The sequence below is a fragment of the Devosia rhizoryzae genome (assembly GCF_016698665.1).
Classification (GTDB): Bacteria; Pseudomonadota; Alphaproteobacteria; order Rhizobiales; family Devosiaceae; genus Devosia; species Devosia rhizoryzae.
Window position 1 is genome coordinate 3,210,103 of record NZ_CP068046.1, and the last position, 55,327, is coordinate 3,265,429.

The window sequence follows — 55,327 nt, forward strand, 5'->3', positions numbered from 1 at the left end:
CGTACTTGATCGGCTCGCCGCCCAGGGGCACTTCGATGATGACGTTGAGGTCGTCGGGCGGGTTCTTGCCGGTCGGGATCGCGTCGATGTTCATTTGGTTTTCATCTGCCGTTCAGGGAGGTGAGGTTTATCTGGCGTTCTGCCCATCTCGCGGAGCAAAGGCAAGCCGCAAATCCGCCGCAGCGATGGTGAGTATCGCAAGCGCAACATCGAGGACCCCCTATGCCGCATAAAACCGCTGCGAGTTTGAGCCTGGTGCTCGCCATGTGTCTCACGACGCTGCCGGCTACGGCGCAATCGGGTTTTACCAGCGCTTATACCGACATCAATCTCGACCAGTGCATGGTGCTCGAAGCCGACGATTTCGGCGCGTCCTGGTCGTGCCCCGGCTACAAGGGGTATCCGCTCATGGTGCAGGAGGGAGACCTCAGGTTTTCCCTCCAATATGGCTTCAACGTCGACAAGAACGATGCGGGAAGCCAGACGCTTCCGCCGTTCAACCATCTTGGCTCCAAGCTCGAATGGCGCCTCTCCAATGCTTCCGGCCGCTGGCTGCCGATCGCCACAATCGTTCGCTACCACACCGCCGACAGCGACACCGGCGTCGATAGCGGCGAAGTCCTGGTGGTGACCCAGCTCAAGGAAGGCGACACCTGCCACATCGCCTATGTGGACGCCAAGGCCAACAAGGATGCCAACGAACTGGCGCGGCAAGCTGCTGACAAGGCCGGCGATTTTTCATGCATGGCGGACGAGGTCGAGACTATCGGCAGGTTCGAGGCCTACTGATCCTCGACGGTTTCCTCGGCCGCGCCCCGCACCTGGTTGCGCAGGATCGTGCGGTCGCGGCTCGAAACCCCGATCAGCTCGGCAATGCGCCAGACCATGTTGTCCTCGAGCTCGTGGTTCTTGTTGTCGGCAAAAACCACGGTCCACATCATGCGGATGACCTCGATCCGGTCTTCCATTTCGAGCCGGGTCAGGCCGCTGGTGAACTTATAAAAATCAACCGCCTCGGCATCCTGGCGTGCCGCCTCGCGGATCAGCTTGTCGACGCTTGTTTCATCCAGCGCATAATGATCCATCAGCGCGCTGCGGATCGCGCGCCGCTCGTTATCGCCCATGCTGCCATCGACCGCGGCCAGATGCACCAGGAGCGCGGCTACGGAAAGCTTGGGATCATCCACATCCACCGGCGCCTCGGTACGGCCAAACAGGCGGGTCAGGGCCTCGAACATGGGTTTTGATCCATTGGTTGGAAAAGAAATCGCACGGTGGAAAACCTAAGCATAAGTCGTGCCGACTCAATGAGTTCCGCCTAAGCGCCATCCCTCGCGCATAGCCCGATGCATCCCGCCCACAGCATCAGCGCACAAAAGGGACTCGACTCTTGATGGATTCAGAGTCACCATGTTCCTGTTTTGTTCACTTAGCTGGTGTGTTATGCCGCCCTCCCTTCAGCAACAGCGCCTCGCCGCGCTGCGGCATGTCATTGCTGATATCGAGCGAAAACCTGCTCTTTCGGATCCGGCAAAGCGGTTGGACTCCGCCTCAACGCAAGGCTTTCCGGTGCTGCCCGCAGGGTTGGTGCAGGAGGTGTTTTGCGACGCCCAGCGGGATACCGGCGCCAGCCTGGGCTTTGCCCTGGCCCAGGCCAAAGCCTTGATGAGCGCAAAGCGTCCTGCTGTTTTTTACCTGCAATTGGAAAAAGACTCCCAGTCTCTCGGTCTGCCCTATGGGCCAGGCCTTTCCTCCTTCGGCATCGACCCGCGCCACCTCGTTATTGTTCGAACGGCAGACATGGCCGAGTTCTTGTGGGCTGCCGAAGAAATTGTCTCCTGCCGCGCGGTGGCAGCCATTGTCGCCGATGTGCGGGGCGAGCCGAAACTCCTCAATTTCACAGCAAGCCGCCGTCTCACCATGCGCGCCAGCAGCAATAAAGTGTCGCTTTTCATGCTGCGTTATGGCGACAGGCGCGAAAGCAGCGCCAGCGCCCTGCGATGGCGGCTCACTCCATATCGCAGCGGGAAAAACCCATACGACGACAGGGGCATAGGGGCAGCAAGGTGGCGGCTGCAATTGGAAAAGGGCCGCATTGCCGGCAACCAGGTCGAATGGCTGGTGGAGTGGACGAAAAATGGCATCGCAGTCGTCGCGCAACCTGCAAACACAAATCCTTGGCGCTTCCCAACGCCGGTTCCTGGCGCTCAACCTGCCATACTGGCCGATCGACTATCTCAAGCGGGCTGATCCGGCACTTCGTGACAAGCCGCTGGCGCTTTACGAGCATATCAAGGGAGGCTTGCGTCTGGCAGCGCTTGATCCAATGCTGCTACGCGAAGGCTTGCGAATTGGCCAAAATCTTGCCGATGCTCGCGCCATCGAACCCCATATGGTGGTTCAGGAAATCGACAGGCTTCTGCTTAAAACCGCCTTTGAAGCTTTTGCCGATTGGCACTCCAATGCCAGTCCATTGGTGTCGGTGCTGACTGATCGTGAGGCTTTTGGCGACTTAGTGCTCGACATTACCGGCGTCGCTCACCTTTTTGGCGGCGAAAGGTCCATGCTGCGCTTGCTGCTTACCCGCTTGCGGGATCTGGGCTATTCGGTGAGCGGAGCCATCGCTCCTACTATAGGCGCGGCTTGGGGGATCAGCCATTTTGCCAAGAGCCAGATCGTCGAGGTCGATGCTCTTGAATCCTGTCTCGATGTTTTGCCGGTTGCTGCGCTTCGTCTAAACCAAAACCAGATATCCACCTTTAGCCAAATGGGCATCACTACCATTGCGGAGGTGCGGCGACGCTCGCGCAAGCAGCTGCAGGCGCGGTTTGGTGCTGGGCTTCTGATCCGGCTCGACCAAGCCTATGGCGAGATCGAAGAGCGCATGTCGCCCCGTCTGCCGCAGGTAGATCATCATGTCGACAGGCGTTTGGCCGAACCGATCAGCCTCATGGACGACGTGCTGCGCGTTACCCGCGACTTGGCCGACCAATTGTGTACCCATCTCGAAAGCGAAGGCTTGGGCGCGCAGAGCTTTCACCTGTTCTTGTACCGCGTCGACCACAAGGTAATGCCACTTTCGCTCAATGCTGCCCGCCTGACGCGCGACCCCCAGCACATCTTTGAGCTTTTCCGCCATCATGCGCAGCGCATAGAGGCTGAATACGATCCGGGCTTTGGCATCGACATGGTTCGACTGGCAGCCAGTAGCCTTGAAGCCTTGGGCGCTGTGCAGACGGGTGCCTTTTCGATCGAGAATGGTTCTGAGGATATCGACAGGCTTAACGATCGGCTTGCAAGCCGTCTGGGTGCAATGGCGGTGCTGCAAACCGAAATGGTGGCAAGCCGCTTGCCGGAGCGAGCGGCGCGACTGGTGCCGACACTTGCATCAGTCCCTCACCATTTCGTAGAGGCACCGCCCCTTCGGCGCCCCTTGCGGCTGCTTCCTGTTCCGGAACGAGTGGCTATTACCGCCGAAGTACCTGATGGCCTGCCGGCTGCAATGGTGTGGCGTCAACAAACCTATCGTTTGCGGAAAGGCGAAGGGCCTGAACGGCTGGGTGCGGAATGGTGGCGCAAGGCCGAGCGGCTAAAGCTTGTGGAGCAGACCGAACCAAAAAAACCAGAGCCTGGCGAAAAGCAGGAGCCGCCCCCTTACATTCCAAACCTTCCGCAGTTCGTGCCTGATGCGGACACGCGAGATTATTATGTGGTTGAAGATCAGGAGGGGCGGCGGTTTTGGGTATTTCGCCAAGGCTTTTATAGCGGTGACACGCCACCGCTCTGGTATCTTCATGGGTTTTTCTCATGAGCGGGGTATCTTTTTCCATAGCGGAACCGCGCTATGCCGAGCTGATCACGACCAGTAATTTCTCGTTTCTGCGCGGTGCATCCCATCCAGAGGAATTAGTCGCCCGCGCCATGGCGTCAGGCATGACGGCGCTCGGCCTGTGTGATCGCAACACATTTTCAGGGGTGGTCCGCGGCTTTGGCACGGCACGCGACAACAAGGCGATGAGCCCCCTGTTTCGCTATCTTGTCGGCGTGCGTCTCGCCTTTGCCGACGGCACGCCGGACATCATCGCCTATCCCACCGACCGTCTGGCTTATGGTCGTCTCTGCAAATTGCTCACCATCGGCAATCGGCGGGGCGAGAAGGGCAATCCAAAGCTGTTCTTGAGCGACGTGTTTGGCTCCAGCGCTCCACCGACCGATCTTGAGCAAGGTCCTTTGGAGGACTTTTCGCAAGGGCAGCTTTTCATTCTGATGCCTGACGAGAGCGATTGGGGGCTGACGGAAAAAACTCTCGATCATCTCAGCCGATATGCGCCTGGCAGAGTGTGGGTTGCCGGGGTGGCGCGCTTCGATGGCCATGATCGTGCCCGGCTTAACCGTGTCGATGCCATGGCAGAAAGGCATGGTGCCTGGATGCTTGCCAGCAACGACGCGCAGTATCATGAGCCTGACCGCAGCATGGTGCTCGATGTCGTCACCTGTATCCGGGAGCACGTTACGCTTGAGCAAGCCGGCTTTCGTCTCAGCACCAATGCGGAGCGCCATCTGAAGCTACCCGAAGAGATGGCGCGGCTGTTCGCCGAACATCCTGACGCCATCGCTCAAACCCAGGCCTTTATCGCCCGCATTGATTTTTCGCTAATCGACCTCAAATACAATTATCCCGAAGAAACCATCGGCAATGGAGAGACGGCGCAGCAAACGCTCGAGCGGTTGACCTGGGAGGGTGCGGCCAGGCGCTACCCCAATGGCGTGATCAATTCGGTCAAGGAAAGCCTTTGGCGCGAACTCTGCCTGATCGCCTATAAGCGTTACGCTGCCTATTTCCTGACCGTGCACGATATCGTGATGTTTGCGCGCTACGAGCGCAAGATCATGTGCCAGGGCAGGGGATCGGCTGCTAACTCTGCGGTGTGTTTTTGCCTCGGCATCACCGAGGTTGATCCCACCAAGCGTACCCTGGTGTTTGGCCGCTTCATTTCCACCGAACGTGACGAGCCGCCCGACATCGATGTCGATTTCGAGCACGAGCGGCGCGAGGAGGTGATGCAATATGTCTATCAAAAATATGGTGGCCGCCGCACCGGCTTGACCGCCAATGTTATCTCCTACCGCTCCAAGAGTGCCATTCGTGAAACCGCCAAGGTGTTCGGCGTATCCGACGACACAATCACCGCTTTCAATCAGTTGCACTGGGGCTGGGGCAGCAAGCTCAACCTCAAGGACTTAGCCAATCTCGGGCTCAACCCCGACGATCCGGTCATGGCGCAAATGTTTGAAGTGGTGAAAGTCCTGCGCGGCTTTCCCCGCCATCTCAGCCAACATGTCGGTGGCTTCGTTATTACGCGGGACTCGCTTGAAAGCCTTATTCCCATCGGACAGTCAGCGATGGATAGCCGCGCCATCATCGAGTGGAACAAGGATGACATCGACATTTTGGGCATACTCAAGGTCGATATCCTGGCCCTCGGCATGCTCTCCTGCCTGCGTCGCGCCTTTGAGCTTTTGCACGTACATTACGGCAAGGACTATGAGCTCACCGACCTGTTGGCCGAAGAAACAGCGGAAGGCCCGATGGATAAGGCGCGGGTCTATGCCATGACCCATCGTGCCGATACGATCGGGGTGTTCCAGATCGAAAGCCGAGCGCAGATGACCATGCTGCCGCGTCTCAAACCGTCGCGCTTCTATGATCTTGTGATCGAGGTCGCTATCGTCCGTCCGGGACCGATCCAGGGAGGAATGGTCCACCCTTATCTCAAACGCCGTGATGGTACAGAACATTGGGCGCCCAAGCCCGGCGATCCGCTGGATGAAGTGCTCAAGGAAACCCTGGGCATCCCACTGTTCCAGGAACAAGCCATGCAGATGGCCATCAAAGGCGCCGGCTTTACCCAGGGTGAGGCTGATCAATTGCGCCGCGCCATGGCCGCTTGGCGCCGTAACGGCAAGATGGACGTTTTCGGACAGCGCTTCATCGATGGGATGGTCGGAAATGGCTATGAGCGGGATTTTGCGGATCGCTGCTTTGCTCAGATCAAGGGGTTTGCCGAGTATGGTTTTCCCGAAAGCCACGCCGCCAGCTTTGCGCTCCTCGTTTACGCCTCCTGCTGGTTCAAGTGCCATTACCCCGATGTCTTCGCCTGCGCCTTGCTCAATTCCCAGCCCATGGGCTTTTATGGTCCGAGCCAGATCGTGCGCGACGTGCGCGAACACGGCATCGACGTTTTGGCGGCCGATATCAATCATTCCGATCTGGAATGCGTTCTCGAACCCGGCACCGGCTCAGTGAGAGAGCGGATCTGGCCGCGTCACCGGGACATGGCCGACGATATCCTCTCGCAAAAAGCCATTCGCCTGGGGCTCAACTTCGTCGAAGGGCTGGCGGAAAATGATATCAACCGGCTTGTCGCTCGCCGTCCCCGAGAAGGCTATCGGTCCGTGCGCGAGGTCTGGACGCGCAGCGGTATACCCATTGCCAGTCTTGAAAAGCTGGCGCGAGCCGATGCATTTGCCTCGCTTGGCCTCAACCGGCGCGAGGCCCTGTGGGCCGTGAAGGGGCTTATCGGCACGCATGGCGCCGAAACCCTGCCGCTTTTTGAAGCTGCCGGCCCGGCACAAGACCTGGTGGCGGAAGAGCCTGCAGGATTGCCGTTGATGGGGCCGGGGGAAGAGGTCATCCACGATTATTCGACGCTCACCCTCTCGCTCAAGGGCCATCCGGTGCAGTTCCTCCGCCCCATGCTGATGGAGCGCGGCACGACCCGTTCGGAAAACCTGCCCAGCATGCCTGTCGATGTGCGTATCGAGGTCGCCGGGCTCGTGCTCGTGCGCCAGCGTCCGGGCACTGCAAGCGGGGTTATTTTCGTCACTCTCGAAGACGAAACCGGTGTTGCCAATATCGTCGTCTGGCCCAAGCTGTTCGCCGACGATCGCCTGCGCAAGATCCTTCTCTCAAGCCGCATGCTGGCAGTGCGCGGCAAGGTGCAGTCCGGTCATGGCGTCATTCATGTCATTGCCGAGGAACTGGAGGACCTCACCCCGCAATTGCTCGATCTCTCCCATGGCAAGGATTACGGCGATCGCATCCTCGCCCGTGCCGATGAAGGAAAGTCCGGACCGCCGGGGAGCAATAGCCGGGATCGCAATGCCATTCGGGAGATCGAACAGGCTCGGCGCCGGGCCTATGCGGCGCTGCCGGGCGGGCGCAATTTCCACTAGCGGCAGCCGCCACCGACATAAGTGTTAACCCGCGATTCAGCCTCCCGGCCAAAACGGAGCCATTTCGTGGCCTGCCGCAAGGCCTTGTTAAGCCCTATTGCCCTCAATGGCGAAGGTAACAGGGATCAAGTCCGTGCTGACCTCGGCCCGCAAGACAATGCCGCCTCTCGACTATGTGTCGATCATCCGCTCGGTCTATGCCGACGGCAAGACGATGCTCGCCGGGTCCCTCGCCAGCGCCTTCGCCGCCATGCTCACCGCCTACCATGCCCAATCACTGCCCCTGGTCGGCATTTCCGTCCTGTTTATCGTCCTTGGCCTGGCGCGCTTTTTCAATATGCAGGCCTTCTGGAACGCCGCGGTCGGCAACGAAGATGCGGCTTCCGCCGAGCGGTGGGAAAATCGCGCCGTCGTGCTCGGGGCCTTGCTCGCCTTGCTGCATGGCTCGTGGTGCTTTGTCGCCATGCTGATCGTGCGCGAGCCTTATGCCGAACTGGTCAGCGTCTCTCTCACCATGGCGGTGATGGTGGGGATCTGCGCACGCAATTTTGGCCTCGATCGGCTGGTGACCATCCAGATGCTGATGGTGATCCTGCCCCTGTCGCTGGGCCTGCTGCTGCGTTTCGACGTTTATCACCCGCTGCTCGCCATCCTCCTCTTCGTCATGCTGTCCGGCTTCCGCAAGCTCGCGGCCGGCATCCGCGACATCCTGCTCAGTGCTGTCCACGGCCGGGTCGAGGCGTCGCGCCTAGCCGCCGAGCTCGACATCGCCATCACCACGCTTGAGCATGGCTTGCTGATGCTGGACGAGAACGGCAACGTCACCCTGTCCAACGCAAAGGCCAAGGCCTTGCTGTCGCGCATGGATATCGCCTTTGCCGAGGGGCAGACATTCAACAGCATTCTTGACTTTATCGGGACCAGCGGCGTCGCTCCGGCCAGGTCGATCGAGCGCCTGTCGGAGATTGTCAGCCGGCGCCAATCGGGCAAGGTAACGGTGCCACTCAGCAGTGGCCAATATTTCGAGGTGACCGTGAGCTCCCGCCGCTCGCGCAGCGTCCTCTTGCTCGAGGACATCACCGAGCGTGTTACCGCCGACGAGCGCATCTCATTCATGGCGCGGCACGATACCCTGACCGGCCTGCCCAACCGGTCTCATTTCAACGCCTTGGCCCAGGAGGAGCTCAGCCGGCGAGGGGCGAGGAAACTGGCCAGCGCGCTCATGGTCATCGACATCGACGAGTTCAAACACGTCAACGACAGTTTCGGCCATGTCATCGGCGACGAATTGCTGCGTCAGGTGTCTGATCGGCTGCGCCATTCCCTGCCCGCGGGCACAATCCTGGCTCGCCAGGGGGGCGACGAATTCGTGGCGCTCGCGCCCTATGATCTGGACAATCCGGATCGCCAGGAGGATGTCGAACATACGCTGGCGGCGTTTGAAACGCCGTTCAACCTCAAGGGCATCAATCTGCCGGTCCGCGTCAGCATCGGCCTCGTGGTCACGACCGAGAGCGATGACGAACTCGACGAGCTGATGACCAAGGCCGATCTGGCGCTTTACGGCGCCAAGGCCGATGGCAAGGCGCGGGCGCAGATTTTCCATGCGCAGATGGACATCGACTATCATTATCGCCAGCGCCTCAAGGCCGATCTGCGCCAGGCCGTTGCCGATGGCGCGCTGACCCTTGCCTTCCAGCCGCAGCTCGATATCGAAACGCGCAAGATCGTTTCTTGCGAGGCCCTGGCGCGCTGGACGCATCCTGAATTGGGACCGGTTTCGCCGGCTACCTTTATTCCCATGGCCGAAGAGATGGGACTGATCTCGGACATCACCGCCTTCGTGGTGGAGAGCGCAACGCGCGAATGTGCGCAATGGGCAGGTCCGGTGGGTGTCGCCGTCAATGTTTCGGCGCGCGATTTCCGCGGCCTCGATCTTCTCACCGTCGTCAGCAGGTCGCTCGACCGGGCAGGATTGCCCGCCAACCGGCTCGAGATCGAAGTTACCGAAACGGCGGTCATCGAAGAGCGCGACCTGGCCAACAGCGTGCTGCAAGGGCTCGCCGACCGGGGCATTGTCATCGCGCTTGACGATTTTGGCACCGGCTACTCGTCCCTGAGCTATCTCAATGCCTTGCCGTTCAACAAGCTCAAGATCGACCGCTCCTTTGTTGCCGATATCGGCAAGGACCCTCGAGCACTGCTGCTGCTTTCCAACGTGGCGCGCTTGGGCCGCGATCTCGACCTCACCGTGGTTGCCGAGGGTGTCGAAACCGAAGAGCAGCTCGAACTCATGCAGGGCATGACGAGGGTGCAGCAGGTCCAGGGCTACTTCTTCTCCCGGCCGCTACCCTCGCGCGACATTGCCGAACTGATCGCGCGCATGAATGGTGGCGTCGAGTCGGCACAGAAAGCCAAAAGACACCGCGTAGTTAACGGCCGCTAACAAGCTGAAATAGTTGCGGTTTTGCCGGCTGGTGGGTGGGCTGCTGCCTTATGCCGCGAATTTGGGTCGTGCGCACTGCCATATTTAGAGTTAAAAAACTGTGTCGACCCAGTGGGATAGTCTCGATGCAGGCGGAAGCGGCCCCTAGCGCAAACTCGCGTTTTGCAACAACTCTGATCGATCTTCTGGATACGGTGCGGTATCGGCGGGTCAACGCCGAGCAACAACTCGATCCGGTGTATAAACTCCGCTACGAGGCCTATCGGCGCGAAGAATTTATCCCCGTCAATTCGCAGCAAGCGACGCGCGACAGCTATGACGACGCCAGCAATTGCTACTGCTTTGGCGTTTATGTCGACAACAAGCTGGTCAGTTCGATCCGTTTTCATCATGTGAGCAGCGAGAACCGGACGTCACCTAGCCGCACGATCTGGCCCGAGGTCCTGGAGCCAATCCTTGATCGGGGTGACAGCTATATCGATCCGAGTCGCTTTACCGCTGATCACGACGCTTCCCTGGCCCTGCCGGCCTTGCCCTATCTCACGCTCCGCATTGTTGCCATGGCGAGCGAGTTTTTTGCCGTGCGCTACACCATCTCCTCGGTGCGCGCGGAGCACTCCGCCTTTTACCGCCGCGTCTTTGGCTCGCATCGTCTGGCCGACGAGCGCTTTTGGGGCGAATTGCAGTTCCCGGTCTGCCTCTACGCCGCCGACGTGCCGACCATCCGCAACCGCGTGGCCGAACGCTTTCCGTTCTTCATGTCAACGCCCGAAGAGCGCGAAGCGCTATTCGGCGACGATCCGGACCTGCGGGCCGTGGCGCCATCCGCCCGGCAAGCGCAGCGCCTCGAATTATTGGAACGGGCAGGCTAACGCCGGTAGCAAAAATAAAGATTGGTTGAGCACCGCTAATCTGCTCCTCTCCCCGCAGTTGGTGCTCGATCACCGAGCACCGTTCCCGGATCAACACCCATGCTTTATCTCGTCCTTCTCGGACTGCTGCTCGCCCTGGTTCAGAGCTTTATCCCGGCCGCCTTCAAGGCCCGCGCCAATGACCCCGCAAAGATCAGTGGGCCGCAGGACAACCTGGTCTGGACGCCCGAGGGCGACCGGGCGCAGCGCGCGCTGCGCAACCTCCACGAAACGTTGCCGATCTTTTTGACCCTGGGCGTCCTGGCGATCGTCTTCCGCCTCGACGGCGGCACCGTCTTTTGGGGAGCGCTGATCTACCTGATCGCGCGCGTGATCTACATCCCGCTTTTCATCAGCGGCGTCTCGAACTTCCGCTCGATCGCCTACCTGGTCTCGCTCCTTGGCCTCGCCATGATGGCCTACGCCGTGCTCACGGCCGCACCGCTGCCCTGAGGGCCGATAGGGAGGATGTAAGGGAAGTGGTGCCGCTTAGGTGACTCGAACACCTGACCCCATCATTACGAATGATGTGCTCTACCAACTGAGCTAAAGCGGCAACGCGGGTCTTTTACTGGGCGTTTTCGGCCGGCGCAAGGGGCAGAATCGCTTCGCTTTGTGCCGGCAGCGCGGCCTGCTCCGGCGCCGCCGGGGGCAGAGCCGCGGGGCGGGTGTTGCTGGCGACCGGCACTTTCCATTCGAAGGCATCGAGACGCCCGGTCACCGGCGAAAGCGGCTCCCATTCGTCGCTGATGATGCCGTCGGCGGTCCAGGCGGGATCGCGCGGCGCGCGCATGGCGCGGGCCAGCCATTCGCGGGCCTTGCCCTGGTCGCCGCTCTGGCCTTCCTCGATTTCCGCCATCAGGCTGCCGACGCCCTGCGTTGCGTCCGGGCCGGCAAAGGGTTCGAGCGCCGCGCGCGCGAGGGGCCAGTCATAGGCATCGATGGCGGCGCGGGCGAGGGCCATGCCGGCGGCGCGATGGGGCGGCGGCATGTCGATAATTTCGCGCAGGCGCTTGAGCCGCTCTACCGCCGAGGCGCCGGGGTGGGAATGGGCATAAAGCGCTGCAACATCGGGATGACCGGTGGCGCGCCAGATGCGGCGCAGGAGGCTTTGCGCGCGCCGCGCTTCACCGCGATTGATGTAGATGCGCGATGCGATCAGCGCTGCCGGGACGAAATCCGGCAGCAGCTTGAGCGCGGTCAGCGCGTGGTCCAGCGCTGCATTGGGTTGGCCGACTTCGCTTTCGCGGGCCCGTGCGGTTTCGATCACCGCCTGCTTGCGGCGCTTTTTGGCCTTGTCCTCGCGGCTCGGCGCCTGCTCGGTATTGACCATGGCTACCGCTTCCGCCCATTGGCCGCGCGCGGTGAGGTCGTCGAACACGGCCTGCGAGGCCCATGGGGTTTGCGGCGCCAGCGCCAGCGTCTTTTTGGCAAAGGTGATGGCGACGTCTTCGCGGTTTTGCGCCCGCGCCTGGTCGTAAAGCCCGGTGAGGGCGGCGACGGCGGTGCGTTCATTGTCGATCAGGGCGCGATAATGCTCGCGCGCCGCCGGCATGTCGCCGAGCGCCAGGTCGGCGCGGGCTTCGAGCAGCTTTGCGGCGCCGCTGCCGGGGAGGCGGGCCTGGGCTTCGCGCGCCATGAGGCGGGCACGGGCAGGGTCGCCGGATTGCAGCGCGATGACCGCGTCGGAAAGCGCCTGCACGCCCTGCTCGCGCCGGCGCTTGGCACTGCGCCGTGCCATGGCACGGGGGGCGCCGAGCACGCGGCGGACCACGGACCACACGATGATGATCAGCGCCGCCGATACCAGCAGCAGCACGACCGCCGTGCCCAGCCGCGGCTGCATGCGCCAGCCGGCAACTTCAAGGGTCAGGGTGCCGGGCAGCGAGATGACCCATGCGGCGATGGCCGCGATGACAAGGCTCGAAACGATCCAGGATGCGAGGCGAATCATGCGCCGCCCTCCGCGCCCAGCGCAGTGCTGCGCAACTCGGTCATCAGCGTTGCGGCGGCGGCAAGGGCGGCGATGTCGTCGCCCAATGTGCCAGCTGCGGCCTGCATGGTCTGGGGCAGGGCGGTGAACTCGGCCTCGGCGGCGACGAAATCGCGCCGGGCCACGGCCGCTTCGAGGCGGGCAATCATGGCATCGGGGCTGTCGCCGTCCACATCGCCTGCAGGGCGCATGGCGATGACGCCGCGGAACCAGTCGGCGGTGGCATCCTGCCAGCCGGCATCGGCGGAAACGGGGCGGCCGGCAAGCATGTCGGGCAGGGCGGCATCGAGCCGGCGCGCCACATCGTCAGGACGCGGCAGGCCGCTGGCGGCATTGTCGGAGAGGGCGCGCGGCACGGTGGCGTCCGGTTGCGCGGTTTCAAGCGCCGCTAATTCGGTCTCGAAGGGACGGCCGGTGGCAAAGGCGCTTTCCAGCCCCGAAAAGATCAGCGGCAGCCGGGCGGCGCCGGTTCCGGTGGCCGTTTGCGTGGCGGCACTGGCCTCGAGAGCGGCGATGTCACCCTGCGTTGCCGCGACATCGGCTTGCGCCTGTTCGACTGTTTCGCTGAGGGCCGCAAGCTCGGTGCGAAGCGCATCGAGGGCACCGGTATCGGTGGCCGCCGGCTGCGCCGCCCCGGCCAGTTGCTCCACCCGGGCGGCGAGATCCGCGATGGCCTCGGAATAATCTTCCGATGGGGCCGGTGCAGCAGCCGGAGCGGGGAGTTCGGCAAGCGAGGTTTCAAGCCCGGAAACGCGGCCGTTGAGCGTCGACAGCTCATCCTGCACCGTGTTGGTCACGGTCTGGAGTTCCGGAATCGCAGTCGCAAATTGTGCGACGCGCGGATCGGCCGGCGCCGGGGCCTGCGGCGTCGTCGGCCATAGCCCGGCATAGGCCAGGCCATAGGCTGCACCGAGGCCCACAATGCCGCCAAGCAGGCCCGCGATCCAGGGCGAGCCGCCGTTCTCCTCGCGGTCGCGCTTCACCACGGGCTTGGGCGTTGGCATTGACGCGGCCTTTCCCAAATCCGGTTTTGAGGCAGGCTTTGGCGCTTCGGTTTTTGGCGCAGGCTTGTCCTCTGCCTTGGCCGGGCGCGCCGTGCCTTCGAGCACCGGTGGCTTGACCGGACCGGTGGGGCCCACCGCCTTGGGATCGGGCTGGGAATCTTTGCCGGGCGTGTCAGCCATGAGATGTCCTCTTCATTGTTCCGATCATGATCGAGATTGCTCCCGGGAAAAAGCCAAAGCCAGCGCCATCATCGCTTCTTCGCTCGGATGATCGGCCAGATGAACGCGGCTGAAATGGGCCGACAGGAGCGGCGCCGCGACATTTTCCGAAAGGCACAGCATCGGCAGATGCCGCCGCTCTTCCGGGACAATGTGCGGGGCAGCAAGCTCGGCAAAGATTTCAGCGGTGCGCCTTGAGTAAATGAGTGCCGCATCGAACTGCGTGAGGTCCGATGCCGCTTCCGGCAGGCGGGTTTCCGCCACCATGTCGTAGACGGCAACGGTTGCAACCATCAGTCCGTGCGGGGCCAGCGCATGGGCAAGGTCGCCGCTCAAATGCCGGCCGCAGGGATAAAAGACCGGACCTTCAAGCCGCGCCAGGGCAATGGCCGTCACCAGCGAGTCGAGCGTGCCATCGGCGGCCATGACCTCGGTAAAGCCCAGCATCCGCGCCTCATGCGCCGTGCGGTCGCCGACCGCAAAGACGGGCTTGTGGCGGAAGGGTTCGAGCGCATCCTGGTCGTCGAGCGAACGCAAGGCATTGGTGCTGGTCAGCGCCATGGCGGCAAAGCCATCGGGACCCGGCAGGTGCGCATGAATGTTCTGCCGCGTCAGCAAGGGCGCGGCGACATAATCGATGCCGAGCGCCTGCAGCCGCTCGCCCGTGGCCTGCGCATCGGGCTCCGGCCGTGTCACCAGCATGCGCATCACTGGTGCCATTGCCTGAACCATTCGGGGCCCGCCTGCCGAACCAGCTCGCGGCCGACCTGTTCGCCCAGCGCACTGGGGTCGGTTCCGGCGGCTTCGGCATGGAACGAGGTCTGGCCATCAAGGCTGAGGATTTCGCCCTTGAGCCGGAGTTGGCCATTTTCGACGCGGCTCAAGGCACCCACCGGGGTGCGGCAGGAGCCGTCGAGAATGGCGAGCATGGTCCGTTCGGCCAAGATCGCGGCATGGGTTGGGGCATGGTCGAGGGGTGCCACCGCATCAGCGAACCGCTCGTCATCGGCGCGGATGGCAATGCCGATGGCGCCCTGCGCCGGAGCGGGCATGAAATGGCTGGTGTCGAGCAGTGCCGTGGCGCGATGCGCTTCGCCCAGCCGATTAAGACCGGCAACGGCCAGAAGCGTGGCATCGGCGACGCCATCGAGCAGCTTTTGCAGCCGCGTATGCACATTGCCGCGAAACGGCACGATCCGTAGGTCTGGCCGCAAGCGCCGGGCCTGGGCGGCGCGGCGAATGGAGGAAGTGCCGAAGCGCGCCCCCTCGGGGAGATTGTCGATGCCCTTGGCTGTGACCGACAAAAAGGCGTCGCGGACGTCCTCGCGCTCCAGGAATGCGGCCATGCGCATGCCCTCGGGCAGGGCGGTGGCGACATCCTTGCTGGAATGAACGCCGATATCGATGCGCCCGTCGAGCAGCGCTTCGTCGATTTCCTTGGTGAAGATGCCCTTGCCGCCGATGGTCGACACCGGCGCATTGCCGGCCTGGCTGCGATCGCCGCCGGTCGAGAAGACCTCGATCTCGATCTCGTCCTCGGCCACGCCATGGGCCTTGCTCAGAAGCGTGCGCACCAGTTTCGCCTGGGTCAGGGCAAGCGGGCTTCCGCGCGTTCCGATCCGGGCAAAGGGGGTGGGCGATTGCATTGGCAAGGGGTCCTATAGTAGGCGATAGGCCTTACGGGAGTAGACAGTTCGTCGTGACCGGGCAAGCATCAACCACCATTCTCGGGATCGAGACCAGCTGCGACGAAACCGCCGCCTCGGTCGTCGTGCGAGATGAATCCGGACGCGGGCGCATTCGTTCCAATGTGGTGCGTTCGCAGCTCGATGAACATGCGGCATTCGGCGGCGTGGTGCCCGAGCTTGCGGCGCGGGCGCATGTGGAGTGGCTGGACCACATCATCGCCCAGGCCATGGACGAGGCAGGGCTGGCGCTCGACGAGGTCGATGCCATCGCCGCAACCGCCGGACCAGGGCTGATCGGCGGCGTTCTGGTCGGTCTCACCACCGCTAAGGCGCTGGCGGCGTCGCTCGGCAAGCCGCTCCTCGCCGTTAACCATCTCGAAGGCCATGCGCTGACGGCGCGGCTGACCGATGGGGTCGCGTTCCCCTATCTGATGCTGCTGGTATCGGGCGGGCATAGCCAGTTTGTCCTCGTGCGTGGCGTCGGCGATTACGAGCGCTGGGGCGGCACAATCGACGATGCGCTGGGCGAGGCTTTCGACAAGGTCGCCAAGCTCCTCAGCCTTGGCCATCCTGGCGGCCCTGCCGTGGAGCGTATCGCCAGGTCCGGCGACCCGAAGCGCTTCAAGTTCCCGCGCCCGCTCTTGCGCGAAGAGCGGCTCGATTTTTCCTTTTCCGGTCTCAAGACCGCCGTGCGCCTCCAGGCGGAAGCCCTGGCGCCGCTGAGCGACCAAGACGTTGCCGATATAGCGGCAAGTTTTCAGGCCGCGGTCACCGATATCGTCGCCACCCGCTCGCGCCAGGCACTCGAGCGCTTCAAGGCCGAGTTCGGGGGCGCGCCGGCACAGCTCGTCGTCGCCGGTGGGGTTGCGGCCAATCAGGAAATATCCGCAGCTTTGCGCGCGGTCGTCGCCGAGATCGGCGCGCGCCTCGTCGTGCCGCCGATCGCGCTTTGCACCGATAATGGCGCCATGATCGCCTGGGCTGGCGCGGAACGGCTAGCGCTCGGGGCGCATGACAAGCTCGACGTCGCGGCGCGGCCGCGCTGGCCGCTCGATACGCCGGACATGAAGGTGAACAGCGATGCAGCTTGAAACGGTTTCGGTGATCGGCGGCGGCGCCTGGGGCACGGCATTGGCGCAAGCGTCTGCCATGGCGGGTCGCGCCGTGACGCTGGTCCTGCGCAATGAGGCGCAGGCCGAGGCGGTGAACTCGTCCCGCCGCAACGATGCGGCGCTGCCCGGGCAGGAGCTTCACCCCGAGCTTGAGGCCGCTGGCGCCTTTTCAGGCGCAGATATCGTCATTCTTGCCGTGCCGGCACAGGCGACGCGCACGCTTCTTTCCACCATAGACCCGGCCCTGTTGGCCGGTCGCCCCGTCGTGCTCTCTGCCAAGGGGCTCGAAACCGGCACGCTGGCGCGGCAGAGCGAAGTGCTTTTGGCCATGGCGCCAGACGCCATCCCCTATGTCCTTTCCGGCCCGAGCTTTGCCGCCGATGTCGCCGCGGGTCGGCCTACTGCCGTCACCCTTGCCGGTGACGATGCCGACAACACATCCGAGCTCGCCGTTGCCTTGGCTGGGCCGACCTTCCGCCCCTATGCCGCCGATGATCGCATCGGCGTCGAGATCGCCGGTGCGCTCAAGAATGTCTATGCCCTGGCCTGTGGCGCCGTCGATGGCGCCCAGCTCGGCGCTTCGGCGCGCGCGGCGCTGATCGCCCGCGGCTATGCCGAAATGGCACGCATGGTCACCGCCATGGGCGGCTCCGCCCATACGCTGACCGGCCTTGCCGGGCTGGGCGACCTGACGCTGACCTGCACCTCGACGCAGTCGCGCAATTACCAGTTCGGCATGGCGCTGGGCGCGGGGCGCCCTACCGCCGAAATCCTCCAGTCCGGCGCCAAGCTGGCCGAAGGCGTCGCCACCGCGCCCGTCGCCGCCGCGCTGGCCAGGAGTTTTGGCGTCGATGCACCGCTGATCGACGCCGTCGATGCGGTGGTCGCCGGCCAATCCGATATCGCTACGATTGTTGCGGGCCTCATGTCCCGCCCTCTTAAAAGGGAACACTGACTATGCTTTTCGCCATGATCGCCAAGGACGCGCCCGATGCCCTGCAGAAGCGCCTCGACACCCGCCTGGTGCATCTCGATCACCTCAATTCCTTGGGCAAGAAGCTCGTCTTTGCCGGTGCGCTGCTCAGCCCCGAAGAGCAGCCCGAAGGCTCGATCGTGGTGTTCGATGCCGAAACGCTCGCCGAGGCGCAGGCCATGGCCGATGCCGACCCCTTCGTTTCCGCCGGGGTGTTCGCCTCCCACGAGGTCAAGCGCTGGCGCGTCGCCATCAACACAACCGGCGTGGAGTTCTAGAACCGTGGCCTATTGGCTGATGAAGTCGGAGCCGGACGTTTTTTCCTTCGACGATCTCGTCGCCAAGACCGAGCGCGGCGAAGTGGAAGAATGGCACGGCGTCCGCAACTATGCGGCGCGCAACAACATGAAGGCCATGGCGGTCGGCGACGAGGCCTTTTTCTACCACTCCAATATCGGCAAGGAGATCGCCGGCATCATGCGCGTGGTCGCCGCCGCGCATCCGGACTCTACCGCCGAGCTCAACGCCAAGGGCGAAGTGGTCTGGGAATGCGTCGACACCCAAGCCGTCAAACCCCTGCCGCGCCCGGTGACCCTGGCCGAAATCAAGGCTACGCCGGAACTCAGCGAGCTTGAATTGGTCAAGCTCTCCCGGCTGTCGGTCAGCAAGGTGTCCGAGGCCGAATGGACGTTGCTGTGCAATATGGGCGGGCTGTAGCACCCCCACCCAACTTCCCCCGTAAGGCGGGGGAGGAGCTCCATCGTGCCAAGTGCAACAGCCGTACTCCTCCCCCTACTTAAGGGGGAGGCGGGGTGGGGGTACTCGGCTACGCTTATTCCCCTTATCCCCACCCCCAAAACCTTGGGCTAATCTCCCCCCATCCCCGCCACACACGCGGTGCCGACGAAGCATCGGGCAGGGAGACGGGTCTTTCGGGGTCGCCTGAGAGAGTGCGTGGATGCCGACGCCGGTCAGGTGAGCGTGCGGATTTGGGGAAATGGGAACTCGCGCACCCGCCTCAGAACCAAACAATTACCGCCACCGATGGGTGGACTGCCCGAGGCGTGCGCAAAAAATCCCGATCGTGCGAAGCGGCTTTCGCCTCTTCCTTATACAACCATTTCGGGACGAAAGCCGCTTCTCACCGTGTAACCGCGACGCCGCAAGGCCGGGCGGCGCTGGTGCTCGCCTCAGGTTTCGACGACGACGGGCGGCGTTTGCGGCGCAGTTTCAGTCGGCGCGTATTTTTGCAGGAGCGGCAGCTGGCTCATCGAGAACAGAACCGTCAGCGGCATCACGCCCCACACCTTGAAGGCCACCCAGAAGTCGGTATCGAAATTGCGCCACACGACTTCATTGGCGACGGCGAGCACGACAAAGAACAGGCCCCAGTTCAGCGTCATCTTCCACCAGCCCTCGGGCCGGAGCTTATAAACGTCGCCGAAGACGTGCTTGAGCAGCGAGTGGCGGAAGAGGAGCCCGCCCAGCAGCACCGCGGCAAAGAGCGAATTGGTGATGGTGGGCTTCATCTTGATGAAGGTATCGTCCTGGAGCCAGAGCGTCAGGCCGCCGAAAACGAGGACGACGACGCCAGTCACCAGCGGCATCACGGCGATCTTCTTGAGCAGGATCCAGCTCAGCGCCAGCGAAATGACCATCGCCGCCATGAACCAGGCCGTGGCGACAAAGATGTCGGCGCGGCCATTCATGATGAAGAACACGACCAAGGGACCAAGCTCGAGCGCCAGCTTGATGATCTGGGGACGCAGTTCGTCCCAGTTGACGTCCTGTACGGCGGTTTTGTCGGTCATGTTTTTGTCCATTGGCCCAATCTGATGGGGCGCGCGATCCGATGCAAGCTGCCTGTAAGGATAAAGCGTGGTGAGATTTGGGCTAAGGCCCCCACCCAGCCTCCCCCGTCAGTCGGGGGAGGAGCCGCATCGAGTTCAGCCCCGGATCGAGCTCCTCCCCCTCCTAAGGGGGAGGTTGGGTGGGGGTTGCGCGGATGCAATCAGTCGAAGCCAGCAATGGCCCGGGCAAAGTCGCGGGCCTCGAACGGCTCGAGATCCTCGACCCCCTCGCCGACACCGATGAAATGGACCGGCAGGCCGAATTTTTGCGCAATGGCAACGAGGATGCCGCCCCGCGCCGTGCCATCGAGCTTGGTCATCACCAGCCCCGTCACCCCGGCGCGCTGGCCAAAGATCTCGACCTGCTTGAGCGCATTCTGCCCGGTCGTGGCATCGAGGGTAAGAAGCGTTGCGTGCGGGGCGGTCGGCTCAACCTTCTTGATGACGCGGATGACCTTTTCGAGCTCGTTCATCAGCTCGTCGCGGTTCTGCAGGCGCCCGGCCGTGTCGATGATCAGAACATCGCGGTCCTCGGCCTTGGCTTGGGTCACGGCATCGAAAGCGAGGCCGGAGGCATCGGAGCCAGCCGGCCGGGTGATGACCGGAGCGCCGGTGCGCTGGCCCCAGACCTGCAGCTGCTCGATCGCCGCGGCGCGAAAGGTATCACCGGCCGCCAGCATCACAGACTTGCCGTCGCGGGCAAATTTTTGCGCCAGTTTGCCGATGGTCGTGGTCTTGCCCGAGCCGTTGACGCCGATCATCAGGATCACGAAAGGCTTGTGCAGCGTGTCGACGGCGAGCGGCCGCGCTACGGGTACCAGGACCTTTTCGACTTCGGACGCCAGAACGGTGCGCACGTCATCGCCCGATACGTCGCGGTCAAAACGGTCGCGGCGCAGCGTATCGGTAATGGCGGTGGCCGTATCGATGCCAAGATCGGCCTGGATCAAGACGTCTTCGAGTTCGTCCAGCGTGGCCGCATCGAGCTTGCGCTTGGTGAATACCGAAGTGATCGAGGTCGAAAGATTGTCCGATGAGCGCTTGAGGCCGGAAGCGAGCCGCTGGAACCAGCCTTGCGGCTCTGCGGCCGCCGTTGCCGGTGCCGGGATGATCGGCACGCTGTCGAGCCGGGCCGCAGCTAGATCCTCAATATCTTCGACATAGTCAGGTGTCGTCTCCGGCGGGCCGGGCGGCGGCAGCTCGTCCGGCTGGTGCGGGGGAGCCGGGACGATGTCCGGCTCCCGCGCAGGCGGCACCTTTTCGGGAACGGGCGGGATGGGAGCGAGCGGCGCATCCGGCAAGGCTTCGGGCGGCGGCGGCGCCGGACGCGGCTCGTCCGTCATCGCATCGTAGAGCCGCCTGAAAAAGCCCGGCTTTTTGTCGCTCATTCAAATGCCTTCCGTGACACGACCTCGTCCTTCGACAAGCTCAGGATGAGGTCTACTGCTTGGCTCGATAGAAAAGTAGCCCTCATGGTGAGCCTGTCGAACCACGAGGGCGTGGCGCAATCACGCCGCTACACGCAGCGCTTCGCCCAGGAGCCCTCTGGCGTCCATACCGGTGATGCGCATCGCCAGCAAATCGCCCGCCGGCTCATCCGGAACGCGCACCGGCACAAATTGTTCGGTTCGCCCGATGCCGCCACGTTCGACCAGAACGCTTTCGATCTTGCCGATCCGGGAGGCACAGAGTTTTGCGACCTGCCGCTCCCCCGCGTCGCGTAACTTCGCCGCCCGCAACTTACTCACGGCGCTGTTGACTTGTGGCATTCTCGCTGCCGGGGTGCCCGGGCGCGGCGAATAGGGAAAGGCGTGGATATAGGTGAGGTCGGCCTCGGCGATAAAGCGCAGCGAGTTTTCGAACATGGCGTCGGTTTCGGTCGGAAAGCCGGCGATGATGTCGGCGCCGAACACCATGTCCGGCCGGTTTGCCCGCAGCTTTTCCACCACCGCCAAGGCGTCATCGCGCAGATGCCGCCGCTTCATGCGCTTGAGGATCATGTCGTCGCCGGACTGGAGCGAGAGATGCAGGTGCGGCATCAATCTCTTTTCTCTTACCGCTTCATAGAGCGCCGGGTCGGCCTCGATGGAATCGATCGAGGAAATGCGAAGTCGCGGCAGGTCGGGCACGTGGCGGAGAATGGCCTGCGTCAGCATGCCCAAGGTGGGACTGCCCGGCAGGTCGGGCCCATAGGAGGTGATGTCGACGCCGGTCAGCACCACTTCGCGGCAGCCATTGCCGACGAGTTTTTTAATCTGTTCGACGACAACCCCCATCGGCACCGAACGGCTGGGGCCGCGGCCGAAGGGAATGATGCAGAAGGTGCAGCGATGGTCGCAGCCGTTTTGCACCTGGACGAAGGCGCGCGTCTTGCCGTCCATGCCCTCGATCAGGTGGCCTGCGGTTTCCCGCACGCTCATGATGTCGTTGACCTGGCACTTGTCGTTAAGCGCGGTGCCGAAGACGATCGGGCTATAGCTCTCGGCCCGGAGCTTGTCGGCATTGCCGATCACGAGATCGACCTCAGCCATGTTGCCGAAGGTGCGCGCTTCGGTTTGCGCAGCGCAGCCGGTGACGATGATGCGGGCCGCTGGATTGTCGCGCTTTGCCCGCCGCACCGCCTGCTTGGCCTGCGTCACCGCCGATTGGGTGACAGCGCAGGTGTTGATGATGATGGCGTTATCGAGCCCGGCCTTTTCGGCCTCGGCCTTCATCACCTCGCCTTCATAGGCGTTGAGCCGGCAGCCAAAGGTCAGCGTTTGCACGCTCATCAGGCGGCCTCGCTGCGCGTCCAAGCGCCGGTCGCAGGATCGAGATCGCCGCGCCATTCGAATTCGGCAGGACCGGTCAGCGTCACATGGTCGTTGTCGAGCCATTCGACGACGAGGTCGCCGCCAGGCACGGTCACCGTCGCCTTGCGGGCAGTGCGGCGGGTGCGGGCGCCATTGACCAGGGCAGCACAAGCCGCCGTGCCACAGGCCTCGGTCAGTCCCGCGCCACGCTCCCAGGTGCGCAGGATGATGCGGTCGGGCGCCAACACATTGGCGATCGAGATATTGGCGCGCTCGGGAAACAGCGGATGATTTTCGAGCAGCGGTCCGAAGCGATCGAGCGCATAGCTCCAGACGTCGTCCTTGACCCAGAAGGTCGCGTGTGGATTGCCCATGGAAGCGACCGATGGCGAATGCAGCACCGGCGCATCGATCGGTCCGATTTGCAGTTCCACCTGGCGGGTGTCGGCAAATTCCTCATTGAGCGGAATGTCGTACCAGGCAAACTTTGGCGTGCCCATGTCGACGGTGATCTGCCCGTCCGCGGCCTCTTCGCCGAAAAGAATGCCGGCCAGGGTTTCGAAGGTAAACCGTCTCCGGCCCTCTTCAGCGCCCAGCGCCTGTACGACGCAGCGCATGCCATTGCCGCAGGCCTGGGCGCGCGAACCATCGGAATTTATGATCTCGATGTAATAGTCGGTGCCAGGCGTGCGCGCGTCATGGATAGCCATGATCTGGTCGAACTTGGTTTGCGGCTGCGCATTGATGGCGATCGCCGCATCCGGCGTGACGCGGGCCTTGCTGCCGCGCATGTCGGCGACGACGATCTGGTTGCCCAGCCCATTCATCTTGAGAAACGGCACCCTGCTCACGCCGGAGCCTCGCATGCTGGAGAAAATCGTACGCCCTATATGGCGCAAGGTGGCCCCGATTGCCAGCGGCGGGCGAAATCGGATGCATCGATAAAGTTTTATGCAATTTGGCGCCAGTCTCGCAACAGCCTGTCCCTATTGTGCAATTGGCTGCTTAACCACTTTGGCAGCCAGGACACCGCATCACGCCGAGTGCCACTAGAATGGGCCACGTCATGACCACCGAGACCGTTCTCGCTGCTGCGCCTGCCCGCTCGCTGCGTCCTGCCTCAGCGGCTGGCCGTTTGCCGCTTGGCGCCGTGCCGGTTGCGGACTGGTCTGCCTTGGTCGAGACCGCCATCGAAGCCAATGCGTTTTTCGATCCGGCCTATGCACTTCCGGTCGCCCGCTTCACCCGTGGCGGAGACGCGACTGTGGCTTTGTGTGCCTATGACGGCAAGCAGCTGAGCGGCCTCGTGCCGGTGCGGAGTGCCTGGCAGGTTTATCGCCTGCCGATCCCTGCGCTGGTCTCGCATCAGCCCTATACCGTGCTTGGCTCGCCTCTGCTCTCGAATGAGGACTCTGACACGGCGATGCTGGACAATGCCGCGCAGAGCGGCGCGCATCTTCTGGTTTTGCATATGGCCGACCTGGATGGCCCCGCCATGATGGCATTGCGCGCAGCGGCTGAGCGTCGTGGTCTCACCATCACTATCCAGGACGAGCATGAACGCGCTGCGCTGCGCGTACCCGCGGATGCCGAAGCTTATCTTCGCGCCGGCATGGGCGCCAAAAAGCTCAAGGAGCTGCGGCGCCTCAGGCATCGGCTCGATGAAGAGGGCGAAGTGGTTTTCACCGTCGCTCGAGACGAGGCCACGATCCTGCCTGCGCTCGAACGCTTCCTGACGCTTGAGGCTGCCGGCTGGAAAGGCGAGCGCGGCACCGGTCTCGCCCAGGATCAGGGCGACACACGCTACATCACCGAAGCGGCGCTCGGACTTGCGCCCAAATCGGGCATCGAGATCGTGGAACTCAGCGTCGCTGGCAAGACCATCGCCGCCGGTCTCGTCCTGCGCCAGCAGCGCACGGCCATGTTCTTCAAGATCGCCTTCGATGAGGCCTATGCCCGCTATTCGCCCGGCGTGCAGCTCACTGTCGAGTTGACCCGCCACTTCGCCGAAGATCCTGCCATCGACTTTGCCGACTCCTGCGCCCTGCCGGGTCATCCGATGATCGACCATGTGTGGCGCGAGCGCCGCCGCGTCGGCAATGTCCTGATCACCACCCGACCAGGTCCGGTCGCCGCGCTCTGCGCCCGGCTCATCCTCCTCCGCGGCGAGGCCCGCGAGACCGCCAAAAGCCTTTTGCATCGAACCCGAAACGCCCTCAAAACCCGAGAGATCCGCAAATGACTGCGACGCTGATGGCCGACGAGGCCGCCTTCGAAAACCTTTTTCCCAACAAGTCCTTCCGCATCCAGCACAAGCTGGTGGGCGATCAGCGGCTGACGCTTCCGGCCATTTTAGAACTGGTCAAGCAGATGCCGCGCGACCGGATCGAATACAATTCGGGCAAGGCCAATGTCAGCCAGGATCCGACCACGACGCCATTGGTCGATCTCGACCCGCAGGAAGTCGTGCGCCAGATCGAGACCGCCGGCGCCTGGATGGTGCTGAAGCGCATCGAGATCGTCCCGGCCTATAAGGAATTGCTGGAAACCGCCTTACAGTCGGTCGCTACTGCCCAAGGCTTCAAGAGCCTCGACGCCGCCGGTTTCACCGATGTGCAGGGCTTCCTCTTCGTTTCCTCGCCGGGCTCGACCACGCCCTTCCACCTCGACAGCGAAGACAATTTCTTTGTCCAGGTTCATGGCGACAAGCAGTTTGCCGTGTTCGACAACACCGACCATTCGATTGTCAGCGAAGAGCAGATCGAGCATGCGATCACCAAGCATCGCAACATCAAGTACGAAGATCGCTTTGCCGCACGCGGCACGGTTAACGAACTTAAGCCCGGCGAGGGCGTCTTCGTGCCCTATATCTGGCCGCACTGGGTCAAGACCAAGGACACCTATTCCATCTCGGTCGCCATCACCTGGAAGACCAAGGAAGTGAAGCGCCGTAACGACCTCTACGTGGTCAATTCCATGCTGCGTGACCGCGGCCTGCCTCAGTCGGCTCCCGGCGTCAAACCGGCCCTTGATGCCGTCAAACTGGGCGCCTTCCGCGTGGCCGCCGGGGTCGCTGCACCATTGCGCAAGTCCGAAGGCCTTCGCCGCCTGATCCGTCAGGTCGTCTTGGGCAAGGACGCCAACTACTATTACGGCGAAAAGAAAAAATCCGGCCAGGTCGGGATGTAAGCAAAAGGGCCGCGGCGCAAATCGCGGCCTTTTTATTTGCCCGGTCGCAGGTGGTGCAGCACGCGGCGAACGCCGCTTGCCGCCTGCCAGAGTTTTGGATTTTGCTTGATGGTGCGCTTGAGTTCCGACCGACCCGTCAGCGCCAGTGCCGCCAACCGTCCTGCGGCCGTTAGCGGCAAAAGGCTGTTGTAGACCGGCTGCGGCTCGGTCCAGCGCGCCTTGTAGTGAAAGTCGCCGAGGCCGATGTCGAAACTGGTGATGCCCATGTCGATGAGATCATCCATGAGGTCGGCGATCAGGATGCTCATGAGGCTGAAGCGGCTGGCGTCACCGCTTTCGGTCGAGTTGATGTAGAGCGAATAATGGTCGCCCGCCGTGGTGCCCCAACTCGTGGCGGTGACGGCGCCATTGGCCATGAGGCTATGGACGAGAAGGGCAGGGCGCTCCTGGCCGAAGCCGGCGAGTGCCGCCTCATGGAAGAAGGCGCGGAATACCGGTTCTTCGAAGACATTGTCGACGCCCATCTCGTCGAACCGCTCACGCCGTTGTTCGAGGAACCGCTGATGCACATGCTCGAGCATTGCGGCGTCCTCAACGCGGATGAGCTCTACCTTGCCCATCGCTTCTTCCATGCGGCGGCGGCTGCGCTGGAGGTCGCCGCGGCGCTTCGGGGTCAGGCGGGTGGTGATGAACGGCTTTTGCACGCCGGCGATGGAGGTAAAGTAGAAGTTGGACGGAGCCAGCGTATGCGGCAGCTGCAGCAGCGGATTGGCCATGCCGTTCCAGCTTGCTGGAAGGTTCTGGAGGCTCAAGATGTCGATGCCGCCGACCTGTTGCGCGATTTCGGTGACGATGGCGTGCAATTGCTCGGCGTCGGCAGTAAAGCCGGGAGCTGCGATCATCCAGTCGACATTGGAATAATCGGTGCCGAGAAGGCGCGCGGTCCTGAGGCCAAAACGGGTATGAATGGCCAGGGGCAGGATCGCCTGGACCTGGCCGTCACGGGAAATCACCGCGATTGCCACCCGGCTCTTGCTCTCGGCGCCAGCGGCGATCAGCTGGCTCAGCCAATCCAGCCGCTGATAGGGGGTGAATACCCCCACAGCCTCAAGCCCACGCCAAACCGCTTCCGCCGCTTCGATGCTGTAGAGCACCGAAACGTCGAAGACGCTGCTTGCCGGCGTGGTCGTGGTCATGGAGCCAGGAGGTTGATTGCAATCGGCTGACAAACTAGCTGCCAATCCACAGCCTAATGTTAATATGGCGCAGTTTTTCTCGCCGGTAGGGAGCAAGGCCGATGACCCAAGCTGCATCCTCACGGATAGCGGAATATGTTGCCGCCCTGCCGCTGCGGCCGGACATGGCCGTGCTGGAGATCGGTTGCGGTCCGGGCGTTGCGGCACGGTTGGTGTGCCGCCTGCTCGAGCAAGGCCATATTCTGGCGATCGACCGTTCTGCCAAAGCCATCGAGCAGGCGCGGGCCGGATCGGCAGCGGAGCTGAAAACGGGACGCATCGCGTTTCGGCAGGTGGCGATCGAAGATTTCGTGCTCGACCCGAACGACGGCTTGTTCGACCTGGCCTTCGCCATGCGGGTTGGCGCGCTGGACGGAAGACATCCCGAGTTGCAGGAGCTGGCCATGAGGAGGATCAAGGTGGCGCTAAAGCCAGATGGGCTGCTGTTTATTGACGATGCACCAGCGGTTCGGGGCAAGGACATTGCCGCCCAATCTTGACTCGCCGGAGCTCTTCCCCTAAACGCTGGCCCATTCATCAGGCTTTTGCCCGAGACCAGCCGACCGGGACCCCGCCAGGGTTCGACGATCCCGGAGGCTAACATCCGCCAGCGCGTTGCGCCCGCGGGTGGGTTTTGCATTTGCCCAAAGGAACACCACATCTCGGCGGATTTCCCGAACGAGTAGGACCAAAAATGTTCGAGAGCCTTTCCGACCGGCTTGGCAAAATTTTTGACGGGCTTCGTGGACGCGGCGCGCTGAACGCGGCCGATGTCGATGCCGCCATGCGCGAAATTCGCCGGGCGCTGATCGAAGCCGACGTGTCGCTCGAAGTGGTCCGGGCCTTTGTCGAGCAGGTGCGCGAGCGCGCCGTTGGTGCCGAAGTCACCCGTTCGGTGACGCCCGGCCAGCAGGTGGTCAAGATCGTCAATGACGAACTGGTCCAGGTGCTGGGTTCGGACGCCGTCACCATCGATCTCAATGCCCCGGCGCCCGTGACCCTCTTGATGGTCGGTCTCCAGGGTTCGGGCAAGACCACGACGACCGCGAAGATCGCCAAGCGTCTCAAGGACCGGCAGAAGAAAAAGGTCCTTCTCGCTTCGCTCGATACCCGCCGCCCCGCTGCCATGGAGCAACTGCGTGTGCTCGGCGAACAGGTCGGCGTCGATACCTTGCCGATCGTTTCGACCGAAACCCCGGTCGAAATCGCCCGCCGCGCCGAGCGCGAGGGGCGTCTCGGTGGCTATGACGTCCTGATCCTCGACACCGCCGGCCGCACCCATGTCGATGAAGAGCTGATGGTTGAAACCGTCAGCATCAAGGACATTGCCCATCCGCATGAAATTTTGCTGGTGGTCGACGCGCTGACTGGCCAGGACGCCATCAACGTCGCCCGCTCCTTCGATACGCGCCTCGATGTCACCGGCATCGTCATGACCCGCGTCGATGGCGACGGCCGCGGTGGTGCGGCGCTTTCGATGCGTGCAGCCACCGGCAAGCCGATCAAGCTGATCGGTGTCGGCGAAAAGATGGACGCGCTGGAAGATTTTCATCCCTCGCGCATCGCCGACCGCATCCTTGGCATGGGCGACATCGTCAGCCTGGTCGAAAAGGCGGCCGAGCACGTCACGGCCGAAGACGCGGCCAAGATGGCCAAGAAGCTCAAGAAGGGCTCCTTCGATTTCGACGACCTGCGCAGCCAGCTGACGCAGATGAAGAAGATGGGCGGCATGGGCGGGCTCATGTCGATGATGCCGGGCGCAGGCCAGCTCAAGAAAGCCATGGCCGGTGCCAATATCGACGAAAAGGTCTTCGACCGGCAGATCGCCATCATCAATTCGATGACCAAGAAGGAGCGGGCCGAGCCCGATCTTCTCAATGCCAGCCGACGCAAGCGTATTGCTGCCGGTGCCGGTGTCGAGGTCAGCGAAATCAACAAGCTTGCCAAGCAGCACCGCCAGATGGCGGACATGATGAAGAAGGTTTCCAAGGGCGGCATGGGCGCGCTTGGTGGCATGTTCGGCGGCAAGATGGGCGGCATGCTCGGTGGCATGCCGGACCTCGGCAAGATGGACCCCAAGCAGCTCGAGCAGATGGCGCGCCAGGCCGGGATCAATCCCGAGCAGCTCAAGGGCCTGCCTTCGGCCGACCTGCCCATGACCGACAAGCTGCCGACCGATGTCGGCTCGCTTCTGAAATCTTCCGGCGGACCGGCCTTGCCTGGTCTTGGCGGAGCGCCCCGTTTCCCAGGCCTTCCCGGCCTGGGCAAGAAAAAGTAATCCTTTCAACCTTTTAGGAACCAAGATGTCCCTCAAGATCCGCCTTGCCCGCGCTGGCACCAAGAAGCGCCCCTTCTACCACATCGTCATTGCCGACGCCCGTTCGCCGCGCGATGGCCGCTTCATCGAGAAGCTGGGCACCTTCAACCCGCTCCTCGCCAAGGACGCCGAAAATCGCGTCGTGCTCGACACCGAACGCGCCAAGCACTGGGTTTCCGTCGGCGCCCAGCCGACCGACCGCGTGCTGCGTTTCCTCGACGCTGCCGGCCTCATGAAGCGCGAAGCCCGCAACAACCCCAAGAGCGGCGAGCCGGGCGCCAAGGCCAAGGAACGCGCTGAAGAACGCGCCGCCAAGGCTGCTGCCGGTTCGGAAGAAGCTGCTGCAGAGTAAGTTTCTGTCCAGCCTGAATGACCAGAGCCCCGGTGGAGACACCGGGGCTTTTTGCTGCCATTTGCAATCGGTGCATATGATGGCAATATACATTCATGATCGACTGGAGCCGCATAGCTGGATTTGAATGGGATGCCGGTAATGCCCGCAAGAGCGTCGACAAGCATCACGTCAGTCAGGGCGAAGCCGAGCAGGCGTTCTTCAACCAGCCGCTTCTGCTGGTTGCCGATCAACAGCATAGCCAGCATGAAGCGCGGGTTCACGCGCTCGGTCACACGGATCAAAACCGTCTGTTGCACATCACTTTCACGCTGAGGCAAGACGGCACCAGAATTCGAGTGATCTCCGCAAGAGACATGAACCGCGAGGAGCGGAAGGATTATGAGCAAGGCCCTTAAGCCCATTCCGGAATTTGCCAGCGAAGGGGAAGAACGCCTGTTTTGGGAAAGCCACGACTCCGCCGAATATGTAGATTGGAGCCAGGCGCAGCGAGTGGTGCTGCCAAACCTTAAACCCAGTTCGACATCGATCTCCCTGCGCCTGCCGCAGGGATTGCTCGACCAGATCAAGATGACCGCTAACAAGCTGGACGTTCCTTACCAGTCGCTGATTAAAACGTGGCTGGCCGAGAAGGTCGATCAACGCCGCTGAGACAAAATATCCCCGGCCGTGAGGCCGGGGATATTTTTTGGAAACAAAGGTTCCCCTCATCCGGCGCTGCGCGCCACCTTCTCCCGCAAGGGGAGAAGGGGTCCCGACTGAGGGGTTGGAGGGTGGCCTTCTCCCCTTGCGGGAGAAGGTGCCCGAAGGGCGGATGAGGGGCGCTTTTAAGCCTTGAGCTTTGCCAGGATCGCTGCGCCCATTTCTTCCGTCCCGACGGTCTTGCGATTGTCCTGGGCGATGTCGCCGGTGCGCAGGCCATCGCTCAGCACGGCCGAGATGGCGTTTTCGATGCGGGTGGCGAGTTCGATCATGTTGAACGAATAGCGCAGGGCCATGGCGACGGAGGCGATCATGGCGATGGGGTTGGCGATGCCTTTGCCGGCGATGTCCGGCGCCGAGCCGTGCACGGGCTCGTAAAAGGCTTTGCGCTTACCGGTCACCGGATCGGGCGCCCCTAGCGAAGCGGAGGGCAGCATGCCGAGCGAGCCGGTGAGCATGGCGGCGACGTCGGAGAGGATGTCGCCGAAGAGGTTGTCGGTGACCATGACGTCGAACTGCTTGGGATTGCGCACCAACTGCATGGCGGCGTTGTCGGCCAGGATGTGGTGCAGTTCGACATCGGCGTAGTCCTTGCCGACGCCCTTGACCACTTCGTCCCAGAGCACGCCCGACTTCATGACGTTCTTCTTGTCGGCCGAGTGCACCTTGTTGTTGCGGGTGCGGGCGAGGTCGAAGGCGACGCGGGCGATGCGATCGATTTCGTAGGTCTCGTAGACCTGGGTGTCGATGGCGCGCTTCTGGCCGTTTTCGAGATCGGTGATGGTCTTGGGTTCACCGAAATAAACGCCGCCGGTCAGCTCGCGAACGATCAGGATGTCGAGGCCTTCCACGAGTTCGCGCTTGAGCGAAGAGGCATCGGCCAGCGCCGGATAGCAGATGGCGGGGCGCAGGTTGGCGAAGACGGCGAGTTCCTTGCGGAGGCGCAGCAGCGCGGCTTCCGGGCGGTGCCCATAGGGGACATTATCCCACTTGGGGCCACCGACGGCGCCAAAGATCACGGCGTCTGCAGCCTTGGCCTTTTCGGTGTCCTCGTCGGTGATGGCGACCTGGTGCTTGTCATAAGCGGCGCCGCCGGCAAGGCCGCTGTCCGTTGAAAAATCGGTCAGCTGTTCGCTGTTGGTCCAGTCGATCAGCTTTTCGGCCTCGACCATGATTTCGGTGCCGATGCCGTCGCCGGGCAGAAGGAAAAGGGAATGGGTGGCCATGACGATTTCCTTTTAGGAGTTGGCGGCGCCGATGCGGGCGGTGACTTCGATTTCGATCTTCATGCCGGCTTCGATCATCTGGACGATCAGCATGGAGGCGGCGGGGCGGATGTCCTTGAACACGGGACCGACGGCGGCAACCACCTCGTCGACCAGGGACCGGTCGCCGACATAGTAGACGACGCGGACGGTGTCCTCGATGGACGAGCCGGCTTCGCGCAGAGCCTTGTCGATGGTGGCGAGGGCGTTTTTGGCCTGCTCGCCGACCGACTCCGGCATGGTCATGGTGGCATAGTCATAGCCGGTGGTGCCGGAGACATAGACGGTGTCGTCGTGGCGCACAGCGCGGGAATAGCCGAAAGTGGCTTCGAACGGGGAGCCGGTGGAAACGCGCTGGACCATGTGGGTTCCTTAGAGCCAGGGACGCTGGGACGACATTGTCGTCTCGAACGAGGTGATGGCGGGATCGGACTTAAGCGTGCCGGCGATGTCGTCGAGCCCTTCGAGCAGGATGTGCTTGCGGGCCGGGTCGATATCGAAGTGGAGCGTGCCGCCGTCCGGACCCTTGATGGTCTGGGCTTCGAGGTCGACGGTCAGCGTCGCATTGGCGCCGCGCTCGGCGTCGTCGAGCAGCAGTTTGAGCTGATCGGGGGTGACGACCAGCGGCAGGATGCCGTTCTTGAAGCAGTTGTTGTAGAAAATGTCGGCAAAGCTCGTCGAGATGACGCAGCGGATGCCAAAGTCGGCCAGGGCCCATGGCGCGTGCTCGCGGGAGGAGCCGCAGCCGAAGTTATCACCGGCGATGACGATCTTGGCCTGGCGATAGGCGGGCTGGTTGAGGACGAAATCGGGGTTTTCCGAGCCGTCCTCGTTGTAGCGCATTTCGCTGAACAGCGCGACGCCGAGGCCGGTGCGCTTGATGGTCTTCAGGTACTGCTTGGGGATGATCATATCGGTGTCGATATTGATGATCGGCAGGGGCGCCGCGACGCCGGTCAGGGTGGTGAACTTTTCCATGGGGCAAGGGACCTCGCTGTTGCCAGCGTCATGCCGTGAAGCGGGATGGTGGTCAAGCGGAAACCGTACGCGTGGGTACGGTTGCGGCGCAAGACGATGCGCCGGGCTACATTTCTGCTCCCCGGGCCGGTGAATGATGGAGCCCCGAGACGGCTTTCGCCTCGTGAGTAGTTAAGTTTGTGAGACGCAAGACGTCTCGGGGCGCCGGGCTTTCTGGCAGGCAGCGTCTTAGGGCAGGATTTCGCCTCCCCGTCCGCGGACCCAGGATCCTCAACGATAAAGACCCCTCCCGACTGTCGCCGGGCGGTTGATCGTTGCAACCCCATCTCCACCCGGCTGATGGGGGGAGAATAGCGCGAGATGGAAGGATGGGGACAAGCGGGATAGATTGAGTTTGTGGGAGGGAGAAGACACCCCCTCCCTACCTGCGCTACGGCCTTGCGGCCTAGCTTCGGTACCCTCCCCTCTGAGGGGGAGGGTGGGGCGCGGTAGGTGTGCAAACCAGGTGCCTACCTTCCCCCTCAGAGGGGAAGGCAAGCAGAGCTTGGCGACGAAGGAGCCTAGCGGCGCTCGGAAGGGGGTGGCTTAAGCCGCCAGGCTATCCTTTGGGTCGACGCCCAGCATTATGTTCAGATTCTGCACCGCAGCCCCGGACGCGCCCTTGCCGAGGTTGTCGTAGACGGCGGCGATCACGGCCTGGTTGATCTCGTCATTGGCGAAGACGTGGAGGGTCAGCGTGTTGGTGCCGTTGTGGACCTGCGGGTCGAGCGCAGGGGTCTTGCCGAGCTTTTCGTCATAGGGCGCGACGCGGACGAAGCTGTCGGGGATCGACGCGTAGTGGTCGGACAGCACTTCGTGGAGGCGCTTGCCGGTGGGGATGTCGGCGACCATGTCGAGATGGAGCGGCACCGAGGTGTGCATGCCTTGCGCGAAATTGCCGACCACCGGCTCGAAGAGCGGCGAGCGGTTGAGGTGGGCGTATTGGCTCATTTCGGGCAGGTGCTTGTGCACGAAGGTCAAGGCATAGGGCGCGAACTGGCTCATCACGGCGCCGGGCGCTTCATATTCTTCCATCATCTGGCGGCCGCCACCGGAATAGCCTGAAATGCCGTGGTAGGAGACGGGGTAATCGCCCGGCACGATGCGTGCTTCGACCAGCGGGCGAAGGCCGGCGATGAGGCCCTGGGGCCAGCAGCCGGGATTGGCGACATAGCGGGCATTGCGGATTTCCTCGGTCTGCCCGACATCCATTTCGGCAAAGCCATAGGCCCAGCCCTCGGCGACGCGATGAGCCGTCGAGGCGTCGATGACGCGGGTCGTGTCGTTTTCAATGAGCCGCACGCTTTCCTTGGCCGCCTCATCGGGGAGGCATAGGATGGCGACGTCTGCCAGGTTAAGGAGGCGCTTGCGTTCGTCCTGATCCTTGCGCTTTTCAGGCGCGATGGAGAGCACTTCGAGGTCGCGACGGTTGGCGAGGCGCTCACGGATCTGCAGACCCGTCGTGCCGGCTTCGCCATCGATGAAGATTTTTGCGACCATTTTTCTATCTCTCCCAGTGCGATTGCGTAGATGGACCTGACATGTGTCGAGGTCAAGACATCGGCCTTTCTCACCTCTCCCTCTGGGGGAGAGGTCGACGCGCAGCGGCGGGTGAGGGGGCCTATCCGAGCTCTCTCAAGGCCCCCTCACCCGACCCGAAGATGGGTCGACCTCTCCCCCAAGGGAGAGGTAAGAAAGGGCACCCATTGCAAACGAGGACGCACTATGACGCCGCACAACCATGCCAAGCCGGGCGACTATGCCGAAGCGGTGTTGCTGCCGGGGGACCCGTTGCGGGCCAAGTGGATCGCCGAGACGTTTTTCGAGGCGCCGCGGCTGGTCAATTCAGTGCGCAATTGCCTCGGCTATACCGGCACGTGGAAGGGCAAGCCGGTGTCGGTGCAGGCCTCGGGCATTGGGCAGCCGTCGCTGGGCATTTATGTGCACGAGTTGATCAATGTTTTTGGGGTCAAATCGCTGATCCGCGTCGGCACTTGTGGCGGGCTCAACGCCAAGGTCAAGGTGCGCGACGTGATCCTGGCGCAGGGGGCGACGACGGACTCTTCGATCGTCAAGGGCCGGTTCGGGCCCTATAATTATGCGCCGATCGCCGACTTTGGGCTGTTGCGCTCGGCGGCTGACAAGGCAGATGCCAAGGGGCTCAAATTTCACGCCGGCAACATGCTGAGTTCGGACATTTTTTATCACCAGGACGGGTTTGCCGGTTATGACAAGCTGCCCGAGCACGGGGTAATTGGCGTGGAGATGGAAGCGGCGACGCTTTATACGCTGGCGGCGCGGTTCGATGTGAAGGCGCTGACCATTTGCACGATGACCGATTGCCTCGTGACGCATGAGGAGATCAGCGCCGAGGAGCGGCAATCGTCGCTGTCGGAAATGGTGGAACTGGCACTGGATGTGGCGGTGGACGCATGAGCGACGCTCTTGCTTTCGTGATCATCGCCTTGGTGGCGCTGATCCACATCTATATCGTCCTGCTCGAAATGGTGTGGTGGGACAGCCCGCGCGGGCAGAAGGCGTTCGGGATGACGCCGGAGTTTTCGCGTCAGACCAAGGTGCTGGCGGCGAACCAAGGGCTTTATAACGGGTTCCTGGCGGCGGGGCTGATCTGGAGCCTCGTCCATCCCGATCCGGCGACGCGCTGGCAGATCGCGCTGTTTTTTCTGGCTTGTGTGGCGGTGGCGGGGATTTTTGGGGCCATGACGACGAAGAGCCGGCGGATTTTGCTGGTGCAGGCGGTGCCGGCGGTGTTGGGGATCTTGGCACTGGCGGTGTTTTAGGAGAGAGACCCCCACCCGGCCTCCCCCTGCAGAAGGGGGAGGAGTTTGGCCGGTGGGTTGAACTCGATCAAGCTCCTCCCCCGACTTGCGGGGGAGGTTGGGTGGGGGGCCTTACTGCGCCAAAGCACCCAGCACCCTTACCCAGCTCCTGATGCCGCGGTGGAAGCTTTCCAAGTCGTACTTCTCATTGGGCGAGTGGATCTGGTCGTCCACGTGGGCGAAGCCGATGAGGAGGGTGTCGAGGCCCAGAATTTTCTTGAAGTCGCCGACGACGGGGATCGAGCCGCCCGAGCCGGTGATCACGGCCTGCTTGCCCCATTCGCTGGTCAGCCCTTCGAGCGCCTGGCGCAGGAATGGGCCTTCGGCGGGGACGGTGATGGCGGGGGAGTTGCCGTGGGGGGTGAATTTGACCGTGCAGTCGGGGGGCAGCATCTTTTCGACATGGGCGCGGAAGGCGGCGCGGATCTTGTCGGGCTGCATGCCGGAGACGAGGCGGAAGGAGATTTTGGCGCTGGCCTTGGAGGGAATGACGGTCTTGAAGCCGTCGCCGGTATAGCCGCCGATCATGCCGTTAATCTCGCAGGTCGGGCGGGCCCAGAGCATTTCAAGCACCGAGCGGGATTGTTCGCCGGCCGGGGTGGCGAGGTTAACGCTACCGAGGAAGGCCTTTTCGTCAAAGCCGAGACCGGCCCATTGCGCCTTGAGCTCGGGGGAGATTTCGGCGACGTCGTCGTAAAAGCCGGGGAGGGTCACCGATCCATCGGGGGCGCGGAGGCTGGCGATAATTTCGGCGAGGACTTGGTTGGGGTTGCGCGCGGCATTGCCGAACATGCCGGAATGAAGGTCCTTGTCGGCGGCGGTGATCTCGATCTCGTCGGCCACGAGGCCGCGCAGCATGGTGGTGATCGAGGGGGTTTCGCGGTCCCACATATCGGTGTCGCAGACGAGCGCGATATCGGCGCGGAGCTCTTCGGCATTGTCGCGCATGAAGGGCGGCAGGTTCTTGCCGCCGGATTCTTCCTCGCCTTCGAGCATCAGAGAGACGCGGATCGGCAGGGAGCCGGTTGCCGCCTTCCAGGCGCGGCAGGCTTCGATAAAGGTGAGCATTTGGCCTTTGTCGTCGGATGCGCCGCGGGCGACGATGATCTTGCGGCCGTCGCGCTCGACGATTTGCGGATCGAAGGGGTCGGTGTGCCAGAGATTGAGCGGGTCGACCGGCTGGACATCATAGTGGGCATAGAAGAGGACATGCGGGCCGGCTTGCTCAGGGCCATGCGCGACGACGACCGGGTGGCCGGGGGTCGGGCGCGCGGCGGCATCGAAGCCCAGATTCTGGAGTTCGGCGGCGATCCAGTCGGCGGCCTTCTGGCATTCGGCGGCAAAGGCCGGGTCGGTCGAAATGGATTTGATGCGCAGGAGCGCGAACAGCCGCTCGAGGCTCGCATCTAGCCCGCCATCCACCGCTTGGAGAACCTGGTCGATCGTGGCGGGGCTGGTCATGGGCATATCCTTTAATAACGAAACGGCTGAGACCATGGCGCGGCGAAGCGCCCAATGTCTAGCCGCGTGTTATTGTCATACTTATGGGCCTGTGATTAGGTCGCGCGGCATGAGGGAGGCGATGGCATGGACAGGTCCGCAGGACGCGCGCGGCATTCGGGCGACTTGATCGCCGCGCTCTCCGGCCGCAATCCGGCGCGCAACCTCCATACCGACGTTCTCTGGCAGATGGGCTTTGCCATCGTCTCTGGGCACTATGCGGAAGGCTCGATCCTGCCGGCCGACACCGAGCTCTTAGAGCGGTTCGGCGTGTCGCGCACCGTCTTGCGCGAGGCGCTGAAGACGCTGGCGGCCAAGGGCCTGATCGAGGCACGGGCGCGGATCGGCACGCGTGTCTTGCCGCGCAACCGCTGGAACCTCTTCGATGCCGATGTGCTCGCCTGGTTCTTCGAGCTCGGGCCCGATGTCAGCTTTTTGCGCAGTCTGGCGGAAGTGCGGATCGGCATCGAAATCGAGGCAGCGGCGCTGGCGGCGGAACGCGCCGATGAAAGCCAAGCCAAGGCGCTGGTCGCCTGCGTGGGAAATATGGCGGGGGCGGAAACGCCGGCCGACTTCGCGCGTTACGATCTCGAATTCCACCGTGTCGTGGCCGAGGCTTCGGGAAATCCGTTCATGGCTTCGATCAGTGCCCTGGTGGAAATGGCTTTGACGGCGGCGTTTACGATTTCGTCTCCCGTCAACCAGCCGTCGGCCCTCGCGGTGACCGTCGATGTGCATCGGCGCATAGCCGAGGCCATCGGGCAGGGTGACCCGGCGGCTGCCCGGCAGGCTATGCGCGAAGCCATCGCGCAGGGGTTCGACCGGGCCGCGGGACGGATGGAACAGCCAGCCGAGGCCTGAGGCAAAAGCCTGTTAAGCATTTGAGAAAACGGGTTTTTGTCATGCCCCCAGCGCAAGGGAGCTATGCGTCAACTTTTTGATCTAGTCGCCGTTGCGCAGTTGCCGAAGAACAGGGCGAGTACCAAACACAGGCAACGATGTGACGCGTTTTCAGTCCCCCCAGCCCAATCGCCGGAGCGTTCTGGCAGGCCTGGGCTTTTCGCTGCTGCTTATGTCCTCGACCGCGCTTAGCCGTCCGGCTTTTGCGCAGGGCGATGATAGCTTTGCCTTCGACTTCGACAATTTTTCCGCCCGCATGAAGGATCTGGCTGCCGGGCCGCATGCACCGGTCATTCCGGAAATTGCGCCGGCCTTTCAAAGCCTCGATTACGACGCTTATCGGCTGATCCAGTATCGCGCCGAACGCAGCAAGTGGGCTGACGATCCGGCCGGCTATCGCCTCCAGGCCTTTCATCCCGGCTGGCTTTATACCGAGCCAGTCAAGGTGTTCGAAATCGAGGGCGGCACGGCAAACCTGGTGCATTTCGGCGCCGACGACTTCCTCTATCACGACGTCGCTGTCGGCGACGCCGCACAGGGCGAGTTCGCCGGAGTGGCGGGCCTGCGCGTCAACTATCCGCTCAACAGCCCCGATGCGCCGCTCGACGAGCTGGTGTCGTTCCTGGGCGCCAGCTATTTCCGCGCCCTGGGTCGCGGCAACATTTATGGCGCGAGCGCACGCGGGCTGGTGGTCAATTCCTGGATCGACCTGCCGGAAGAATTTCCGCATTTTTCCGAGTTCTATGTCGAAAAGCCCGAGGCCGGCGGACCGCTGACGGTCTACGCAGCAATGGAATCGCCCAGCGTTACCGGCGCTTATCGCTTCGTGATCCAGCCGGCCCATGACGGGGCGCAGGAAACCACGATGGACGTTACGGCGCGGCTTTATTTCCGCACCGACCTCAAGGAAGTGGGCGTGGCGCCACTGACCTCGATGTTCCTCTACGCCGAAGCCAATCGCGGTGGCTTCGACGACTATCGGCCGCAAGTGCATGACAGCAATGGCCTTTTGGTCGAGCGCGAGAGCGGCGAGATCATGTGGCGGGCCCTCAACAATTCCGCCTGGCTCGGCAATTCCTATTTCGCCGAAACCAATCCCAAGGCTTTCGGGCTCTATCAGCGTGGCCGCGATTTCGAGACCTACCAGGATGCGGGCGCCCATTACGAGCGCCGTCCGTCGGTGCGTATCGAGCCGCAGGGCGCCTGGGGCACCGGCATGGTGCGGCTTATCGAAATTCCGGCGAAGCTAGAGGCAGACGACAATATCGTTGCCTTCTGGATCCCTGCCGAACCGGCGCTGGCTGGCGAAAGCCGCGAATATAGCTATCGCGTCGTCTGGGGCGACCTCGATCCCGAAGACAACCCGGCCATGGCCTATGTCGCGGAAACGCGTGGCGGCGTCGGCGGCGTTTCAGGTGTCGAAAACGCGGCAAGCCTCCGCAAATTCGTGGTCGACTTCAAGGGCGGCGAGCTCGATGCACTGCCGCCCGGGACCCCGCTCGATGTGCTGGCGACGGTCGGCGGTGGGGTGATGCGCAATTCGGTGCTGTCGCGCGTAGATGCCAATGGCGCCTGGCGCCTGGTCATGGACGTCGAGACCGAGCCGGGCGCGACTGTCGAACTCAAGGCCTATCTCGTCGGTCTTGGCCGCAAGCTTACCGAAACCTGGCTCTACCAGTGGAGACCCAACGCATGAAACATTCTGGCGAATTCCCCTTCTTCGCTGGCCTGCCCGATGCGCCGCTGGACATGCCCAAGCAACAGCTCGAGCCGCGCCGCTCGTTGATGCAGACGCTGCGCGCCACACTTTGGCCGTTCGCGGGTCGTTAACGAAGCGTTGATGATCAGACCGTCCCTTTTTCGCTGTGGTGCCTTGCTGCTGGCCTTGGGCCTCAGCCTTTATGGCACGTGGCTCTTCTTGAGCTTTACGGGCGTCGGGGGACTGACGGCACTGGACCTGGTTCGTGCCGCGCTGGTCGCCTTCAGCGGCTTCTGGCTCGTGTGGGGCAGCGCGGCTGCCGTCTTGGGGGTTTTCGCGCCTTCGCGGCGAAAGCCGATGCGGGGTGGGCCGCTCAAGAGCCGCACCGCCATTCTTGTGCCGATCTACAACGAAGACCCGATCGCCACCTTTTCGCGCATCGCTGCGATGAACCGGAGCTTGCTTAAGCTCGGCGTGGCGGAGCATTTCCATTTTGCGGTCCTCTCCGACACACAGGCGATCGAGGCTGCGGCGCAGGAGCTAGTGCAGTTCGAACGGCTCCTGCTCGAACGGGACAGCGCCAGCCGCATGTTTTACCGGCGCCGCGAGCGCAATATCGGCCGCAAGGCCGGCAACATCGAGGACTTCGTTTCGCGCTCCGGCGCGGCCTATGATTTCGCGCTGATCCTTGATGCCGATAGCCTCATGGAAGGCGAGACCATCCTCGAGATGACGCGGCGCATGGAGGCCGATCCCGAGCTCGGGCTGCTGCAGACCGTGCCGCATATCGTCCATGCCAAGACGTTGTTCGGCCGCTCGATCCAGTTTTCGGCGGCTTACCTGTCCCCCACCTTTGCGCGCGGCGCGGCGCTGATGCAGGGCAAGGAAGGTCCTTATTGGGGGCATAACGCCATGGTGCGGGTGCGGGCCTTTGCCGCCTCCTGCGGGCTGCCGGAACTTTCCGGCACTCCTCCCTTTGGCGGTCATATCCTCAGCCACGACTATGTCGAGGCGGCACTGCTGTCGCGTGCCGGCTGGAAGGTCGAGGTCGATCCGGCGCTCAAGGGCTCCTATGAGGAAGCCCCAGATAACCTCATCGAGTATGCCAAACGCGACCGCCGCTGGTGCCAAGGCAATATCCAGCATGGCCGCTTGATCGGCGCGCCTGGATTGAAATTCTGGAGCCGCTTCACCTTCATCCAGGGCATTATGGCCTATCTCGCCTCGCCCCTGTGGCTGGCGCTGTTGGCGACCAGCATGGCGGCGGCGCTGTTCCCCGACCAGCCCGTGGTCGTGGCGGATTTCGGTGAGGTGACGCTGTCGCCCTGGCTGCTGGGCCTAGCCGTGGCCGCGATCCTCGTGCTGCCCAAGATCCTGATCCTTGTGCGCGGCATGGTCGATGGCCAGAACCGCCGCTTTGGCCGTACGCCGATGGTGACGCTGTCGGTGATCGGCGAGATTGTGCTGTCGACCGTGCTCGCTCCAACCATGCTGCTGATGCAGAGCCGCGCCGTGGCGCAGGTGCTGCTGGGCCTCGATGGCGGTTGGCCGGCAACGCAGCGCGGGCAGAACTTCGTGAGTTTTAGGACTGCGCTGCGCGCCAGCTGGTGGATGGTGCTGGTGGCTTTCGCCGCTCTGGCCAGTACCCTGGTTTTTGCGCCTGACACTGCCCTTTGGGTTGCGCCTGCAACCGTGCCGGCCTTGGCGGCGCCGTTTCTGATCTCACTGACCTCGCGGCCGACGCGGCGGAAATTGCCCTGGCTGTTCCGAACGGAGATGGAAGCCTCGCCTTCTCCCGTGATAAGGGAGCAGCAGGCGATCGTGGCCCAATGGGCCGCGACCGAGCCGATGATCGCGAACAGTCCGCCTCTTAAAACGGCGGTGCCGAGGACCGCCCATGTCGCTGCCTAGCGCGGCGCCCCGCTCTGCGGGGCTTTTTTCTGCCTTCCGCAATGCCTGGTTGCTTGCCTCCTCAAGGGACACGAGCGGCCTGCCGGTAGGCCGCGATCCGCGCCTCGACATGTTCCGCGGCATAGCCTTGGTGATGATCTTCATCAACCACGTGCCGGGCACGCTCTACGAGAACTATACCAACCGCAATTTCGGCTTTTCCGACGCAGCGGAAGCCTTTGTGTTCATGTCGGGCGTGGCGGCGGGCCTTGCCTATTCCAACAGTTTTCGGTCGGGCAGCCTGTGGTCGGCGATCGCGCGGGTGTGGGCACGGGCACGGCAGCTTTATTTCGTGCATCTCTCCATCACCATGATTTGCCTCGCAATCTTTGCGGCGGCGGCCCTATGGTTCGACCTGCCGGAAGTTCTGGCCAGGAACAACATCGCGCCGCTCTTCAGCCAGCCACTCAGCAGCTTGATCGGCATTCCCTTGCTGACGCACCAGCTGGGATATCTCAACATCCTGCCGCTTTATGCGACGCTGCTGCTGATGACGCCAGTCTTCATGATGGTCGGGCTCAAGCGGCCATGGCTGATGTTCGGCCTCTCGATCGCGCTTTGGGCGCTGGCTGGGCAGTTCCGCCTCAACCTGCCCAATTTTCCAACCGCTGGCGGCTGGTTCTTCAATCCGTTTTCCTGGCAGCTGTTGTTCGTGACCGGGCTTTTGTCGGGTGCGGCGATGAAGACGGGGCAGCGGTTCATTCCCTATCATCCGGCGCTCTTTGCCTTGGCCGCGGCTTTGGTGATCTTCATCCTGCTCTGGATGAAGATACCGGCAGTCGGGGATGCCGGGCGCGATGTCCTCGCCCACCTCGCAGACGCGGGGGCGCCGTTCTACATCACCTGGTTCGACAAGTCGTATCTGGCGCTGCCGCGGCTACTGCATGCGCTGGCGCTATTTTATGTCCTGGGTCATCTGCCGCTGATGATGACCTTTGCGCAATCTCGCTTTGCGGCGCCGCTGCGCGCCATGGGGCGGCAGGGTCTTGCGGTCTTTGCCACCGGGACCGTGCTCAGCATGGTGCTGCAGGTGGTCAAAACCCCTCGGCAACCAGATCCTTTGTTCGATGGCGTCATTCTGGGCGCCGGCATCCTGTTTCTGGTGGGGCTCGCCTATATGCTCAACCACACGGCGTCGCTAAAATCCGTTCAGGCTGCCAAGCCGCGCGCCTGACCGGCACACGAAAAAGTCACCACACCGCGTTGGGTCCGGAACCGGCTGTCCCAAAGCTCGTTTGATGTTCACCAAAAGGAGAGTGAGCATGGGCATTATCTGGACCATCATCATCGGCTTCATCGCCGGCGTTATCGCAAAGTTCATCGTACCGGGTCGCAACGAGCCGTCTGGTTTTATTCTGACGACGATCCTGGGCATCGTCGGTGCATTCCTCGCAACCTTCCTCGGCCAGGCGCTCGGCTGGTATGGTCCTGACGACGGCGCAGGTTTTATCGGCGCGATCGTTGGTGCCGTGATCATCCTGGTCATCTGGGGCTTCATCGCCGGCCGCCGCCGCGTTTAATCACCATCAAGGAGACCGCAAATGGCACGCGGAACACCATCCATGGTCGCATTGCTTGGGCTGCTGGCCGTTGCCGGCTACCAGCATCGCGACAAGCTGGGCGAATTGCTCAACGGTGCCGGCAACCAGACCCGCAATCCCAATGACCCCAACCCGTCGCAGGGCGGCTTTGGCGACATCCTAGGCAATCTCGGCGGCGCCTTGGGCGGCCTCGCCGGTGGCGCAGGCCTTGGCGGTCTCCTCGGCGGCCAGGGTGGCGCGGCTTCGGGCAACGGGCTTGGCGACCTGCTCGACAGCTTCCGCCAGGGCGGTCGCACCGATAAGGTCGACAGCTGGGTGGGTACCGGCGCAAATTCGCCGGTCGAGGCGCGCGATCTTGAGGATGTGCTGGGCGAGGATACGATTGCCGAACTTACGCAAAAGACCGGGCTCAGCCGCAGCGAACTGCTGGATCGGTTGTCGGTGACCTTGCCGGAAGCGGTGGACAAACTGACGCCGGACGGGCGTTTGCCGGCCTACTAAGGGCTATAGGTCAAAAATTACACCCCGGCGCGGCCAATGGCTTCGCTGGGGTTCTTGTTTTTGGGAAGGGAATGGTGGAGCTGAGCGGGGCGTCCACCACCGTCTGAGAAGTCCGGATTGCTGCGGTTCTGTAGGGTGGCTGGTGGAACAAATGTCCCACCTTCTTTGCTCACTGTCGCAAGTAGCATCCGGAATTCCAAGCTATTTCCACCGGGTTTGCAGCTTGCCGCGACTAGCGCCCTAGACATCCATGCCATCTTGAGGCCAGGTAACAAGCCTAATGCGAGAGCCAGACAGCAGGCTCACTTGATAGCTTCGTGCCCACGAGCACAACGAAAGGTAGGGAGGTTAGTATCCCAATATCTATCTCGTTCGCTCCCCGTTGGTAGCCACCAATTTCCAGTTCCCAAGCTCAAGGGACCAATAACGCGGACGCTTCCCCTTAGCCTTCTCCCACTCAAAGAGAACGGTGGGGAAGCTAGCTTTCATGTCAAATTCTTGATCGAAACCGAAGAAGCGCTCTGGGACGTTAGCGAAGGGTTTGTATTTAGAGGTAATTCCAGTCGAGACCCATTCACGACCTAAGTGCGAGATCACGTTAAGCATCAACACAGCTTGATCGTAGTTGGATAGCTTCGCTCTGATGACTTTTCCGAGTTCTAATTTTCTTTGATCACTCAGTCGAGACTGATCCAGTAGCGTGTACATAGCAAACAAGTTTCGCACATAGTGAGAGTACGTTGCTTGATGTCCCGCGAACCAGCCCTTGTGTTTTGTAACACGGTCTCTTAGCCGTGCCACCTCATCTTGCACGACCTTGATTTCACTAGCGCCATACATCTCCAGAGAGCTAAGCGCCTGGGTGTTTATGCCGTAGAATGTATAGGTGAATGCGATATCGATACGATCCTCTACCGTCCAAGGACCTATAGGAAACAGGCGCTTCGCAATTTTGTAGATCGCGCTAAACTCTCGTAGAAACTGAGAAGCACCAGCGGCGTCGGAGACACTTTGATGGGTGTTCAGCATTTGCGCGAGTACACCTAGAACTGCGTTAAACGCCTCAGCCCGTCTTGCAGAGCGCCATGTCAAGAAAACTACTGTGAGGGTGATCGCAGCGACTATGGTGCCCCATACCCCGCCTATATAATCTCCGAGTAATCCCGAGTTCTGCAGCTGGTTAACCGTAGATGGCCATAGGAGTTTGAAGTCCATACCTGATCAGATGCCCCGAGTATGTAGCAATGTAGTTTATGGTTTTCTTGTCGATCGTCTAAGACTGCTAGGTAGAAGGAGGTCTAACTCATCCTCTGCGAATGTTAGGTCCTCGTTGTATTTCAAAGCAGCTTGAGCTTTGCCGTATGCTTTGCCGTCGGTGTGAGGGGCGCCGTGATATATTTTGTGAAGGGCGAGCTGTAAGGCATCCCGTCTATTGCGCAGCGCATCCAAACCTGTTTGCTGATCCACGACGTCGGTGATCAGGCTGAGATAAGCCTCCCGAATGTTCCATATGTCGGAGGCGGCCTCTCTATGACGTTGCGCTAATGCCCCTGGGTCCAGATCTTTCAGATAAGCGTTGAATATCAAGCTCATTATCGACAGCGCCGCCGTAGCATATCCAGCATACAGCTCGTAGGCGGAGCCTTTCGAAAAGATTATTCCAACTGCACCACCCGTAATCAGTGCGGACAGTATGATGTTAGCCCATTTTGCTCGCTTATGTCGGCTATGCAGCCGCTCTGCCATCTTCTCGTGCGTTTTATGGGTGTACGCACAGCGCCCATAGCACTCTCGGATCTGGCTCTCTAAGGCATATCGCTCCGTATCAGGCTAGAAACTTTGGGCCAAAGACGGACCTCCATTTTGCGCGACGCTGAGGGCCTTCGCTATCTTGTTGCAGTGAGCATGCGGCTAAGCTGATATTGTAATCAGTAAGAGCTTTGGATTGAAAGTTTCCTTTAGTCGCCACGTAGGAACCGCTCCCCGGCATTCGCCAGTAAGTTTGAGCCCTAGATTGGTCTGACATATATTTTAGAAAGTCTCGTGCCATGTAGTCATGGTACAGGAAAGCCTTGTCCCTATACTCCCAGTTCTCGATAAACTGGTACGCCAATGTATCGATCAAAGCCCCCGACATTGGTACGTCGTTGTAGTCCCGCCAGACGCGCATCATTCGACAAAGATGCTTCAAATTACGGTTAGTAGCCAAGCTCCGTAGGCGGATCGCTTCAATTTCAGCGCGCGGGTTACATGCTTTCCAGCTGCCACCATTATTCGAGTTTGGATAAGTCCAGGTATCAATGGTGTTCACAAAGGCCGGAAGTATTTCAAATTTAACTCCGTCTTGAAAATTGATTACGACTACCTGTCCATCGCCTGAAATCTCTGACGTTGGATAAGTGTTCCGTACAGAATTTCTAACCGCTTGTAATAGTGCGGACTGTCCATTTGTCGCGTAGGCATTGAACTTTGCATAAAGAGCAGGGGGGAGTAGGTACCCAACATCCAAGTCGCTCACGCCTTGTGCGGCGGTGTCTCGTCCATACGATCCGACGTAAAGACTATTCGCAGTTTCACTGTCGATCCCCCGGAAGTCCTTGTTTAGCTGCCTTGTGATGCGCTTGTACCGGCGGGAAATGGAGGTCATCATCTCCTGGTCGATATTGTATTGGTCCTTAAACCTACTAAAATCGTCCGCGACGCCCATTGCTCATCCTCTGCCGAAAGCCTGTATTATCCTTCGCAGCAATCCAGAGCAGCAGGCTTCTAGGTTGTTGGTGCATCCGCTTGTGGAAAGCGCCCCAATGCATAGAGAACAGCTGCCTACCTTGCGTTGTGTAGATAAAATCGGTCGCTTGGTTGAGGGCTTCTATTCGTCTTGAGGGTGTCGCTTCTTGTCGGGCTATATTCATCCGACTGTCGGGAGAGAAGATTAATGGGTCGAAAGCGTAGGCATCACTTTGTACCTCGCCTTATGCTGAACAGGTTTGCGTCCCGATCGTACCCAGAGCGCAAGGTGTACCTGACCTGGATGTACAGCCTTAATCAAGAACCGATCGAAGTCAGCACCAAAGATACTGGTCTTGAGAAAGACTTTCACGGTGAGAACGATCACCTGGAAGATATGTTTATGCAGGTAGAAGGCAATGATGCCGCTCTATTAAGGCGCGCACATGAGGATGGCGCCGACCTTCTGAGTATCTCCGGTGCACTGGCCGATCTTGCCTGGGTCATGGCTTTCCGAACAAAGACCTTAAGAGAGCACCTCACAACTGCGGTCCAGTCGGGTCTTAGCGAGATGTCGAGACAGGCTACGTCGGAAGACGCTGCTGCTTACTATCGGCGGCAAATCGAGACAACTCTGCAAGAGCGCTTCGGGGAGTTGCTTAACTCGCTTCCTGAACACGAGCGAGAAGCTTTTAAGCTCAGCCCGCAATTTAAGATTGTGAGGCAACAGGCAGCACAAATGGCTGAGGCGTTGATATCTTCGGGGGTGATGGGGCAGTTTGTAAGTGAGGGCTTTAGTTTCGTTAGCAAGCAGGCCGAGGAAACGACTGTTGTACGTTCCAGCCACAACGATGGACTTGAAAAACTCCTATTGTCGGAAAAACGCTGCCCCGAAAACAGGAAGCCAGACAAATGGCTGGTAGTTGAAAGTGCTAAGGGAGAGTTCGTCCTTGGTGACAGTGTTGTTTTTGCGACGGACAGGGAAGGTGTACCTCGTTCATTGGTTGGGGCCAGTGCAGACACAACAGATATTTATCTACCCATCAGTCCGTCGAAAGTTCTGGTTGGGCTAATGCCCGGCGTTGAGCAGCCTGCTCTTAAAGCTGCCCAAATTGTTGACCTAGCGGTCTCGACGTCCAGGCAAAGTTTCTTTGCAAACTGCTTTAGCCCTCACCTAGTGGAATTGCACAGGCTGAGGCTTGGCAGGGACGCTCATTTGATGGACACGGATCTAATCAAGGCTGCTGTAGCAGGAGTATGGTCCAGGAATTTATCCGCCGGGCGGACTGAGTAATAGCGGATCGGAGTTTCCGGCAGATTTTTTTGCGAGGGTATATAGACGCAATCAGGAGCTGCAACTCCCCCGTACCCCCTTGCAAGTGGGCCGCGCCAGCGCACTTGAAGGAATAGCATACAGCATGACAAGTGCCGTCGTGCCCTCTTTAGAAGCGATTAAGAGGGGTGGGTGCAGGTGCCGGACTTAAATCAATTCAACTGCCTTAGTCCGCCAGCGGGTGCGAGCGCCCCTAATCCTCCGTATATGGAATAAAACAGGCTCTACAATCACCGCTCAGTGCGTCTCTCAGGTAATGCTGATTGCTTCGACTGAATACCAGATCCTCAGGTTAAAGGGTCTGTGCCGGTATCAGTTTCAATTGGTCCAGCATGGGGAATAAAACAGGATACATACCGCTAGTGTTCTCTAGGTAATACTAGTCACAATAGTCATTGATCATCGCTCCTACCGTTGCCCACTTGGGTATACCTGAGCGAGACAGCAGCATGAGACACCCAGATTGTATCAATAGGGTTGACTTGGTACAAATGATACAGTAGCGATCTAGGGTATAGACCCTATTGAGACATATGAGATCGCTATGGGACACCTCTACGGCTACGCTCGCGTATCCAGCACTGACCAGAGCCTAGACGTTCAGCATGCTGCCCTGACACTAGCGGGATGTAGTATCATCCGGTCAGAGAAGAAATCCGGCACTACCACTGAAGGCCGGCCTGAGCTTCAAACGCTCATCGACTTCGCTCATCAAGGCGACACAATCGTAGTCACACGGATTGATCGCCTCGCACGGTCTATCGCGGATTTGGCGGGGATAGTGCAGGTGCTTGAAGCCAAAGGGGTCGCGCTAAAGGCAACTGAACAACCTATCGACACCAGCTCGGCCGCAGGCAGGGCGTTCCTGCAGATGCTGGGCGTGTTTGCAGAATTTGAGACTGCAATCCGTCGAGAGCGGCAGATGGAGGGAATTGCCAAGGCTAAAGAGGCGGGTGTCTACAAGGGTCGTCCACCGTCAATTGATGCGGCAAAGGTGCTGGAGTTGAAGGCAGATGGCCTAGGGCCCAGCGCAATAGCCAAGCAGTTGAGTATTGGTCGAGCCTCAGTCTACCGGGTTCTGCAGAGTGATGTGGGTCAAACCGTTGAGTGAGTCAGAAGCGTCAAAATCATATGGCAGGTGTCGGTACATCTAGTGCCTGGGGGGCTCGTCGGACAAAGACGGGCCCTAGAACGGCCAGAGATGGCCTTGGAGAGGTGAACGCCGTTGCCCTGGCGGCGATGTAGCGTGTGAGTTGCCTAGCCCGGCAGCGGGCCTCCTATCGAGCAGGCTCATTCAGTTAAATTATTGGTATTTATTACTTTCTGTACATATCCTCTGCAGTCGGTACCGTGACCTATTCTGCAGCTCCAAGGTATGCCGCTGCCTCGATCTCCCTTAGTACCGATTGTACCTTAGGGCTCGTTCGCATGTCTGAGCTTGCAAGCCAGACTTGGACGTCCAACTCGCCTTCAGCAGCTGTAACATGTCGGCCTAGTGCGAACCTCAGTTCAAGCAACCAGGGAAGTGCGTGAGTGCTTAGAAGAAAGGCAGCAATGGTTGGGTCGTCACCGTAGTACCCTCTCAGTGCTTTTATCAGCACACCTACTTGGCGCTGGCCAGCTTCGCCCTCGGGTAGATCGCCGCGAGCTACGGCCTGCTGATAGTCTACGGGTTGCGACCTCAACCACTGCAGCGCGGTTCCACTGCGAACTTGGGCCTTGCTGGCTTCCTCTAGTGCTAACCATGAAAGGCGAGGCGCGGGGAACGTGCTACCGGGCAAGTTTCTGCCCGTATCTGTCTCCCTGCTCTCGGCACCCATCGCCAACTGCTGAGCATAAGGTGAGGCGCCTGCAAAGGTGATCGGGATAACAATTAGGACTAAAGCTGCCCAACGAGACAAGCTTAGCTTTCCAGATAATCGAGTAGCATGGCCCGTAGACAGGGGAAGGCGCCTGATAGGCAATTCCATGCTGAACCTCCTACGTACCGCCAGCTAGCCATCACAGGCTATAGGCTAATGAGAATATACGATTTTCTTATATTGCAGAAGGTCCGCTTACGCGACTGTCGAACCGAGTGTCAACAGCGCATGCCGAAGTCCCTTTATACAGAGCGGCACAAGGCGATTGCGGCAGCAATTGCTCAGCAACGCCGTGTCAGTGGACTCACCCAAGTGGATGTTGCAAAGGCGATGGGCGGGAATTGGAGCCAGCCGATTATAGCGAACATCGAGAGTGGTGGACGAAGGGTAGACCTCGTGGAATTGCTCAGGATGGCGGACATCATAGGGCTGGATGCAGAAGCTCTGATCCGAACCTTGAGACAAGTGCCTGATGAGTGACCCTAGAAGGCACTCTCCATCGCGGCCAAGAGAAGCTTGGGCGGGAAGCCCTTGCGGTTGTAGGTGTCTAGTGTTGTCGTCCCTTGCTCGTGACCAACGATTGCCATGATGTGTGGCTGCGACACGTTGGCGGCAACCAACTTGCGTACCATGGTATGCCGTAGACTATGGAACGTCAGTTGATCGGACTTGATTTCGAGCTCGGGCAGCAGGCTCTCATTTACCCATCGGCCTAGGTTGCGCCCATAGCCGTCGGACTTGTTGTGGGGCAAGTCAGGGAATAGCCTCTCGTTTCCCCGTCGAGCCTTCATCTGCTCAAAATAGTCGAGGAAGCCGAATCCGATTAGTCGGGGATGAATCGGCACAATCCGCTTGGAAGCAGCGTTCTTGAGCTTCTTCAGTGTGCCCGGCTTTCGATTGATGTCGAAACACCAAACGCCATCCACCTGTAAGATGTCGTCTAGATGGAGCTGTGCGATCTCGTTGAGCCGAGCTCCTGTATGGATCGCAATAAGCGTTCCCCATTTGTGATGGTCCTTCTGACCAACTCGCCCGAACAGAACTGCATCTTGGATCAGCTTAAGCTGAGCATCTGTAAACGGCAGGCGGGGTGCATCATCATCGGATTTATTGGTGCGCAGCGATAGGCCACTAAATGGATTAGCCTCGCAGTGCCCGTTCTGGACGGCCCAGTTGAACATCCCGTTGTACGTGTGCAGGTATTTATTGATGGATAGATTATGGAGCTTTGGGACGTTGGGCATATCGAGGACTTCCACCAAAGGCTTGCCCCGTGTCACTCTGCCTTTGTTCCGATTAGCTGGATAGACTAGTAGCGTGTCGCGCATTAGGTGGGCCTGCTTGCGACCAACCTCACGAGCCGGAAAGTCTCGCCCGAGACGCTCGTATAGCAACTCAATGTGCTCGTCCTTGGCAGCCTCGGTCTTGCTCGTCCAGCGACCTTCGCGCTTGGCATACTTCCAAAACTCACTGACCAGTTCTGCAATGGTCAGGGGTGTCAACTCCAGCTGTTGAGCCTTCTGGTCCACCGAAACCGGACCAGGCGAAAAATCAATGGTTTCGGCCTTGCTACTGTAGTTAAGGGCTGCCTCCAGATAGGCTTGGCGCCCCTTAAAAATCAGTGTGCCAAGCTTATCAGTAAGCTCGTCCGTATGTTCGATCTGTAATTCGTATTGCTGCAAGAACTCGGCAACTTCTTGCTTAGCCCACTCGACGCTAAGAAAACCATCGGCAACTTGATCCTGCGTCAATCGGATGGTCTCATTGCATTGACGCTGCATGATCTTTGACAGCGGCCCGTCAGCATCGATGCGAGCTTCGGCTCTGGCTACCATTTTGGCGAAGTGCGAATGCACCAATTCGCGCAGCTGTTTATGGTCCATCAGCCTGTGCACACCACGTTGAATTAGCATTTGGGTGAGATAGCGCAGGGGCGATGCAAGCTGCAACGCTTGTCTAGGCTCGCGGGTGCGAAGAGATATTTTGATGCTGTAAGCTTTGCTAGAAGCCTCAGGCTCCCCAGGCACGGTCCAGCGAAAATAGAATATGCCGTGCCGGGAGCGCTGTAGATAGGTCGGATTGAACAAGCCGATGTCCCACTTGGTTGTCCCACCAAGCAAAACCAGTAGCTAAGTCCTTGATCTGTATCGGAATGGTGGAGCTGAGCGGGATCGAACCGCTGACCTCGTCATTGCGAACGACGCGCTCTCCCAACTGAGCTACAGCCCCTCACCGGCACCATATATGGCGAAACTCGGCGGAGCCGACAAGGCCCGTTGCTAGACGAGGCGGTGCTCGACGAGGCTTCTTGCGGTGGCGAGAATGGCCTCTTCGGACGGGATGAGCGGGCGGCCGAGGAGTTGGGTGGCAGCGCTCGGGTCGAGGCGCTTGGCGTAGCCGAGTTCGCCGATATTGTCGCGCACGTCGCGATCAAAGAGGGCGTAGAGCCGAACGGCCCAATCGGGGAGTTCGACGCGCGGGATGCGCCGGTCGGGATAGTGCTGGCGGAGGAGGCGCGCCGCATCGATGAAAAAGAGCGCGCTGTCGCCCATGGGAAAGCGCCGGCCGCCGGCTTCGGGGCTGGTCATAGCGGCGACATGGGCTGCGGCGACGTCGCGCACGTCGACGGCGGTGATCGGGATTTTGGGCGCGACCGGCACGGAGCCATCCATCAGGCGCTTGACGAGGGTAGCCGAGGTTCCGGGGTCATCGTCGAGCAGCGGGCCGAAGATGGCGCTCGGATTTATGGTGGCGAGGGCGTCGTGGCGGCCGGCGGCGTCCATGATTTCCCAGGCGCGGCGTTCGGCGCGGGTCTTGGACTCGATATAGGCGTTGAGCGGCCGGTCGCCGAGCACGGTCCAGTCGTTGGGGCCGAAGGGCGTGGTGCGGGTCTTGTCGTGGCCATAGGCGATGGCGGCCATGGAAGAGGTCAGCACCACGCGCTCGACATGGGCCGAAAGTGCAGCATTGAGCGCGCGTTCGGTGCCAGCGACGGCCGGGCCGATCAGTTCGTTGCGATCCTTGGGCATGGTCAGGGTGAAGGGCGAGGCGGTGTGCTGGAGATAGCGCACGCCTTCCATCGCTTCGGCCCAGTTTCGATCGGCGCTGAGATCGAGTTCGATAAACTCTAGCCGTGAAATGTCGGCCACGGCCTGGCTCAGGGTTTGCCGGACTTTTTCGGCCTTGCTCAGCTTGCGGACGCTGCCGCGCACCTCAAAACCGCTATTGAGGAGCGCCAGGGCGATGTGACCGCCCAGGAAGCCCGAAATGCCGGTGAGGAGGACCCGGTCGGCCATTAACGGGCGACGTCCGCCCAGCCGCCGCTGCGCTCGCTTTCGAAGATCGCGTCGATCACCCGCATCGAGGCGATGGCGTCTTCGGTGTCCCAGGGCAGGGGCTTGTTGCCAAGGACAGCCTGGGCGAAGGCTTCGGCCTGTTCGGTATATTGATCGACGGCGGGCAGGATTTCGCGGCGGGCGAGCGAGCCGTCGAAGGGCGCGCCGACGTCGATGGTGATGGCGGTGCGTTCGTCGGGCGGGGCGTTGAAGGGGATGACGATTTCGAGCTTGGCCTTGGAGCCAAAAACCTGGACGCGCTGATGGCCGGCGGTCTGGGTGGAACAGGTGAAGTTGAGCTGCCGTCCGCCGCCGAAATCGGCCATGACGCTGGCCAGGCGATCGGTGCCGAAATTCTCGTCGCGATCGACCAGCGAAACGACGCGCCTGGGCTCAGCCTCGAACAGGTAGCGCCCGGCGGTGATCGGGTAGCAGCCGATATCCATGATGCCGCCACCGCCGATATCGGCCATATTGCGCACATTGTTGGGGTCGGCATTGAAGTAGGTGAAGACGGCGTTGATGGAGCGGATATCGCCGAGCTCGCCGGAGCGGATGATCTCGCGGGCGCGGGCCCATTGCGGGTGGAAGCGCACCATGAAGGCTTCGAGCACGATGATGCCCTTGGGCACCTCACCCAGTTGTTCGGCCTCGGCCGCGGAAAGGGCAATCGGCTTTTCGCAAAGCACATGCTTGCCGGCGCGGGCTGCCGCCAGCGTCATCGGGATGTGGAGGTGATTGGGCAGGGGATTGTAGATGGCGTCGATTTCGGGATCGGCGAAGAGCTCTTCGTAGGAGCCATATGCTTTCTCAATCCCCAGCTGGTCGGCTGCGGAACGAGCCTTTGCGCCATCGCGCGAGGCGATGGCGACGACCTCGGAGCTGGGCGACTTCTGGATGGCAGGCGTGACCTTCTGCATGCCGATATTGGCGGTGGACAGAATGCCCCAGCGGACTTTGTTCGACATGTAGAGGTCTCCTCGTTGCGGGTGCTTGGGTAGGCTTTCGCTCACCGAACTGTCAACGCCGCGCGATTAACCATGGTCCGTTCTGCCACCGTTCCGCCGGGTTGGTTGTGTTAACGTCCTCTTAAGGCCCTGGGGAGGGCCACAGCGTCGGGGCTTTCATGCAGCTTAAACCCAATGCCTACCGTCTCAGCGAAACCGTGCGCGGCGTCGAGACGATGAGCCGCTTTGCCTTGGCGGTGCTGGCGCTCGCCTCGGGCGTCTATACCTATCTGGGCGTGCGCGGGCTCTTGGACGGCTCGGCGACCTTCGTCTTTTTCGCGGCCATCATTTATTCGGCGGCGGTGTCCGTTGCGATCTACGCCTTCTGGACCTTCATGATGCGCTTCGTGCCGCTGGTGACGGGGGGCGTGCAGCGCGTGGCGCTTTTCATCACCATGGCTATCGGGTGCCTCATGATCATGGCGATGAGCTCCTGGCTCAATGCCGCGGCGCTGGCCGGGTCGGCGGCGACCGAACAGCATATGGCGGTAACACTTCAGGGTTACGCCGAGGACCTCGACCGTGCCCATGCCAATGCGCTGGCGGCGCAGTCGCTGCTGCCGGACGTGCAGCGTGCGGCAGAGCGGTTTTCCGGCCTTGCTGCAGATGAACGGGAATCCGGTGCGCTGACCGGCACGACGGGTTCGGGAAGCGTCGTGCAGTTGCTGCAGCAGATGGGCACGCAGATGAACCAGCTGGCCACCACGATTACCAGCTCGCGTGACGAGGTCGCCTTGCAGTTCGAGCAAGGATCGGCGCGGCTGGCCACGATGCGCGAATTGGTTTCGACGCCAGGCGCCATCGAGCCGCGTACCGATGCCTTCCAGGCCGAAGCGGTGCAGCTCACTGCTGTGATTGCTGCGCTGCAGCAGACCGGCGTTGCGTCGTCAGTGCGGCGCGCTGCCGAGGATCTGTCGGCAGGCTTTATTGCCCCAGTTGCCGATGGCACCGTGGGTGATCTGGCCACACGGCAGAACCAGGTGATCGAAACGGTTCGTGCCTCGGTTGCCGCACAGTCGGCAGCATTGTCGACGGCAGCGGACGAAATCCTCGCGACCGAAGAAGTGCCGCAGCGGCGCTATGTTCCGCTGTCGAGTGCCGAGGCCGTGTTGCGCTATTGGCAGGATTTTATTCCGAGCTGGGCCGGCGCGATCTCGATCGACCTCCTGCCCGTGGTGCTGGTCCTGGTGCTGATGATCGTCAATGACGCGATGCGTAAGGATTCCCAGTCGCTCGAAGAAGCCGAGAACATCACCGCGGCGGAAATGCTGCGGGCCATGTCGATCTACCGGCAGATGGAGACCGCCGGGATCGATGTGGCGACAGGTAGGCCCAAGGAAGAGCCTGAGGAGCCCGTGCCGCCCGCCGAGGTGGTCGCCATTGAACCGGATACGACGGTGACCCCGATCGAAACGGCGCAGCGCAAGCGGGGTGACGGGCCGCGTCCGGCATGACAACCTTGGCGCCAAAAACGAATGGCGGGCTTCGCGGCTGGCTGAGCGGGCTCGAAGACGGCGCGGTTTTGCGCTTTGCTTTTTATGCCTTGCTCGCCGGCACGGTTGGCGTGCTCTATGTCGACTTCCGCGAGATGGCTTCGGTTGCCCCGCCACCGGCCTTGACGCAGATGCCGCAGCCGATCCTGCCGCCAGCAACGACGCCGAGCGGCGGCGGGCAGGAGCGTCCGCCGGTCACCAGCAGTCCCGAGCTCTTGGAAGCGCCGCTCGAGATCGCGCTTGCCAGCGGCGGCAAGCTGACCTTGACCGGGACGATCGATCCGGGGTCGTCGGCGAGGTTCCTGGCCGAGATCGAGGCGCGCGGGGAATATGTGTCA

Annotated in this window: 54 protein-coding genes and 2 tRNA genes (2 of these 56 running past the window's edge); 32 read left to right on the forward strand and 24 right to left on the reverse strand. The window is 61.5% G+C overall.

The window, feature by feature from the left end; translation table 11 throughout:
* Positions 1 to 94, reverse strand: the 5' portion of a protein-coding gene (gene ppa, locus JI748_RS15740) for an inorganic diphosphatase (protein ID WP_201632812.1). Its footprint begins 440 nt before the window's first position; 94 of the gene's 534 nt are visible here — the first part of the coding sequence; it begins with the start codon at positions 92 to 94; its stop codon lies off the left edge, out of view.
* 128 nt (positions 95 to 222) lie between these two features.
* Between ppa and JI748_RS15745 the strand changes: the two genes are divergently transcribed.
* Complete coding sequence (locus tag JI748_RS15745; protein WP_201632815.1) at positions 223 to 789, forward strand: hypothetical protein; 567 nt, start codon at positions 223 to 225, stop codon at positions 787 to 789.
* Here the strand turns inward: JI748_RS15745 and JI748_RS15750 are convergent.
* Positions 783 to 1,238, reverse strand: coding sequence for a tellurite resistance TerB family protein (locus tag JI748_RS15750; RefSeq protein ID WP_201632817.1), 456 nt, complete (start codon positions 1,236 to 1,238; stop codon positions 783 to 785). The genes JI748_RS15745 and JI748_RS15750 overlap by 7 nt on opposite strands.
* 172 nt (positions 1,239 to 1,410) lie before the next feature.
* Here JI748_RS15750 and JI748_RS15755 point away from each other — a divergent pair, with 172 nt between their 5' ends.
* The 6 genes from JI748_RS15755 (at position 1,411) to JI748_RS15780 (ending at position 11,046) form a co-directional block, all read left to right on the forward strand.
* Complete coding sequence (locus tag JI748_RS15755) at positions 1,411 to 2,250, forward strand: ImuA family protein (protein WP_201632820.1); 840 nt, start codon at positions 1,411 to 1,413, stop codon at positions 2,248 to 2,250.
* A complete protein-coding gene (locus tag JI748_RS15760) occupies positions 2,138 to 3,811 on the forward strand; it encodes a Y-family DNA polymerase (protein WP_201632823.1) in 1,674 nt (557 codons plus the stop codon). The genes JI748_RS15755 and JI748_RS15760 overlap by 113 nt, the downstream gene beginning before the upstream one ends.
* Positions 3,808 to 7,236: an error-prone DNA polymerase gene (locus JI748_RS15765; RefSeq protein WP_201632826.1), complete on the forward strand. Its 3,429-nt coding sequence runs from the start codon at positions 3,808 to 3,810 to the stop codon at positions 7,234 to 7,236. Before JI748_RS15760 ends, JI748_RS15765 begins: the two co-directional genes overlap by 4 nt.
* A gap of 133 nt (positions 7,237 to 7,369) precedes the next feature.
* A complete protein-coding gene (locus JI748_RS15770; RefSeq protein WP_201632829.1) occupies positions 7,370 to 9,682 on the forward strand; it encodes a putative bifunctional diguanylate cyclase/phosphodiesterase in 2,313 nt (770 codons plus the stop codon).
* Positions 9,683 to 9,807: 125 nt separating this feature from the next.
* A complete protein-coding gene (locus JI748_RS15775; RefSeq protein WP_201632831.1) occupies positions 9,808 to 10,554 on the forward strand; it encodes an N-acyl amino acid synthase FeeM domain-containing protein in 747 nt (248 codons plus the stop codon).
* Positions 10,555 to 10,653: 99 nt separating this feature from the next.
* Positions 10,654 to 11,046 carry an MAPEG family protein gene (locus JI748_RS15780; RefSeq protein WP_201632833.1) on the forward strand — a complete coding sequence of 131 codons (393 nt, stop codon included), beginning with the start codon at positions 10,654 to 10,656 and terminating at the stop codon, positions 11,044 to 11,046.
* A gap of 27 nt (positions 11,047 to 11,073) precedes the next feature.
* On the opposite strand, the gene JI748_RS15785 is transcribed toward JI748_RS15780, so the two are convergent.
* The 5 genes from JI748_RS15785 to hemC all read right to left on the reverse strand — a co-directional run bounded on the left by JI748_RS15785 (position 11,074) and on the right by hemC (position 15,455).
* Positions 11,074 to 11,149, reverse strand: a tRNA-Thr gene (locus tag JI748_RS15785).
* A 12-nt stretch (positions 11,150 to 11,161) separates the two neighbouring features.
* Positions 11,162 to 12,547 carry a heme biosynthesis protein HemY gene (locus tag JI748_RS15790; protein ID WP_201632836.1) on the reverse strand — a complete coding sequence of 462 codons (1,386 nt, stop codon included), beginning with the start codon at positions 12,545 to 12,547 and terminating at the stop codon, positions 11,162 to 11,164.
* On the reverse strand, positions 12,544 to 13,770 hold the full coding sequence (locus tag JI748_RS15795; protein ID WP_201632839.1) for a hypothetical protein: 1,227 nt from the start codon (positions 13,768 to 13,770) through the stop codon (positions 12,544 to 12,546). Before JI748_RS15795 ends, JI748_RS15790 begins: the two co-directional genes overlap by 4 nt.
* A 24-nt stretch (positions 13,771 to 13,794) precedes the next feature.
* A complete protein-coding gene (locus JI748_RS15800; RefSeq protein WP_201632842.1) occupies positions 13,795 to 14,541 on the reverse strand; it encodes a uroporphyrinogen-III synthase in 747 nt (248 codons plus the stop codon).
* Positions 14,517 to 15,455, reverse strand: coding sequence for a hydroxymethylbilane synthase (hemC, locus tag JI748_RS15805; protein ID WP_201632854.1), 939 nt, complete (start codon positions 15,453 to 15,455; stop codon positions 14,517 to 14,519). The genes JI748_RS15800 and hemC overlap by 25 nt, the downstream gene beginning before the upstream one ends.
* A gap of 53 nt (positions 15,456 to 15,508) precedes the next feature.
* On the opposite strand from hemC, the gene tsaD reads away from it, so the two are divergent.
* From tsaD to JI748_RS15825, 4 genes are read left to right on the forward strand one after another with little or no spacing between them, the layout of a single operon-like run.
* A complete protein-coding gene (gene tsaD / locus JI748_RS15810; RefSeq protein WP_233280558.1) occupies positions 15,509 to 16,588 on the forward strand; it encodes a tRNA (adenosine(37)-N6)-threonylcarbamoyltransferase complex transferase subunit TsaD in 1,080 nt (359 codons plus the stop codon).
* The gene (locus tag JI748_RS15815; RefSeq protein WP_201632857.1) at positions 16,578 to 17,564 is read left to right on the forward strand and encodes an NAD(P)H-dependent glycerol-3-phosphate dehydrogenase; all 987 of its coding nucleotides are present in this window, start codon (positions 16,578 to 16,580) and stop codon (positions 17,562 to 17,564) included. Before tsaD ends, JI748_RS15815 begins: the two co-directional genes overlap by 11 nt.
* Positions 17,565 to 17,566: 2 nt before the next feature.
* Entirely contained in the window at positions 17,567 to 17,860 is a 294-nt protein-coding gene (locus JI748_RS15820; protein ID WP_201632860.1) for a YciI family protein, read from the forward strand.
* Between the two features lie 4 nt (positions 17,861 to 17,864).
* Entirely contained in the window at positions 17,865 to 18,299 is a 435-nt protein-coding gene (locus tag JI748_RS15825; RefSeq protein ID WP_201632877.1) for an EVE domain-containing protein, read from the forward strand.
* 473 nt (positions 18,300 to 18,772) lie between these two features.
* Here the strand turns inward: JI748_RS15825 and JI748_RS15830 are convergent, their stop codons facing one another.
* From JI748_RS15830 to dapF, 4 genes are all read right to left on the reverse strand, one after another.
* The gene (locus JI748_RS15830) at positions 18,773 to 19,393 is read right to left on the reverse strand and encodes a septation protein A (protein ID WP_201632880.1); all 621 of its coding nucleotides are present in this window, start codon (positions 19,391 to 19,393) and stop codon (positions 18,773 to 18,775) included.
* Positions 19,394 to 19,593: 200 nt separating this feature from the next.
* On the reverse strand, positions 19,594 to 20,820 hold the full coding sequence (ftsY, locus tag JI748_RS15835; protein WP_201632883.1) for a signal recognition particle-docking protein FtsY: 1,227 nt from the start codon (positions 20,818 to 20,820) through the stop codon (positions 19,594 to 19,596).
* A 120-nt stretch (positions 20,821 to 20,940) separates the two neighbouring features.
* Positions 20,941 to 22,203 (reverse strand): tRNA (N(6)-L-threonylcarbamoyladenosine(37)-C(2))-methylthiotransferase MtaB, encoded by a 1,263-nt coding sequence (mtaB, locus tag JI748_RS15840; RefSeq protein WP_201632885.1) that lies wholly within the window; start codon positions 22,201 to 22,203, stop codon positions 20,941 to 20,943.
* Positions 22,203 to 23,051 (reverse strand): diaminopimelate epimerase, encoded by an 849-nt coding sequence (dapF, locus tag JI748_RS15845; protein ID WP_407644955.1) that lies wholly within the window; start codon positions 23,049 to 23,051, stop codon positions 22,203 to 22,205. Before dapF ends, mtaB begins: the two co-directional genes overlap by 1 nt.
* 239 nt (positions 23,052 to 23,290) lie before the next feature.
* Here dapF and JI748_RS15850 point away from each other — a divergent pair, with 239 nt between their 5' ends.
* Positions 23,291 to 24,466, forward strand: a complete 1,176-nt coding sequence (locus tag JI748_RS15850; protein ID WP_201632891.1) for a GNAT family N-acetyltransferase — start codon at positions 23,291 to 23,293, stop codon at positions 24,464 to 24,466.
* On the forward strand, positions 24,463 to 25,413 hold the full coding sequence (locus tag JI748_RS15855) for a cupin-like domain-containing protein (protein ID WP_201632894.1): 951 nt from the start codon (positions 24,463 to 24,465) through the stop codon (positions 25,411 to 25,413). Before JI748_RS15850 ends, JI748_RS15855 begins: the two co-directional genes overlap by 4 nt.
* Positions 25,414 to 25,445: 32 nt before the next feature.
* On the opposite strand, the gene JI748_RS15860 is transcribed toward JI748_RS15855, so the two are convergent.
* Positions 25,446 to 26,609, reverse strand: a complete 1,164-nt coding sequence (locus JI748_RS15860) for a GNAT family N-acetyltransferase (protein ID WP_201632897.1) — start codon at positions 26,607 to 26,609, stop codon at positions 25,446 to 25,448.
* A gap of 101 nt (positions 26,610 to 26,710) precedes the next feature.
* Between JI748_RS15860 and JI748_RS15865 the strand changes: the two genes are divergently transcribed.
* From JI748_RS15865 to JI748_RS15885, 5 genes are all read left to right on the forward strand, one after another.
* Complete coding sequence (locus JI748_RS15865; protein ID WP_201632899.1) at positions 26,711 to 27,148, forward strand: SAM-dependent methyltransferase; 438 nt, start codon at positions 26,711 to 26,713, stop codon at positions 27,146 to 27,148.
* Between the two features lie 194 nt (positions 27,149 to 27,342).
* Positions 27,343 to 28,926 (forward strand): signal recognition particle protein, encoded by a 1,584-nt coding sequence (gene ffh, locus JI748_RS15870; protein ID WP_201632902.1) that lies wholly within the window; start codon positions 27,343 to 27,345, stop codon positions 28,924 to 28,926.
* Between the two features lie 25 nt (positions 28,927 to 28,951).
* Positions 28,952 to 29,317 (forward strand): 30S ribosomal protein S16, encoded by a 366-nt coding sequence (gene rpsP, locus JI748_RS15875; protein ID WP_164532884.1) that lies wholly within the window; start codon positions 28,952 to 28,954, stop codon positions 29,315 to 29,317.
* Positions 29,318 to 29,412: 95 nt separating this feature from the next.
* A complete protein-coding gene (locus tag JI748_RS15880) occupies positions 29,413 to 29,715 on the forward strand; it encodes a BrnT family toxin (RefSeq protein ID WP_201632905.1) in 303 nt (100 codons plus the stop codon).
* Entirely contained in the window at positions 29,699 to 29,968 is a 270-nt protein-coding gene (locus JI748_RS15885; protein ID WP_201632908.1) for a BrnA antitoxin family protein, read from the forward strand. Before JI748_RS15880 ends, JI748_RS15885 begins: the two co-directional genes overlap by 17 nt.
* A 176-nt stretch (positions 29,969 to 30,144) precedes the next feature.
* On the opposite strand, the gene leuB is transcribed toward JI748_RS15885, so the two are convergent.
* The 4 genes from leuB to argC form a co-directional block, all read right to left on the reverse strand.
* The gene (leuB, locus tag JI748_RS15890) at positions 30,145 to 31,245 is read right to left on the reverse strand and encodes a 3-isopropylmalate dehydrogenase (RefSeq protein WP_201632911.1); all 1,101 of its coding nucleotides are present in this window, start codon (positions 31,243 to 31,245) and stop codon (positions 30,145 to 30,147) included.
* Positions 31,246 to 31,257: 12 nt separating this feature from the next.
* Positions 31,258 to 31,647, reverse strand: a complete 390-nt coding sequence (locus tag JI748_RS15895) for a RidA family protein (protein WP_201632914.1) — start codon at positions 31,645 to 31,647, stop codon at positions 31,258 to 31,260.
* Positions 31,648 to 31,656: 9 nt separating this feature from the next.
* Positions 31,657 to 32,262 carry a 3-isopropylmalate dehydratase small subunit gene (gene leuD, locus JI748_RS15900; RefSeq protein WP_201632918.1) on the reverse strand — a complete coding sequence of 202 codons (606 nt, stop codon included), beginning with the start codon at positions 32,260 to 32,262 and terminating at the stop codon, positions 31,657 to 31,659.
* 585 nt (positions 32,263 to 32,847) lie between these two features.
* Complete coding sequence (gene argC, locus JI748_RS15905) at positions 32,848 to 33,801, reverse strand: N-acetyl-gamma-glutamyl-phosphate reductase (protein WP_201632921.1); 954 nt, start codon at positions 33,799 to 33,801, stop codon at positions 32,848 to 32,850.
* A 225-nt stretch (positions 33,802 to 34,026) separates the two neighbouring features.
* On the opposite strand from argC, the gene deoD reads away from it, so the two are divergent.
* Complete coding sequence (gene deoD, locus JI748_RS15910) at positions 34,027 to 34,737, forward strand: purine-nucleoside phosphorylase (RefSeq protein WP_201632924.1); 711 nt, start codon at positions 34,027 to 34,029, stop codon at positions 34,735 to 34,737.
* Positions 34,734 to 35,102 carry a DUF1304 domain-containing protein gene (locus JI748_RS15915; RefSeq protein ID WP_201632927.1) on the forward strand — a complete coding sequence of 123 codons (369 nt, stop codon included), beginning with the start codon at positions 34,734 to 34,736 and terminating at the stop codon, positions 35,100 to 35,102. The genes deoD and JI748_RS15915 overlap by 4 nt, the downstream gene beginning before the upstream one ends.
* Before the next feature lie 111 nt (positions 35,103 to 35,213).
* Here the strand turns inward: JI748_RS15915 and JI748_RS15920 are convergent, their stop codons facing one another.
* Positions 35,214 to 36,608, reverse strand: coding sequence for a M20/M25/M40 family metallo-hydrolase (locus tag JI748_RS15920; protein ID WP_407644928.1), 1,395 nt, complete (start codon positions 36,606 to 36,608; stop codon positions 35,214 to 35,216).
* A gap of 120 nt (positions 36,609 to 36,728) precedes the next feature.
* Here JI748_RS15920 and JI748_RS15925 point away from each other — a divergent pair, with 120 nt between their 5' ends.
* The 7 genes from JI748_RS15925 (at position 36,729) to JI748_RS15955 (ending at position 43,232) form a co-directional block, all read left to right on the forward strand.
* On the forward strand, positions 36,729 to 37,502 hold the full coding sequence (locus JI748_RS15925) for a FadR/GntR family transcriptional regulator (protein ID WP_201632933.1): 774 nt from the start codon (positions 36,729 to 36,731) through the stop codon (positions 37,500 to 37,502).
* A 139-nt stretch (positions 37,503 to 37,641) separates the two neighbouring features.
* Complete coding sequence (locus tag JI748_RS15930; protein WP_233280559.1) at positions 37,642 to 39,237, forward strand: glucan biosynthesis protein; 1,596 nt, start codon at positions 37,642 to 37,644, stop codon at positions 39,235 to 39,237.
* Positions 39,234 to 39,371 (forward strand): hypothetical protein, encoded by a 138-nt coding sequence (locus tag JI748_RS15935; RefSeq protein ID WP_201632936.1) that lies wholly within the window; start codon positions 39,234 to 39,236, stop codon positions 39,369 to 39,371. The genes JI748_RS15930 and JI748_RS15935 overlap by 4 nt, the downstream gene beginning before the upstream one ends.
* A gap of 10 nt (positions 39,372 to 39,381) precedes the next feature.
* A complete protein-coding gene (mdoH, locus tag JI748_RS15940; protein ID WP_201632939.1) occupies positions 39,382 to 41,151 on the forward strand; it encodes a glucans biosynthesis glucosyltransferase MdoH in 1,770 nt (589 codons plus the stop codon).
* Positions 41,138 to 42,364 (forward strand): OpgC family protein, encoded by a 1,227-nt coding sequence (locus JI748_RS15945; protein ID WP_201632942.1) that lies wholly within the window; start codon positions 41,138 to 41,140, stop codon positions 42,362 to 42,364. Before mdoH ends, JI748_RS15945 begins: the two co-directional genes overlap by 14 nt.
* Positions 42,365 to 42,452: 88 nt before the next feature.
* On the forward strand, positions 42,453 to 42,710 hold the full coding sequence (locus tag JI748_RS15950) for a GlsB/YeaQ/YmgE family stress response membrane protein (RefSeq protein WP_164532873.1): 258 nt from the start codon (positions 42,453 to 42,455) through the stop codon (positions 42,708 to 42,710).
* Between the two features lie 21 nt (positions 42,711 to 42,731).
* Positions 42,732 to 43,232 (forward strand): YidB family protein, encoded by a 501-nt coding sequence (locus JI748_RS15955; RefSeq protein ID WP_201632945.1) that lies wholly within the window; start codon positions 42,732 to 42,734, stop codon positions 43,230 to 43,232.
* A 363-nt stretch (positions 43,233 to 43,595) separates the two neighbouring features.
* Here the strand turns inward: JI748_RS15955 and JI748_RS15960 are convergent, their stop codons facing one another.
* From JI748_RS15960 to JI748_RS15970, 3 genes are all read right to left on the reverse strand, one after another.
* Positions 43,596 to 44,261: a putative phage abortive infection protein gene (locus tag JI748_RS15960; protein ID WP_201632948.1), complete on the reverse strand. Its 666-nt coding sequence runs from the start codon at positions 44,259 to 44,261 to the stop codon at positions 43,596 to 43,598.
* 222 nt (positions 44,262 to 44,483) lie between these two features.
* On the reverse strand, positions 44,484 to 45,029 hold the full coding sequence (locus tag JI748_RS15965; RefSeq protein WP_201637443.1) for an SLATT domain-containing protein: 546 nt from the start codon (positions 45,027 to 45,029) through the stop codon (positions 44,484 to 44,486).
* Positions 45,030 to 45,057: 28 nt separating this feature from the next.
* On the reverse strand, positions 45,058 to 45,939 hold the full coding sequence (locus JI748_RS15970; protein WP_201632951.1) for an SMODS domain-containing nucleotidyltransferase: 882 nt from the start codon (positions 45,937 to 45,939) through the stop codon (positions 45,058 to 45,060).
* Positions 45,940 to 46,167: 228 nt separating this feature from the next.
* On the opposite strand from JI748_RS15970, the gene JI748_RS15975 reads away from it, so the two are divergent.
* The 3 genes from JI748_RS15975 (at position 46,168) to JI748_RS15985 (ending at position 49,634) form a co-directional block, all read left to right on the forward strand.
* A complete protein-coding gene (locus tag JI748_RS15975) occupies positions 46,168 to 47,253 on the forward strand; it encodes a DUF4238 domain-containing protein (protein WP_201632954.1) in 1,086 nt (361 codons plus the stop codon).
* A 583-nt stretch (positions 47,254 to 47,836) separates the two neighbouring features.
* Positions 47,837 to 48,403, forward strand: a complete 567-nt coding sequence (locus tag JI748_RS15980; RefSeq protein ID WP_201632956.1) for a recombinase family protein — start codon at positions 47,837 to 47,839, stop codon at positions 48,401 to 48,403.
* Between the two features lie 979 nt (positions 48,404 to 49,382).
* A complete protein-coding gene (locus JI748_RS15985; protein WP_233280560.1) occupies positions 49,383 to 49,634 on the forward strand; it encodes a helix-turn-helix domain-containing protein in 252 nt (83 codons plus the stop codon).
* 2 nt (positions 49,635 to 49,636) lie between these two features.
* Here JI748_RS15985 and JI748_RS15990 read toward each other — a convergent pair whose 3' ends face one another.
* The 4 genes from JI748_RS15990 to JI748_RS16005 form a co-directional block, all read right to left on the reverse strand.
* A complete protein-coding gene (locus JI748_RS15990) occupies positions 49,637 to 51,241 on the reverse strand; it encodes a site-specific integrase (RefSeq protein ID WP_201632962.1) in 1,605 nt (534 codons plus the stop codon).
* 66 nt (positions 51,242 to 51,307) lie between these two features.
* Positions 51,308 to 51,383: transfer RNA gene (locus JI748_RS15995), tRNA-Ala, on the reverse strand.
* Positions 51,384 to 51,433: 50 nt separating this feature from the next.
* Positions 51,434 to 52,450: an NAD-dependent epimerase/dehydratase family protein gene (locus tag JI748_RS16000; RefSeq protein ID WP_201632965.1), complete on the reverse strand. Its 1,017-nt coding sequence runs from the start codon at positions 52,448 to 52,450 to the stop codon at positions 51,434 to 51,436.
* Positions 52,450 to 53,457, reverse strand: coding sequence for a Gfo/Idh/MocA family protein (locus JI748_RS16005; protein ID WP_201632967.1), 1,008 nt, complete (start codon positions 53,455 to 53,457; stop codon positions 52,450 to 52,452). Before JI748_RS16005 ends, JI748_RS16000 begins: the two co-directional genes overlap by 1 nt.
* A 158-nt stretch (positions 53,458 to 53,615) precedes the next feature.
* Here JI748_RS16005 and JI748_RS16010 point away from each other — a divergent pair, with 158 nt between their 5' ends.
* Together JI748_RS16010 and JI748_RS16015 are read left to right on the forward strand one after the other, a co-directional pair.
* Positions 53,616 to 54,950 (forward strand): hypothetical protein, encoded by a 1,335-nt coding sequence (locus JI748_RS16010; protein ID WP_201632983.1) that lies wholly within the window; start codon positions 53,616 to 53,618, stop codon positions 54,948 to 54,950.
* A protein-coding gene (locus tag JI748_RS16015; RefSeq protein ID WP_201632986.1) for a COG3904 family protein crosses the window boundary here: on the forward strand, positions 54,947 to 55,327 show its 5' end (the start). The gene runs 414 nt beyond the window's last position; the window shows 381 of its 795 coding nt (coding positions 1-381); the start codon lies at positions 54,947 to 54,949; its stop codon lies beyond the right edge, outside the window. Before JI748_RS16010 ends, JI748_RS16015 begins: the two co-directional genes overlap by 4 nt.

Excerpts from the sequence above, each read along its gene's own strand:
- JI748_RS15745 (WP_201632815.1), top strand. The coding sequence starts at position 223 with ATGCCGCATAAAACCGCTGCGAGTTTGAGCCTGGTGCTCGCCATGTGT.
- JI748_RS15750 (WP_201632817.1), bottom strand. The coding sequence starts at position 1,238 with ATGTTCGAGGCCCTGACCCGCCTGTTTGGCCGTACCGAGGCGCCGGTG.
- JI748_RS15755 (WP_201632820.1), top strand. The coding sequence starts at position 1,411 with ATGTTCCTGTTTTGTTCACTTAGCTGGTGTGTTATGCCGCCCTCCCTT.
- JI748_RS15760 (WP_201632823.1), top strand. The coding sequence starts at position 2,138 with ATGGCATCGCAGTCGTCGCGCAACCTGCAAACACAAATCCTTGGCGCT.
- JI748_RS15765 (WP_201632826.1), top strand. The coding sequence starts at position 3,808 with ATGAGCGGGGTATCTTTTTCCATAGCGGAACCGCGCTATGCCGAGCTG.
- JI748_RS15775 (WP_201632831.1), top strand. The coding sequence starts at position 9,808 with ATGCAGGCGGAAGCGGCCCCTAGCGCAAACTCGCGTTTTGCAACAACT.
- JI748_RS15780 (WP_201632833.1), top strand. The coding sequence starts at position 10,654 with ATGCTTTATCTCGTCCTTCTCGGACTGCTGCTCGCCCTGGTTCAGAGC.
- JI748_RS15790 (WP_201632836.1), bottom strand. The coding sequence starts at position 12,547 with ATGATTCGCCTCGCATCCTGGATCGTTTCGAGCCTTGTCATCGCGGCC.
- JI748_RS15795 (WP_201632839.1), bottom strand. The coding sequence starts at position 13,770 with ATGGCTGACACGCCCGGCAAAGATTCCCAGCCCGATCCCAAGGCGGTG.
- JI748_RS15800 (WP_201632842.1), bottom strand. The coding sequence starts at position 14,541 with ATGGTTCAGGCAATGGCACCAGTGATGCGCATGCTGGTGACACGGCCG.
- hemC (WP_201632854.1), bottom strand. The coding sequence starts at position 15,455 with ATGCAATCGCCCACCCCCTTTGCCCGGATCGGAACGCGCGGAAGCCCG.
- JI748_RS15815 (WP_201632857.1), top strand. The coding sequence starts at position 16,578 with ATGCAGCTTGAAACGGTTTCGGTGATCGGCGGCGGCGCCTGGGGCACG.
- JI748_RS15820 (WP_201632860.1), top strand. The coding sequence starts at position 17,567 with ATGCTTTTCGCCATGATCGCCAAGGACGCGCCCGATGCCCTGCAGAAG.
- JI748_RS15830 (WP_201632880.1), bottom strand. The coding sequence starts at position 19,393 with ATGACCGACAAAACCGCCGTACAGGACGTCAACTGGGACGAACTGCGT.
- ftsY (WP_201632883.1), bottom strand. The coding sequence starts at position 20,820 with ATGAGCGACAAAAAGCCGGGCTTTTTCAGGCGGCTCTACGATGCGATG.
- mtaB (WP_201632885.1), bottom strand. The coding sequence starts at position 22,203 with ATGAGCGTGCAAACGCTGACCTTTGGCTGCCGGCTCAACGCCTATGAA.
- dapF (WP_407644955.1), bottom strand. The coding sequence starts at position 23,051 with ATGAATGGGCTGGGCAACCAGATCGTCGTCGCCGACATGCGCGGCAGC.
- JI748_RS15850 (WP_201632891.1), top strand. The coding sequence starts at position 23,291 with ATGACCACCGAGACCGTTCTCGCTGCTGCGCCTGCCCGCTCGCTGCGT.
- JI748_RS15855 (WP_201632894.1), top strand. The coding sequence starts at position 24,463 with ATGACTGCGACGCTGATGGCCGACGAGGCCGCCTTCGAAAACCTTTTT.
- JI748_RS15860 (WP_201632897.1), bottom strand. The coding sequence starts at position 26,609 with ATGACCACGACCACGCCGGCAAGCAGCGTCTTCGACGTTTCGGTGCTC.
- JI748_RS15865 (WP_201632899.1), top strand. The coding sequence starts at position 26,711 with ATGACCCAAGCTGCATCCTCACGGATAGCGGAATATGTTGCCGCCCTG.
- ffh (WP_201632902.1), top strand. The coding sequence starts at position 27,343 with ATGTTCGAGAGCCTTTCCGACCGGCTTGGCAAAATTTTTGACGGGCTT.
- rpsP (WP_164532884.1), top strand. The coding sequence starts at position 28,952 with ATGTCCCTCAAGATCCGCCTTGCCCGCGCTGGCACCAAGAAGCGCCCC.
- JI748_RS15880 (WP_201632905.1), top strand. The coding sequence starts at position 29,413 with ATGATCGACTGGAGCCGCATAGCTGGATTTGAATGGGATGCCGGTAAT.
- JI748_RS15885 (WP_201632908.1), top strand. The coding sequence starts at position 29,699 with ATGAGCAAGGCCCTTAAGCCCATTCCGGAATTTGCCAGCGAAGGGGAA.
- leuB (WP_201632911.1), bottom strand. The coding sequence starts at position 31,245 with ATGGCCACCCATTCCCTTTTCCTTCTGCCCGGCGACGGCATCGGCACC.
- JI748_RS15895 (WP_201632914.1), bottom strand. The coding sequence starts at position 31,647 with ATGGTCCAGCGCGTTTCCACCGGCTCCCCGTTCGAAGCCACTTTCGGC.
- leuD (WP_201632918.1), bottom strand. The coding sequence starts at position 32,262 with ATGGAAAAGTTCACCACCCTGACCGGCGTCGCGGCGCCCCTGCCGATC.
- argC (WP_201632921.1), bottom strand. The coding sequence starts at position 33,801 with ATGGTCGCAAAAATCTTCATCGATGGCGAAGCCGGCACGACGGGTCTG.
- deoD (WP_201632924.1), top strand. The coding sequence starts at position 34,027 with ATGACGCCGCACAACCATGCCAAGCCGGGCGACTATGCCGAAGCGGTG.
- JI748_RS15915 (WP_201632927.1), top strand. The coding sequence starts at position 34,734 with ATGAGCGACGCTCTTGCTTTCGTGATCATCGCCTTGGTGGCGCTGATC.
- JI748_RS15920 (WP_407644928.1), bottom strand. The coding sequence starts at position 36,608 with ATGCCCATGACCAGCCCCGCCACGATCGACCAGGTTCTCCAAGCGGTG.
- JI748_RS15925 (WP_201632933.1), top strand. The coding sequence starts at position 36,729 with ATGGACAGGTCCGCAGGACGCGCGCGGCATTCGGGCGACTTGATCGCC.
- JI748_RS15935 (WP_201632936.1), top strand. The coding sequence starts at position 39,234 with ATGAAACATTCTGGCGAATTCCCCTTCTTCGCTGGCCTGCCCGATGCG.
- mdoH (WP_201632939.1), top strand. The coding sequence starts at position 39,382 with ATGATCAGACCGTCCCTTTTTCGCTGTGGTGCCTTGCTGCTGGCCTTG.
- JI748_RS15945 (WP_201632942.1), top strand. The coding sequence starts at position 41,138 with ATGTCGCTGCCTAGCGCGGCGCCCCGCTCTGCGGGGCTTTTTTCTGCC.
- JI748_RS15950 (WP_164532873.1), top strand. The coding sequence starts at position 42,453 with ATGGGCATTATCTGGACCATCATCATCGGCTTCATCGCCGGCGTTATC.
- JI748_RS15955 (WP_201632945.1), top strand. The coding sequence starts at position 42,732 with ATGGCACGCGGAACACCATCCATGGTCGCATTGCTTGGGCTGCTGGCC.
- JI748_RS15960 (WP_201632948.1), bottom strand. The coding sequence starts at position 44,261 with ATGCTGAACACCCATCAAAGTGTCTCCGACGCCGCTGGTGCTTCTCAG.
- JI748_RS15970 (WP_201632951.1), bottom strand. The coding sequence starts at position 45,939 with ATGGGCGTCGCGGACGATTTTAGTAGGTTTAAGGACCAATACAATATC.
- JI748_RS15975 (WP_201632954.1), top strand. The coding sequence starts at position 46,168 with ATGGGTCGAAAGCGTAGGCATCACTTTGTACCTCGCCTTATGCTGAAC.
- JI748_RS15980 (WP_201632956.1), top strand. The coding sequence starts at position 47,837 with ATGGGACACCTCTACGGCTACGCTCGCGTATCCAGCACTGACCAGAGC.
- JI748_RS15985 (WP_233280560.1), top strand. The coding sequence starts at position 49,383 with ATGCCGAAGTCCCTTTATACAGAGCGGCACAAGGCGATTGCGGCAGCA.
- JI748_RS16000 (WP_201632965.1), bottom strand. The coding sequence starts at position 52,450 with ATGGCCGACCGGGTCCTCCTCACCGGCATTTCGGGCTTCCTGGGCGGT.
- JI748_RS16005 (WP_201632967.1), bottom strand. The coding sequence starts at position 53,457 with ATGTCGAACAAAGTCCGCTGGGGCATTCTGTCCACCGCCAATATCGGC.
- JI748_RS16010 (WP_201632983.1), top strand. The coding sequence starts at position 53,616 with ATGCAGCTTAAACCCAATGCCTACCGTCTCAGCGAAACCGTGCGCGGC.